The organism is Yersinia nurmii (assembly GCF_001112925.1).
GTDB lineage: Bacteria > Pseudomonadota > Gammaproteobacteria > Enterobacterales > Enterobacteriaceae > Yersinia > Yersinia nurmii.
In genome coordinates, this window is sequence record NZ_CPYD01000015.1 from 1 (window position 1) to 57,671 (window position 57,671).

Sequence of the window (57,671 nt, forward strand, 5' to 3'; positions counted from 1 at the left end):
AGTCGTAACAAGGTAACCGTAGGGGAACCTGCGGTTGGATCACCTCCTTACCTAATGATACGCATTGCGCAGTGTCCACACAGATTGTCTGATAATAGTAATGAGCAAGAGCACCTGTTGATGTCGTGAGTTTCGACTCATGATGACACAAGAAACGATTAAGTTTTTGATTTAGTCGGAATTTCCTGTGTCCCCATCGTCTAGAGGCCTAGGACACCGCCCTTTCACGGCGGTAACAGGGGTTCGAATCCCCTTGGGGACGCCATCCGATAATGAGTGAAAGACATTATCAACTGAATATCTTAAAGATGACTTTAACGAGTCGTGTTTAAGATATTGCTCTTTAACAATCTGGAACAAGCTGAAAATTGAAACACTACAGCTGAAACTTATCTCTCCGTAGATGTATTGAGGTAAGAAGTAACCTGTAGGTAGAGTCTCTCAATAATCGCAGCGCGATGATGTCGAAAGACACCTTCGGGTTGTGAGGTTAAGCGACTAAGCGTACACGGTGGATGCCTAGGCAGTCAGAGGCGATGAAGGGCGTGCTAATCTGCGAAAAGCGTCGGTAAGCTGATATGAAGCGTTACAACCGACGATACCCGAATGGGGAAACCCAGTGCAATACGTTGCACTATCGTTAGATGAATACATAGTCTAACGAGGCGAACCGGGGGAACTGAAACATCTAAGTACCCCGAGGAAAAGAAATCAACCGAGATTCCCCTAGTAGCGGCGAGCGAACGGGGAGGAGCCCAGAGTCTGAATCAGTTTATGTGTTAGTGGAAGCGTCTGGAAAGTCGCACGGTACAGGGTGATAGTCCCGTACACAAAAATGCATATTCTGTGAACTCGATGAGTAGGGCGGGACACGTGACATCCTGTCTGAATATGGGGGGACCATCCTCCAAGGCTAAATACTCCTGACTGACCGATAGTGAACCAGTACCGTGAGGGAAAGGCGAAAAGAACCCCGGCGAGGGGAGTGAAATAGAACCTGAAACCGTGTACGTACAAGCAGTGGGAGCACCTTCGTGGTGTGACTGCGTACCTTTTGTATAATGGGTCAGCGACTTATATTTTGTAGCAAGGTTAACCGAATAGGGGAGCCGTAGGGAAACCGAGTCTTAACTGGGCGTCTAGTTGCAAGGTATAGACCCGAAACCCGGTGATCTAGCCATGGGCAGGTTGAAGGTTGGGTAACACTAACTGGAGGACCGAACCGACTAATGTTGAAAAATTAGCGGATGACTTGTGGCTGGGGGTGAAAGGCCAATCAAACCGGGAGATAGCTGGTTCTCCCCGAAAGCTATTTAGGTAGCGCCTCGTGAACTCATCTTCGGGGGTAGAGCACTGTTTCGGCTAGGGGTCCATCCCGGATTACCAAACCGATGCAAACTCCGAATACCGAAGAATGTTATCACGGGAGACACACGGCGGGTGCTAACGTCCGTCGTGAAGAGGGAAACAACCCAGACCGCCAGCTAAGGTCCCAAAGTCATGGTTAAGTGGGAAACGATGTGGGAAGGCATAGACAGCCAGGATGTTGGCTTAGAAGCAGCCATCATTTAAAGAAAGCGTAATAGCTCACTGGTCGAGTCGGCCTGCGCGGAAGATGTAACGGGGCTAAACCATGCACCGAAGCTGCGGCAGCGACACTTAGGTGTTGTTGGGTAGGGGAGCGTTCTGTAAGCCGTTGAAGGTGGTCTGTGAGGACTGCTGGAGGTATCAGAAGTGCGAATGCTGACATAAGTAACGATAATGCGGGTGAAAAACCCGCACGCCGGAAGACCAAGGGTTCCTGTCCAACGTTAATCGGGGCAGGGTGAGTCGACCCCTAAGGCGAGGCTGAAAAGCGTAGTCGATGGGAAACAGGTTAATATTCCTGTACTTGGTGTTACTGCGAAGGGGGGACGGAGAAGGCTAGGCTAGCCGGGCGACGGTTGTCCCGGTTTAAGCGTGTAGGGGGAGTGACCTGGTAAATCCGGTGACTTATTAACCCTGAGGCGTGATGACGATGCACTACGGTGCAGAAGTAGTTGATGCCAAGCTTCCAGGAAAAGCCTCTAAGCATCAGGTAACATTAAATCGTACCCCAAACCGACACAGGTGGTCAGGTAGAGAATACTCAGGCGCTTGAGAGAACTCGGGTGAAGGAACTAGGCAAAATGGTGCCGTAACTTCGGGAGAAGGCACGCTGGCGCTAGGTGAAGAGACTTGCTCTCGGAGCTGAAGCCAGTCGCAGATACCAGCTGGCTGCAACTGTTTAATAAAAACACAGCACTGTGCAAACACGAAAGTGGACGTATACGGTGTGACGCCTGCCCGGTGCTGGAAGGTTAATTGATGGGGTCAGCCGCAAGGCGAAGCTCTTGATCGAAGCCCCAGTAAACGGCGGCCGTAACTATAACGGTCCTAAGGTAGCGAAATTCCTTGTCGGGTAAGTTCCGACCTGCACGAATGGCGTAATGATGGCCAGGCTGTCTCCACCCGAGACTCAGTGAAATTGAACTCGCTGTGAAGATGCAGTGTACCCGCGGCAAGACGGAAAGACCCCGTGAACCTTTACTATAGCTTGACACTGAACATTGAGCCTTGATGTGTAGGATAGGTGGGAGGCATCGAAGCGTGGACGCCAGTCTGCGTGGAGCCAACCTTGAAATACCACCCTTTAATGTTTGATGTTCTAACTCGGCCCCGTAATCCGGGGTGAGGACAGTGTCTGGTGGGTAGTTTGACTGGGGCGGTCTCCTCCCAAAGAGTAACGGAGGAGCACGAAGGTTAGCTAATCACGGTCGGACATCGTGAGGTTAGTGCAAAGGCATAAGCTAGCTTGACTGCGAGAGTGACGGCTCGAGCAGGTACGAAAGTAGGTCTTAGTGATCCGGTGGTTCTGAATGGAAGGGCCATCGCTCAACGGATAAAAGGTACTCCGGGGATAACAGGCTGATACCGCCCAAGAGTTCATATCGACGGCGGTGTTTGGCACCTCGATGTCGGCTCATCACATCCTGGGGCTGAAGTAGGTCCCAAGGGTATGGCTGTTCGCCATTTAAAGTGGTACGCGAGCTGGGTTTAGAACGTCGTGAGACAGTTCGGTCCCTATCTGCCGTGGGCGTTGGAAGATTGAGAGGGGCTGCTCCTAGTACGAGAGGACCGGAGTGGACGCATCACTGGTGTTCGGGTTGTCATGCCAATGGCATTGCCCGGTAGCTAAATGCGGAAAAGATAAGCGCTGAAAGCATCTAAGCGCGAAACTTGCCTCAAGATGAGTCTTCCCTGGGGCTTTAAGCCCCCTGAAGGAACGTTAAAGACTATGACGTTGATAGGCTGGGTGTGTAAGTGCAGCGATGCATTGAGCTAACCAGTACTAATGATCCGTGAGGCTTAACCTTACAACACCAAAGGTGTTTTAGAGAGACGGTTTTAATTTTCAGCATTGTTTACAGATTGGATTGACTGGCTGAGTGGTGTAAATCACGAGGCGGGTTGATTGAAACAGAATTTGCCTGGCGGCAATAGCGCGGTGGTCCCACCTGATCCCATGCCGAACTCAGAAGTGAAACGCCGTAGCGCCGATGGTAGTGTGGGGTCTCCCCATGCGAGAGTAGGACACTGCCAGGCATTAAATCAAGCCAAGACCCCATGCCAAAAGCGTGGGGTTTTTGCTATGGAAAAAAGACGGCGGCGGGGCGGATAAACGTCCTTGCCAGCGCCCGAACGGAGGCCTCCTGCGATAGCGGGGGGCTTTTTGCGTTTAAGGGGGCGGGGAAACCCAGGGTATGTCGGGCTTTGAAGGTTTGTATGGCGATTTTCATTCCCATCAGTTCCGGCTTATCACGTAAATTGTGCCGTTGTTTACATGATTAAGCAGTGAATTCGCAGAGGTGTTGAGTTTAATTTACTGCCTGATAAACACCGTCTCCGGCCATGGCGCCAGCCACATCCCAGGCGAAGTCTTTCCAGCTCCAGCCTGTACCGCCCTGGCGGCTATCGTAGAGCTCTTTCCCTGCACCTATACCTATAGAGAACAATAAGCCAAAGCTGCGACTGCGGGCATCTGACCAATTCTGGTGTTCGCCATATGCCGTGCCTGCGGCGGCAAAAGCAGCAGAGGCGAAGAAGTGCTGAGCTTTGTCTTTTCCCGTCCAGCTTTGAGCGGCCAGCAGGATAGTCTGCTCAATCAGGGATGTCGAGGATCCATTTTTGGCGGGAGCCAGGCTAGCGTCCGGTGAGTCGGAAAGGGATAAAAAGGTCGCCAGTCGGGAGGCAAACATAGGTTGTCTCTGCAGGATTAATCATAAATACCAATAATTCGGTGACACTCACTTACCACTTATTATTGGTCAGCGTTGGCCACTCACGCACCATCAATCATCTCCAATAACCTTCGCATATCGTGCTGATTACTCTATTATTTAACGTTATAAAGCGGTGATGAAGAGTTATTCTGCGAAGACATTTAGGAAATGTGGCCGAATCCAAAGTAGCCCATTCTTAACAGCGAAAAAGCCGCTGCTCTGAAGGCCATTTAGGCTCTGATCTTTATTGCTGTAAGGTAAAGCTGGTCGAAACTTTGGCGGCGACTGACGAGTCAGGTTTCATGCCAAATAACCTTTTCTATCTTCTAGATTCTTGTGTTGTTAACTTGCAATAAGGGGAGTTTTGCGCCGAGGTATTAGGCAATGTGATGCAACCCTACCCAAAATCAGCTAAGTTATCAGCGTATTAGATGCTATTAATGATGAATAAGTTTCTGTTTGGAACGTGGCTTTAACTGCAAGAGTGGGGCGCTGTCAGGTGCAAGCGGGTCAGTTGCTAAGATTTACAGTCATCATCTTTGAACCAACCTCATGGCGCAACCTGCTTTATACTATGAGCAGCGGAAAATCAGTTAAGACTGACTTTTCAGCCAGGAACAGATGAAATCAGCAATATGATAGGGTTGGTTAATATCTAATTGCGGTAAATCTGTAGGGGCTGGTTCATCGCTTGCTAGCGCAATAACATGCTTATCGATAACTCCGGAAAAAGGTTTTCCTACAGCCGCTCGGTATAGGGCGATCTTATTGATAGGCTCATGTTTGAACCCCTCGACCAATACGAGATCGATATTGTTTGCATCCAGGCGGCTTGCTAAGTATTGCAGATCCAATGACGGATTATCTGGCGTTTCAGTCATTAGCGCCCAACGTTTATCGCTGGCAACTAATGTCTGGTCTGCACCAGCTTTCCGTAGCTCATAGCTATCTTTGCCTGGCGTATCGACATCCATATTATGATGAGTATGCTTAATCAGCCCTACCCGAATGCCACGCTGTCGTAATAGGGGAATAAGTTGCTTCAGTAACGTAGTTTTTCCTGTGCCGCTGTATGCAGCTATTCCTAGGAGTGGGGGAACTGGTTTGCTCATTGTCTTTCGGTATTCCTTTCTTCCCATAACGCACAGTCTTCAGGCGTATTTAAATTACAAAACATCTCTGCAGATTCATTAAATATAACCCGTTGAGCATGAATATTGTGGAGTAAGATCATTAGTTTTCTTTCTCCATTTGCCAGATAGTTCTCTAATGTTGTTATCAGGCTTTTATGCAGTAAAACCAGTGTTGGATGATCTCTTTCACCATCGTTTACATAAGCGGCCAGCATGTTATTTCGGCCTTGCCAAAGTTTCTCAACCATATTTGATGGAATATCTGGGACATCGCAAGGCACAAAAATGCACCATTCAGTCGCGGCTATATTTAATCCTGCCAGCATTCCCGCCAAAGGGCCGGAAAAACTTTCAGTGATATCGCTAAAAACTGGAATCCCAGATTTCTCATAGCAAGATATATTGCGATTAGCATTAATCAGTAAATGGTTAACTTGAGGAGTCAATTTATCTGCGACATGCTGGTACAGCAATTTTCCGTCCAATTGAAACAATCCCTTATCTTTACCCCCCATTCGGGTTGAGCGCCCTCCTGCGAGAATTATTCCGGTAATCATTGGCTGCATTGGGCCGACCTTATTACAATAAGCGATTTAGGAATTGTATAACTAAACTTGTGATGGAGTAAGGATTTACCTTTATTGACAGTTAGGTCTCTTTCACTACTTGGCTAACCCTGCTACTTTGTCTTCATATTTTCAAATAGGATAGTTTTGCTATGAAATGTCATCGCGTAAATGAGCTGATTGAACTTTTACATCCGGCCTGGCAACAAGAACCCGATCTGAATCTAATTCAGTTCCTGCAAAAGCTGGCGATAGAAGCGGGTTTCAAAGGTGATTTTTCAGATCTGACGGACGATATTCTCATCTATCATCTGAAGATGCGAGGTTCTGCTGCTACAGAAACCATTCCAGGTTTGAAAAAAGACTATGAAGAAGATTTCAAAACGGCGTTGTTACGGGCTCGTGGCATCATTAAAGATTAGTCATGGCAATTAATGCCGACGTTTTTTGAATGATGTTATCTTCTGCTATCAATAGATTACCGTGAATAACTGATGCCTAAAAATGCTGTTCTAAATAACTCTGCTTTTAATTTTCAGTCATTGTCTCCAGACCTGATCATGGATGCCCTTGAAGGCGTCGGATTGCGGGTGGATTCAGGTTTAACGGCGTTAAACAGCTATGAAAACCGGGTTTATCAGTTTATGGATGAAGACCGGAAGCGTTATGTCGTGAAATTCTATCGACCTGAGCGCTGGGATGCCGCCCAAATTGAGGAAGAGCACCGTTTTTCTCTCGATCTAGCGGAAGCAGAAATTCCGGCCGTAGCGCCTTTAGCGCTAAATGGTCAGACTTTGCATACCCACTGCGGGTTTTTCTTTGTTGTCTTCCCAAGCGTAGGTGGGCGTCAGTACGAGATCGATAATCTGGATCAATTAGAGTGGGTTGGGCGCTTTCTCGGGCGAATCCATCGGGTTGGCAGTGAGCGGCGGTTTATTACCCGGCCAACTATGAGCGTTGAAGAATATCTGATTGAACCGCGAAGTCTGCTAGCTGGCTGTGAGTTGGTTCCAGCCAAGCAGAAAGATAAGTTTCTAGCTGCAACAGATTTGCTAATTGAGACTATCAAACAGTACTGGCGTACTGACTGGCAGCCTATTCGTCTACATGGAGACTGTCACCCAGGTAATATTCTTTGGCGTGACGGCCCATTGTTTGTTGATTTGGATGACGCGCGGAATGGTCCGGCAGTGCAGGATCTCTGGATGTTATTACATGGAGAACGTAGCGAGCAGCTTATTCAGTTGGATATATTGCTGGAGGCTTATGGCGAATTTGCAGATTTCGATCAGCGGGAATTAACGTTGATCGAACCTTTACGCGCGATGCGTATGGTTTATTACCTAGCTTGGGTCGTCAGACGTTGGCAAGATCCAGCTTTTCCTAAAAGTTTTCCGTGGATGGCGGAGCCTGATTTTTGGTTACAGCAGACTTCGGTATTTGCAGAGCAGGTTAAGTTGTTGCAGGCACCCCCTCTACAGCTGATGCCAATGTATTGACGTTAAGATAATGGAGATTTTTATTGTATGAATAAAGTATGGCTTGCATTAGTGGGTATGGTGATGGCATTTAGTGCCTCAGCAGCACAATTTTCTGATGGTTCCCAATATGTGACTTTAGATAAACCGGCAACAGGCGAGCCCCAGGTTTTGGAGTTCTTCTCATTCTATTGCCCACATTGCTACCAGTTTGAAAAAATATATAAAGTGCCTGAAACAGTGAAGAATTCACTACCAAAAGGCACTAAAATGACTCGTTATCATGTGGAATTTTTAGGGCCTCTAGGTAAAGAGTTAACTCAGGCATGGGCTGTTGCTATGGCATTGGGTGTAGAAGATGACATTACTTCATTGATGTTTGAAGGTGTGCAGAAAACTCAGGTTGTTCAGACTCCAGCTGATATTCGAAATGTGTTTATCAAAGCCGGTGTTACTGAAAAAGATTATGATGCTGCTATCAATAGCTTCGTCGTTAACTCATTGGTTGTACAACAGGAAAAAGCAGCTGAAGAACTCGGGTTACGCGGTGTTCCTGCTATGTTCGTGAATGGTAAATACCAAATCAAAAACGACGGTATTGATACATCTTCCCAAGAAGCTTACGCTAAACAATATTCTGATGTCGTTAACTTTTTGATTAAACAAAAGTAATGATAATTCAGTGATAAAAAACCGGCTTCGGTCGGTTTTTTACCTTAAAAGAAAACACTATGATAAACATGGAAATTAATTTGTATTATCAATATAAAATGACAATATTTAATTAGCTAGGCTGGAATATTATTACCATTTTAATTTATTGAATATTCAACTGATTCAATGGATTTGAGAAAATTCCTAAAAACCAATCTATCGATTATAGAAATATCGTTTAAACGTTTTATAGTAAGGTGTTTTAATTGATACCAGAGTTACATCCATGGGGCCTGAAAAACTATTCACCGTTTTTAAAATTTTGATATTCAATATTCTCCGCTAGGAAAATGTACCAAAATTAATTTCCTATATAAAAAGTCCAATTAACTAATATCCACAATTACGATAAAATTTTCATGACGATAATCATGAATGTAGATTATTTTAACTTAATGATTTATAAGAGCTTTATTAATGATCTCGATGGGTGGTGTTATTAAGATAGCTCCTCTTTACTCTTTTATTCACAAAGTTATCCACAGAGTGGATCGGCTCGATCATGTAGCGATCGCTCACGAAAATCACACAAGAAAGGCCTCTAAGATTCGTCTCTTGCTGCCAGCTATGGCATTCTTAGTACCAGACTCAGCAATTGAAGATGAAGACACCTTATGGCACAAATCGCAGAAAACCCCTTAATCCTGGTTGATGGCTCCTCTTACCTCTATCGCGCCTACCATGCATTTCCTCCACTGACCAACGCCAGCGGGGAACCAACCGGTGCGATGTATGGCGTGCTCAACATGCTGCGCAGCCTGTTGCTACAGTACCATCCAAGCCATGTTGCGGTAGTTTTTGATGCCAAAGGTAAAACCTTCCGTGATGAGTTATTTGCTGAATATAAATCTCCCCGCCCGCCGATGCCTGATGATTTGCGCTCGCAGATTGAGCCGTTACACCAAATGGTGAAAGCGATGGGGCTACCGCTGTTAGCGGTTTCTGGCGTTGAGGCTGATGACGTGATTGGCACGTTGGCGCAGGAAGCCGAGAAAGCCGGCCATTCAGTATTAATCAGCACCGGTGATAAAGATATGGCGCAGTTAGTCACGCCAAATATCACGCTGATAAATACCATGAACAACACTATCCTTGGCCCAGAAGAGGTATGCGAAAAATATGGCATCCCCCCAGAGCTGATCATCGATTTTCTGGCACTGATGGGGGACTCGTCGGATAACATTCCTGGCGTGCCGGGCGTAGGAGAAAAGACCGCCCAAGCGTTATTACAAGGCTTAGGTGGGCTGGATACGCTTTATAGCAATCTAGATAAAATCGCGACCCTGACTTTCCGCGGCGCGAAAACTATGGCTGCCAAGCTGGAACAGAACAAAGACGTTGCCTACCTCTCTTATAAGCTGGCTACGATTAAAACGGATGTTGAGCTGGACGTGACTTGTGGCGAGTTGACGGTATCGGCTCCCGATGTCGATCAGCTGCATACATTATTTGGGCGTTATGAATTCAAACGCTGGCTGGTTGATTTAGAAGGCGGCAAGTGGTTAGAGGGCAATAAACCGCGCCCGACGGGGACGGGTAAGAGTGATAGTCAGGCTGCTGCCGCTGTAGATATTGCTGCTCCGATTGCTGAGGTGACGGCGCAGCTTTCGCAAGAAAACTATCAGACCATTTTGGATGAAGAAACTTTCTTCGATTGGGTTGAGCGGCTGAAAAAGGCTGATGTCTTTGCCTTTGATACAGAAACTGACGGTTTAGACACTTTGACCGCTAATCTCATCGGGCTTTCTTTCGCTGTTGCTCCCGGTGAGGCGGCTTATCTGCCCGTAGCTCATGATTATCTGGACGCGCCAGCGCAGCTGGATCGTGATTGGGTATTGGCGCAGCTTAAACCACTGCTGGAAGACGAAAAATCGCATAAAGTCGGGCAGAACCTGAAGTTCGATAAAAGCCTGCTGGCGCGTTATGGTATCGATCTGCGTGGCATCGAATTTGACACCATGCTGGAATCTTATGTGTTGAACAGCGTTGCTGGCCGCCATGATATGGATAGCTTGTCTGAGCGTTATCTCAATCATAAAACCATTACTTTTGAAGAGATTGCCGGAAAAGGTAAGAACCAGCTGACTTTCAACCAGATTGCACTGGAACAGGCTTCGCCTTATGCGGCAGAAGATGCGGACGTGACTCTGCGGTTGCATTTAATCATGTGGCCAAAGCTACAGGAAAGCGAAGGCTTACTGCGTATTTTCCGAGAGATTGAAATGCCGCTGCTGCCGGTTTTGTCGCATATAGAGCGCACCGGTGTGTTAATCGATCAATCTATTCTGTCTACGCATTCTCAAGAACTAACCATCCGTTTGGCTGAATTGGAGAAACAGGCGCACGAATTGGCAGACGAACCCTTTAATCTGGCGTCGCCGAAGCAGCTGCAGGCGATTTTGTACGAAAAGCAGAAACTGCCCATTTTGAAAAAAACGCCAGGCGGTGCGCCGTCCACCAATGAGGAAGTGTTGGCAGAACTGGCGTTAGATTACCCGCTGCCGAAGGTTATTCTCGAATATCGTGGCTTGGCCAAGCTGAAAAGCACCTATACCGATAAATTACCTTTGATGATTAACCCGGTTTCCGGGCGAGTACATACTTCATATCATCAGGCGGTAACGGCTACCGGCCGTTTATCTTCTCGCGATCCTAACCTGCAAAACATTCCTGTAAGAAATGAGGAAGGTCGACGAATTCGTCAGGCATTTATCGCACCAACCGATTACAGCATTCTGGCTGCTGACTATTCTCAAATTGAACTGAGAATTATGGCGCATCTTTCACAGGATAAAGGCCTGCTGGCAGCTTTTGCTGCGGGTAAAGATATTCACCGGGCAACGGCGGCTGAAGTCTTTGGCGTGGCGCTGGAAAATGTAACCTCAGAGCAGCGCCGTAGCGCGAAGGCTATTAACTTTGGTTTGATTTACGGTATGAGCGCCTTTGGTTTGGCGCGCCAGCTGAATATTCCGCGCGGGGAAGCTCAACGTTACATGGATCTGTACTTTGAGCGTTATCCGGGTGTGCTGGAATATATGGAAAGAACGCGTAAACAAGCAGCCGAACAGGGCTATGTGACCACTCTGGATGGACGTCGTTTGTACCTACCGGATATAAACTCCCGTAATGCCACTCGTCGTAAAGCTGCGGAGCGTGAAGCGATTAACGCCCCTATGCAAGGCACCGCTGCCGATATTATTAAGCGGGCAATGATTGCAGTAGATAACTGGTTACAACAGCAGGAAGAGCCTCTGGTACGTGTGATTATGCAGGTACACGATGAATTGGTGTTTGAAGTGCATGAAAGCGTGCTGGAAAGTGCCACCCAGAAGATTCGCGATCTGATGGAACAGAGCATGGAATTAGACGTGCCGTTGAAGGTTGACGTTGGCGTGGGTAAGAATTGGGATCAGGCTCACTAAGTGGCGATTATTAAAGCGTTTTATGTAATTAAGCTACATTAGGTGTCGATTATGCTCGGTTTCTCACCGCTGAATCGTGACAATTTGTGTAACTATACAACAAAAAATTCTTTTGCCCTGCGAAAAAATGATGTAGAGTTACAGATGTAGGGTACAGAGGTAAGATGTTCTATCTTTCAGACCTTTTACTTCACGTAATCGGATTTGGCTGAATATTTTAGCCGCCCCAGTCATTTATTGACTGGGGCGTTTTTTATGGGCGCTATCCAACCATTTGCCGATTTATTCAGCGTTAGAATGCATTTTGGGGAGGAAACAGAGGCGCGGATTTAAATCTGGGAAGGAATACCGGGCAACAACCAGAGGCTGCCGCCCGTAGAGTGAAGGATTAAGAGGTAAACCGGTTAATCACAGTGGTGTGGAATCTTGCTTACTCGCCGTCGTCTTCCAGTTCTTCCATCACTTCCGGCGGAATTTCGCTGAACCAGGTGTCCAGTTTTTCTCGCAGTTTATCAACGCCAATTTTTTTCAATGAAGAGAACGCTTCGACCTGAATATCCCCCATGAAAGGAATAATGGCTTCGCGAACCATATTTAACTGGGCTTTACGCGCACCGGAAGCCAATTTATCGGCTTTGGTCAGTAACAGCATCACTGGCGTACCGACAGCAACGGCCCAGGTAATCATTTGCTGATCCAGATCTTTCAATGGATGGCGAATATCCATCAACACAACCAGCCCTTTCAGACAGTTACGCTTCTGTAAATATTCCCCCAGCGCGCGCTGCCATTTGATTTTCATTTCTTCAGGTACTTCTGCGTAACCGTAGCCCGGTAAATCCACCAGACGGATACCATCGGTCACTTCAAACAGGTTGATCAACTGAGTACGCCCCGGTGTTTTACTGGTACGTGCCAAACTTTTCTGGTTGGTCAATGTGTTAAGTGCGCTGGACTTACCCGCATTGGAACGGCCCGCAAATGCGACCTCAATGCCTTCATCGCGCGGAAGATGGCGAATATCCGGAGCACTGATGACGAAATGGGTCATATGATAGTTATAGTTTTTAATGGTCAAAATTTTTCGTCTCCGTAAGAGATAGCTAACATGGGGGGATTATAACTACATCGGCGGGAAAGCGGGGGGTTTATCTCGATTAACTCAGTGTGCGAGAAAAATGACTCTGGAACTTGATGTTTTGTAAGCGATTGCCCATTTTTTGCTGCGGCGATGTCTTATTTTTTAAGTATTGCTAAGAAATCTTGCTTTAAAAACAATCTATTATCAATACGGTGATAATTGAACTAGTCCGCATTGGTGTAAGTGTATTGAGTAAAAACAACGGGCTAGTAAAGTTATCGCCGGTACTGGGATGTACCAAAAGGAAATTATCAGCGGCTCGGGATGGGTTGTTGTCTCAGGGAATCGAAGGGAATCAGCAGAGATTAAGGACGATGACCCACGGATGAGTCAGGATGGTGACTTTCAAGTCGGCAAGGAAGAACGAATAAATGCTAGGTTCGGGCGGAGCAAAGGAAGGCTGCAAGGAGCGGTAAATTTTACGGACGGAGCGACATGGAATGTCGTGTAGGCAAGGGATAAACAGGGGAGTTGGATAAGCGCATGGATTGCGCTGTAAGGATATCCTTCCGCAGAAGGTGCGAAAAAAGGCGACAGGGCAACCTGCCGCCTTTTTTCTTTGTCTGCTTTCTGCTAGATTCCGCCGCAATCCTATACTAAATCCAATCCTATATTTATTTACCTAATCTAAGAGCACAGGTTATGAACCAGCCAACGAAAGCACCGCGCGGCAAAACCGCAACACCAAAACGTAATAAAAAGACTCGCGTAGAGCTTGATATTGAAGCTCGCGAACGTAAACGTCAGAAAAGACACAGTGGCAATCGCTCAGGTGCGAGAACCAACGTAGAGGCCAACAACAAGAAAGGCCAGACTCAATCCCAGGAAAAAGATCCGCGTATCGGCAGTAAAGTGCCTGTACCGCTGGTAGTTGAAGGCAAAGTTAAAACTAAGCCTGCTGCGCCTAAGTCAGTAGCCAAGCCGCGACTGACGCCGGAAGAAGAGCTGGCTAAGCTGGAAAATGACGAACGTCTGGATGCATTACTGGATCGTCTGGATAATGACGAAGTATTGAGCAAAGAAGATCAAGCTTATGTCGAGCTGACGTTGGATCGCATCGACGCATTGATGGAACAGCTGGGTATTGAACTTGGCGATGACGAAGATGATGAAAAGCCTGAAGAGAAGCAGGAAGACATCCTACAATTACTGAAACGCGGTAATAAAGACGCATTCTAAGCTATGAATTGGGTGATCCCGACGATAACCCTACTACTTACATGTTATCTATTGTGGTTATTGGGTAAACTATGGCGGCTGTCGCAGCGGAAATCCCGCCTGCGCAGCGCTTCCGCGGCCAGACAACGTAAACAATCGCCTTTTAACCGGCCCGGTAGAAAAAAATATCGGAAGGAATGAACAATGTCTGAAAACGCTGTTGTTTGGGATCTGGCCCTAATTCAAAAATATAACTATTCAGGTCCGCGTTATACCTCATATCCCACCGCCCTTGAGTTTAGCGAATCTTATGATGACGCGGCTTTTGAACGGGCGGTTGGCCGTTACCCTGAGCGACCGCTTTCGCTGTATGTCCATATCCCGTTTTGTCATAAGCTCTGCTACTTTTGCGGCTGTAATAAGCTGGTCACTCGGCAGCAGCATAAGGCTGATGAATATTTGGCGGTGCTGGAAAAAGAAATTCGCCAGCGCGCAGTCTTATTCAAAGGGCGTCAGGTCAGTCAGATGCACTGGGGCGGGGGGACGCCAACCTATCTGAATAAAACGCAAATCACGCATTTAATGAATCTGCTGCGGGATAATTTTAATTTTCTACCTGAAGCGGAACAATCCATTGAAGTCGATCCGCGTGAAATTGAACTAGACGTTATTGATCACTTGCGTGTCGAAGGTTTTAACCGCCTGAGCATGGGGGTGCAGGATTTCAATAAAGAAGTTCAGCGACTGGTCAACCGTGAGCAGGACGAAGACTTTATCTTTGCGCTGATTGCTCGCGCTAAAGCGGTGGGATTCAAATCGACCAATATTGATTTGATCTATGGTTTACCGAAGCAGACGCCAGAAAGTTTTGCCTTTACGCTAAAACGAGTGACAGAGCTTGGTCCAGATCGCTTGAGCGTGTTCAATTACGCTCATTTGCCTTCATTGTTCGCGGCTCAGCGAAAAATCAAAGATGAAGATTTGCCTAGCCCGGAACAACGTCTGGATATTTTACAGCACACGATTAGCTTCCTCACAGATTCAGGATATCAATTTATTGGTATGGATCACTTTGCTCGTCCGGATGATGAACTGGCCGTGGCGCAGCGGGAAGGGACATTACATCGAAATTTCCAGGGTTATACCACGCAAGGCGAAAGTGATCTGCTGGGGCTCGGCGTTTCAGCGATTAGCATGTTGGGCGATAGCTACGCGCAAAATGAAAAAGATCTGAAAACCTATTACGCGAAGGTTGAGGAACGAGGAAAGGCGCTGTGGCGCGGGCTAGCGATGACCGAGGATGACTGCATTCGTCGGGACGTGATTAAAACGCTAATTTGTAATTTTCAGCTGAATTACGCACCGATTGAGCAACAGTATGGTATTCGTTTTGTTGATTACTTTGCCGAAGATTTGGCTTTGCTGGCGCAGTTTGAAGACGATGGGCTGGTGGAGCGAGACGAAACGGGTATTCGGGTGACATCTCGAGGTCGTTTACTGATTCGCAATATCTGTATGTGTTTTGATATTTATTTGCGAAAACAGGCACGTAAACAGCAATTCTCCCGCGTTATTTGATGATTAATCGCCCTCAGCGCAATAGCTGCGGCTAAGGGCGTTATTTCCCGACTATTCCATTCCCAATTCTTTTAGCTTTCTGGTCAGTGTGTTACGCCCCCAACCCAGTAGCCGTGCGGCTTCTTGCTTATGTCCTTGAGTATGGCGCAAAGCGGTGGTGAGCAAAGTACGCTCCATTTCAGGCTGTGCTTCCGATAACAAATCTTGATGACCAGAACGCAAAGCTCTGTCTGCCCATTGAGCCAGTAGCGTGGCCCAGCTATCCTGCTGTTTCTGGTCTTCGGCATTTGGCGAGGCAGTTTCAAACAGCTCTCCCGGCAAATCCTGAATCAGCACTTCCTGTCCGGCTGCCATCACCGTTAGCCAACGACAGGTATTTTCCAACTGACGGACGTTACCCGGCCAGGGTAAACGGGTCAGGGCCGTTTCTGTTTCTGGATGAAGATTTTTGGCTTCCACACCCAATTCTTTGGCCGCAACTTGTAAGAAATAGCGCGCCAGACGAGGAATATCCTCACGACGCTCTCGCAGCGGCGGTAAATGAACCCGAATCACGTTTAAGCGATGGAATAAATCATCGCGGAACTTCCCTTCCTGAACCCGCAGCTCCAGATTTTGGTGAGTCGCTGCAATAATACGCACATCTACTTTCACTGGCGCATATCCGCCAACCCGATAGAACTGGCCGTCAGCTAGCACTCGCAGCAGGCGAGTTTGCACGTCCATCGGCATATCGCCGATTTCATCCAGAAATAAGGTGCCACCGTCGGCCTGTTCAAATCGTCCCTGACGCACCTGATTTGCGCCAGTAAAAGCGCCTTTTTCATGACCAAATAGCTCGGATTCAATCAAATCCTTCGGAATTGCCGCCATATTTAAGGCAATAAACGGCGCTTTTGCCCGTGGGCTATGGCGATGGAGAGCATGAGCGACTAATTCCTTACCGGTTCCAGACTCACCATTAATCAAAACGCTGATGGATGAGCGGGAAAGGCGGCCAATAATGCGGAATACGTCCTGCATTGCCGGCGCTTCACCGATAATATCCGCCGTTGGCCCACTGGCCGGTTGGCTGCGCGGCGGCTGTTGTTGCTCCTGATAATGGCTGATAGCGCGTTCAACCAGCGCGACTGCCTCATCAATATCGAAAGGTTTTGGCAGATAATCGAAAGCACCCTGTTGATAGGCGCTGACCGCCGCATCCAAATCGGAATGCGCTGTCATTATGATGACCGGGAGCATAGGGTGGCGTTGTTTAATCTGCTTGAGCAGCGCTAAACCATCCATTCCGGGCATACGAATATCTGATAACAGCACATCCGGAGTTTGTGTGGCCAAGGCGTCCAACACGGCATGACCGTTGTCGAAACTGACACAGTTTAAACCTGCTCCAGTCAGTGCGCGTTCAAGCACCCAGCGGATGGAGCTATCGTCATCGACGATCCAGACTATCCCTCGTTGCATGGAAACCTCACTGGCGAATAGGCAGGTAAACCGAAAATTCGGTGTGTCCCGGCCAACTGTTAAATTCAATCTTACCCGAATGCTGATCGATAAGGCTGCGTGCTATGGACAGGCCGAGGCCAGTTCCTCCCTCGCGGCCACTGACCATAGGATAGAACAGAGTATCCTGAAGCTGCGCGGGTACGCCGGGGCCGTTATCTTCTATATCAATTCGAGCGGCCAGACGGTAGCGAACGCCGTGAAGCGTAATCTGAAACGCCGTGCGGGTACGTAGAGTGATACTGCCGCCTTTTTCACCCAAGGCCTGTAAGGCATTGCGGGTGATATTCAGTAATACCTGTTCGATTTGTTCCGGATCGTGAGCCAATTCCGGCAGGCTGGGATCGTAATCACGAATCAGGGTGACATTATCCGGCTTTTCCAGTGATACCAACTGGCAAACCCGTTCAGCAACCTGATGAATGCTTTGGTTGATATGCTGACCGGGACGTTGAGGGCCAAGCAGGCGATCTACCAGATTACGCAGACGGTCGGCTTGTTCGATAATCACTTTGGTGTATTCCAGCAGCGATGGGTCAGGTAGGGCCTTCGCCAATAGCTGTGCTGCACCGCGTAAGCCACCGAGCGGGTTTTTAATCTCGTGGGCTAATCCTCTTACCAGATCTCGCGCTGCCACCTGCTGTGCGTGCTGGAGTTGCTCCTGACTGAGGCGGCGCTGATTATCCATTGGAGCCATTTCCAGCAGAATAAAACCTTCGGGTAGCGATTGTGCCGTCAACGATAAAATATGCGCTCGTCCATCGACTACCAGCGTCACTTCATTGTCGGTAAAACCTTGCCCTGAGATCAGACTTTCCCGCATTAGCGGAATATTGAGCGAAAAATAGCCTAATAAATCTGGCAGCGGTGTACCAAAAAGTTTACGGGAGCTTTGCGCCAGCAGTTGTTGGGCAGCGGGATTGGCGTAGTGAATAGCCAAGTCATCATCTAACAGCAGAATGCTGTTAATGAGAGAATTGAGTATCTGCCCAGCATCGGGCAGCGTGCCTGTTGCCATATAGCAGACTCCAGCACTGGTTCAGTGCATTTATCCCGAAAAATCAGCGTAGTTACTGAGTCAGGTTACTATTAAAGAAAGATAAAGTGGAGAAAAAAGCCCATCCGAAGATGGGCTAAAAGTTTCCACGGCAACAAAAAACGGCTACTTAGAATTAGACGCTGTAATACAGTTCGAACTCAACTGGGTGTGGAGTCATGCGAACACGATCCATTTCTTCCTGTTTCAATGCGATATAAGCATCGATGGAATCATCAGTGAATACGCCACCACGGGTCAGGAACTCGCGGTCTGCATCCAGTGCAGCCAGTGCTTCGTCCAGAGAACCGGCAACGGTTGGGATCTCTTTCGCTTCTTCTGGCGGCAGATCGTAAAGGTTTTTATCCATAGCATCGCCAGGATGAATTTTGTTGATAATGCCGTCCAGACCCGCCATCAACTGGGCAGCAAACGCCAGATACGGGTTAGCCGCAGGATCTGGGAAGCGAACTTCAATACGACGACCTTTCGGGCTGGCAATCACTGGAATACGGATTGATGCAGAACGGTTACGGGCAGAGTAAGCCAGCATAACCGGCGCTTCATAGCCCGGAACCAAACGCTTGTAAGAGTTGGTGGTTGGGTTAGCAAAGGCGTTGATTGCTTTAGCGTGTTTGATGATACCGCCGATGTAGAACAGCGCCATTTCAGACAGGCCGCCGTATTTGTCGCCAGCAAACAGGTTAGTACCGTTTTTCGCCAGTGACATATGGCAGTGCATACCAGAACCGTTATCGCCAACCAGTGGTTTAGGCATAAAGGTCGCGGTTTTGCCAAATGCGTGAGCCACGTTGTGCACCACGTATTTGTAAATTTGGATTTCGTCAGCTTTTTTGGTCATGGTATTGAAGCGAGTTGCCACTTCGTTCTGACCAGCGGTTGCCACTTCGTGGTGATGAGCTTCTACTACCAGACCCATTTCTTCCATAGTCAGACACATGGTAGAACGCAGATCCTGAGCAGAATCGACCGGTGGCACCGGGAAGTAGCCGCCTTTCACGCCTGGACGGTGAGCTTTGTTACCGCCTTCGTATTTGGTACCGGAGTTCCACGCCGCTTCGATATCATCGATATGATAGTAAGCGCCAGAGATGTCGTTGCCAAAACGCACGTCATCAAACAGGAAGAACTCTGGCTCTGGCCCGAACAGTACGGTGTCAGCCAGACCGGAAGATTTTAGGAAATCTTCAGCACGTTTAGAGATAGAGCGCGGATCGCGGTCATAACCCTGCATGGTGCCCGGTTCCAGAATGTCACAACGGATAATCAGGGTAGAATCAGCGAAGAACGGGTCCATTACTGCGGTGCTGGCATCCGGCATCAATACCATGTCGGATTCGTTAATGCCTTTCCAGCCGCCAATCGAGGAGCCATCAAACATTTTGCCTTCTTCAAAGAAGTCAGCGTTGACTTGATGAGCCGGGATGGTGACATGTTGCTCTTTCCCTTTGGTATCGGTGAAACGTAAATCAATAAATTTCACTTCGTGCTCATGGATCATCGTCAAAACATGTTCAGCGGACATACTTATATCTCCCGGATTTGTCATAGTCGTCGTCGTGGAACGATTACCGTTATGTACTGAGGTTGTGGCTAGCTGCCATTTTTGTCTGGAAAAAGACTTTTTTAGCTTAAAAAGAGTATTGCGAAAACTGTGCCAACTTTTCAAACCACCCATTTATGCCATATCATGGGGGTCTGCTGATATTCAGTATGCACCAGGATAGTTATATTGCACTATTTTGGTGCTTCCTATGCGCCATTGGGCACCATATTGGTGCAATAATGCGCCGAAAGGCGATTTTTGCACCGTGAATAGGATCACAATCTAACCGATGTCAGGTTGTTTATAAGAGATGGTTGTGATCTTGTTTAGTCCCTCGCTTATTACGTGTACAATAGCGCGCTATTTCTAAATGCCTGAGGCAAAAAAGCTGTGATCGAGAATCTGCGTAACATCGCCATTATTGCGCACGTTGACCATGGGAAAACTACCCTGGTCGATAAGTTGCTGCAACAATCCGGTACTTTCGGCGAACGTACTGAAGCAACCGAACGTGTAATGGACTCCAATGACTTGGAGAAAGAGCGTGGTATAACCATCCTCGCAAAAAATACCGCCATTAATTGGAAAGACTACCGCATCAACATCGTGGATACCCCAGGACACGCCGATTTCGGTGGTGAGGTTGAGCGTGTGATGTCAATGGTTGACTCCGTGCTGCTGGTCGTCGACGCAATGGATGGCCCGATGCCGCAGACCCGTTTCGTGACCAAGAAAGCCTTTGCTCATGGTCTGAAACCAATCGTGGTTATCAACAAAGTTGACCGTCCGGGCGCGCGTCCTGACTGGGTTGTGGATCAGGTATTCGACCTGTTCGTAAACCTGGATGCGACTGACGAGCAGCTGGACTTCCCAATCATCTATGCCTCTGCATTGATGGGTATTGCTGGTGAAGACCACAACGATATGGCGGAAGACATGACCCCGCTGTACCAAGCTATCGTTGATCATGTACCTGCGCCAAAAGTTGACCGTGACGGTCCACTGCAGATGCAAATCTCCCAGCTGGACTACAACAACTACGTTGGTGTTATCGGCATCGGCCGTATCAAACGCGGCGTTGTTAAGCCTAACCAGCAAGTGACTATTATCGATAGCGAAGGTAAGACCCGCAACGGTAAAGTCGGTAAAGTATTGGGCCACATGGGTCTGGAGCGTATCGAGACCAATCTGGCAGAAGCCGGTGACATCATCGCGATTACCGGCCTGGGCGAGTTGAACATCTCTGACACGATTTGTGATGTGAATGCTGTTGAAGCATTGCCAGCACTGTCTGTTGATGAACCAACCGTAACCATGTACTTCTGCGTTAACACCTCTCCATTCTGTGGTAAAGAAGGTAAGTATGTGACTTCACGTCAGATTCTTGACCGTCTGAACAAAGAATTGATCCACAACGTGGCGCTGCGTGTTGAAGAAACTGAAGATGCTGATGCATTCCGTGTTTCAGGCCGTGGTGAACTTCACCTGTCGGTTCTGATCGAGAACATGCGTCGTGAAGGTTTCGAGCTGGCTGTATCTCGTCCTAAAGTTATCAACCGTATGATTGACGGTCGTAACCAAGAACCATTCGAAAACGTAACGCTGGATATCGAAGAGCAACACCAGGGCGCAGTAATGCAAGCCATGGGTGAGCGTAAAGGCGACGTGAAAGACATGGTTCCAGATGGCAAGGGTCGTATCCGTTTGGATTACTCCATCCCTAGCCGTGGCCTGATCGGTTTCCGTACTGAATTCATGACTATGACTTCGGGTACTGGTCTGCTGTACTCCACATTCAGTCACTACGATGATGTGCGTCCAGGCGAAATCGGTCAACGTCAGAACGGCGTACTGATCTCTAACGGTCAAGGTAAAGCTGTTGCGTTCGCACTGTACAAATTGCAGGACCGCGGCAAGCTGTTCATCGGTCACGGCACCGAAGTGTATGAAGGCCAGATCATCGGTATTCACTCACGCTCTAATGACCTGACTGTAAACTGCCTGACTGGTAAGCAATTGACCAACATGCGTGCATCCGGTACTGATGAAGCAACCACTCTGGTTCCTTTCCTCAAGAAAACCCTGGAGCAAGCGCTGGAGTTCATCGATGACGACGAACTGGTTGAAGTAACCCCGCAATCTATCCGCATCCGTAAGCGTCACCTGACGGAAAACGATCGTAAGCGTGCTGGCCGTGGTAGCAAAGAAGGTTAATCCTTTTTAAGCTATAACAGACACTTAGGGCGCAATTGGCGCCCTGAGTTCTTTTTATATCCCACCGTATTTTTAATTCTGTTCTTCCCTTTTTCTTCCTCTGTCTGTTCAGCCCTCTTTTTTACCGTTACAGTGAGCTCACCTTCAAATTTGGGAGAGCGCTATGCTGTATATCTTTGATCTGGGGAATGTGATTGTTGATATCGACTTCAAACGCGTTTTAGGCGTCTGGAGCAAACTTAGCAGTGTGCCCCTGGCAACTTTGACCGAACGTTTCACCATGGGTGATATTTTTCAGCAGCATGAGCGAGGTGAAATCAGCGACGAAGATTTTGCGCGCCGATTTAGTGATGAAATGGGGCTTTCCCTGAGTTTTGAACAGTTTGCCACCGGTTGGCAGGCGATCTTTGTTGGTTTGCGCCCTGAAGTTATCGAGATAATGAAGAAGCTGCGCGAGGAAGGTCACAGAGTCGTGGTGCTCTCTAATACCAACCGTTTGCACTGCGATTATTGGCCGCAACATTATCCTGAAGTCGCTGCCGCGGCAGACCATATGTATTTGTCGCAGGATTTAGGGATGCGTAAACCGGATGCCGATATTTATCACCATGTTTTAAATAATGAAAATCACCCTCCTGAGCAGGCGGTGTTCTTTGACGACGTGGCTGCAAATATCGAAGCGGCGAAGGCCTTGGGTATTAATGCGGTTCATGTAACTGACAAAACCGTTATTCCAGCCTATTTTTCCTAATGAGATCACGGGTTAACGCATTAGGGTTAACCCTTTTCTGACTCACTTTTTGCTCCTAATCCCATTTTTGACTTCGAGGTGAATATGGCAGGATTTCCGCGCTTTCGTTTACCGTCGCCGTTAAAACCCTGCGTCAGCTTTGGGCGAATGCTCTTTAGACGCATAGATCACGATGGTTTAACCATGCTGGCTGGACATCTGGCCTATGTCTCATTACTGTCTTTAGTCCCGTTAATTACGGTGATTTTTGCGCTGTTTGCCGCATTTCCGATGTTTTCGGATATCAGTATTCAATTGAAGAATTTCGTTTTTGCTAACTTTATGCCGTCTACTGGCAATGTTATCCAAGACTATATTGAGCGGTTTGTCGCTAACTCTAACCGTATGACGGCCGTGGGTACCTGCGGCCTGATTGTCACCGCGCTGCTGCTGATTTATTCGGTAGATAGCGTGCTGAATACCATTTGGCGTAGCAAGAATAAGCGTTCTGTCGTCTTTTCCTTTGCAGTGTATTGGATGGTGTTGACGCTGGGGCCGATTTTGGTCGGGGCCAGTATGGCGATCAGTTCGTATTTACTTTCATTGAACTGGCTCGCAACCACCGGAGTGAATGGCTTCATCGATCAGGTATTACGAGTCTTCCCGCTAATATTGTCCTGGATTTCATTCTGGTTACTGTACAGCGTGGTGCCAACGGTACCGGTACGGGTCAAAGATGCGCTGGTTGGCGCGCTGGTAGCGGCAGTTTTGTTCGAATTAGGCAAGAAGGGATTTGCGCTGTATATCACGCTATTTCCTTCCTATCAGTTAATTTATGGCGTTCTGGCGGTTATACCCATTTTATTTTTATGGGTTTACTGGAGTTGGTGCATCGTATTGTTGGGAGCAGAAATCACCGTAACATTAGGTGAGTATCGATCATTACGAAAGCAGGAACCGGGTGACGAAACGTAAAATCAGGAGATGTAGGTTGTTATGATTGCTTTGATTCAACGGGCGCAAAGCGCCAGCGTGGATGTGGATGGCGTTACCGTTGGCACGATTGGCTCGGGATTATTGGTGTTACTCGGCGTTGAGCAAGGAGATACCGAACAAAAAGCGCAGCGTTTGTGTGAACGAGTGCTGGGCTACCGTATCTTTGGTGACGAAAACGACAAGATGAATCTTAACGTTCAGCAAGCCGGCGGTAGCCTGCTGGTGGTTTCCCAATTCACGCTGGTTGCGGATACCCAAAAAGGCATGAGGCCGAGTTTTTCACGCGGTGCGGTTCCAGAGGAAGCCGACAGGCTTTATCAGTATTTTGTTGCTCAGTGTCGCGAGCGTGGTGTAAAAACTGAAACAGGACAATTTGCTGCGGACATGAAAGTCAGTCTGGTCAATGACGGTCCAGTGACTTTCTGGCTACAGGTTTAGGGTGGGGATATTCTGGCTCTGTGATTACTGAGGGTGGCGGAATACATTTTGTTGATGGATTTCTAAGAGAGATAGCTTCTATGTATCACCTACGCGTACCCATAACAGAACAAGAACTTAAAGATTATTATCAATTCCGTTGGGAAATGTTACGCAAACCACTGCATCAACCCGTTGGCTCCGAAAAGGATGCCTATGATGCAATGGCGCATCACCAAATGGTGGTGGACGAGCAGGGAAAACCCGTTGCCGTTGGTCGCTTATATATCAATGCTGATAATGAGGCCGCTATTCGGTTTTTAGCAGTGGATCCGGCTGTGCAAGGCAAAGGATTAGGTACGCTGGTGGCGATGACGCTGGAATCCGTAGCGCGTCAGGAAGGGGTTAAACGGGTAGTGTGTAGCGCCCGTGAGGATGCGGTGGAATTCTTCGGCAAGCTGGGTTTTGTCAGTCAGGGAGAAATTACCGCGCCGCAAACCACGCCAGTCCGTCACTTTCTGATGATTAAGCCGGTGGCGACCATGGATGATATTCTGCATCGCCCAGACTGGTGCGGTCAGCTACAGCAGGCCTGGTACGACCATATTCCGCTCAGTGAGAAAATGGGTGTGCGTATCAGCCAATACACCGGGCAGCGTTTTGTGACGACCATGCCGGAAGCAGGCAATCAAAATCCGCATCATACGCTGTTCGCCGGTAGTTTATTTTCACTGGCAACGCTGACTGGATGGGGTTTGATCTGGCTATTACTACGGGAACGCCAGCTCGGCGGTACTATTATTCTGGCCGATGCACATATTCGCTACAGCGCACCAGTGACCGGACGGCCAAGAGCCATTGCCGATTTAGGCTCGATCAGTGGCGATCTGGATCGTTTGGCGCGTGGACGTAGGGCGCGGGTGCAATTGGAAGTGAATCTATTTGGTGATGAAAACGCTGGAGCCGTATTTTCAGGCACTTATATGGTGTTGCCGGTAACGCCAGGGGACGCCGAAGCGGGTTAATCGTCAGTATTCCCCTATTCCGCGAGGTTGCAGCAGAAAACGGCTACAACCTCGTGCGACGCCGGTTCGTTGCTAGAATAGCCGTTAGAATCCGAATTATATTGCCTCAGGGCGTTGTCACGGCGTTCACTTCGCCAGCCTGCATCATCTGGTTAACCTGTTGCCCGCTGTTCTCTGTTGCCTTTAACGAGCCGCTTAGCGAGCTTTTAAAGGGTATGCTCTGAGCCAGACTGCCTTTTAGCTGCAAATTCAGATTACCTTTGCCTTCGAATGGCAGTTTTGGCCATCCCCAATTGTGCAATAAATTCACATCCACCGAGCGCCCCGTCAGCGTCAGGGAGAATGGGCGCTCTGTGGTTTGCCCGATTTCAGCTTTGGCTTCCAGCAAGCCTTCCGATGTGAATGCGCTGAGATCGCTGAAGGTTATTCGCTGATCGTTAGCAGTGAGAGCCAATGATGGGCGGCGCAAATCATTACGGTTGAAGGTAGCATTACCGGCATTCAGCGTTAGTGAGCCAGACCAAACTCCCCACTGGCTATGTTTGGCCAGCACCAGATTGCTGCCAAAACCGTCTAGCGCGGTGAGCTGGAATGGGAAATCAGGGTTGATATCAATCAGCAGGTTACGGCTGGCGGATAGTTTATTGACCTGTACTTCTGCTAACCAGCTCGGTAGGGACTTTTGCCAGAGCTGTCGCCAGTTTGCTGGCAACGTATATTCTAAAGAAACAACCGCCAGCTCATTAAGCTGTAACTGATGATTGGCTCGGTTCCAGATACCGGCACTTCGGATCAGCCCGTTTTGCCAGCGGGTAGAAAATTGTTTAATCGCCGCGCCGCTATCGGAAAGTTCCAGCGTCAGCATAGGGTCGATCAGATGGATATCACCCTTGATAATATCCCCCGCATTAAGCGTTAGCTCGCCGTCGGCGCTACGCCAATCACCTTTTTCAAACGCCACATTTTTTAGCGTGAGATCCAAATCGTTAAACGCCCAGTTATTGCCTTCGACTCGTGCATCGATCAAATCGAAGCGTTTAACCGTGAGCGGCGGCAGTTGCATATAGCTATGCCACAGATCGTCCAGCGTCTTCGCGGTTTGCAGGCGCACGTTACTGAGACGCAAATGCTCTACCTGCCAGCGGCCATCCTGCTCGCGATTCGCTTCACCGGTCAGTTCCCCTTTGGCGATATTGGCACCGAAGTTAGTGAGCTTCAGCGCCTGTTTGTTTTTTGTACCTTGTACAAAGACGTTTTCGAAAGCATTCCCGCCGAAGGTTAGCTCATCGGCGCTAAACTGGAATTGGTTGTTCTCACCCAAGCGATCGCCCGCTTTGGGTTGCCACGGAATAATACCGCCAGTGATATTTTTACCTTGAATGCTTGATCCGAGCGAAGCGATATTTAGCGCCATGTTTGACAGGCGTAGCGTATCGGCCTGAATATTTAACGTTGGGGACGGAGCGTCCAGATTTAGGCTGCCCTGTTGTAACAGCAGGCTGCGGAAGTGTCGTGGCTCAGTGATTTGACGCCAACTCAGCCCAAAAACAACTTGCTCGGCGTTAAGAAGGACGGGTTTGTTGGATTGCGAAATAATGACTTCGCTGAAGGTAATCAGCCCCGGCTGAGACCAATCGTGATCGATTTTACCCAGAGATAGCTGATATTGGCTGTTATCGCTCACCCAGCGACTGAGGTTTTTGGCTCCCCAGCTGGTTTGCAACAGTAAATAAGCGATGACTACCAGCAGCACCAGGAGGAGTAACAGAGTCAGGAGTACTTTTCCGATAGTTTTCATCTGGTAAATCTCAGTCTGTTGGCGTGAAGTTATCTCCGTTTATGCCGCAATTCGACCCTGACCTCAATAGACAATTCTTTAATCAGGAATAAAAAATGGTCAATGCTGCACTAGCATCGACCATTCAGATTTATTTATGGAGTCACTTCCAGGGGCGCTACTTTTCCTGCGGGAAGACCAGATTCAGCACGATAGCGGTGATGCCACCGGCGGCAATGCCCGAAGACAGCAAGGTTTTAATCCAATCAGGAGCAAACTGCAGAATCAGCGGTTGCTGAGCCACGCCCATACCTACGGCCAATGAAAGCGCCATAATCATAATCGCCCGACGATTCAGGGTTTCACGAGAGACAATGCGTACGCCGGATGCGGCAATAGTGCCGAACATGACGATGGTTGCGCCACCTAATACTGGCTCAGGGATATGCTGTACAAAACCGGCTACCGCAGGGAACAGACCCAACAGAATCAGCATCAGAGCAACGACAAACCCCACGTAACGGCTGGCTACGCCGGTGAGCTGAATAACGCCGTTATTCTGACCGAAGCATGAGTTCGGGAAGGTATTGAAGATGGCTGAAACCATTGAATTCAAACCGTTCGCCAATACGCCGCCTTTCAAACGCTTCATATATAGCGGGCCGCTGACCGGTTGTTCGGAAACGTCAGAAGTAGCCGTGATATCACCGATAGTTTCCAGGGAAGTCACCATGAAGATCAGCATCAGCGGAATCAATAGGTTCCAATCAAAGGATAAACCGTAATAAAACGGCGTTGGGATAGTTATTAGAGCCGTTTCTGCAGCAGGTTGGCTGGCTGGCAGCATATCCATAGCCCAAGCTAATAGATAGCCAACAGCCATTGCTATTACCAATGAAGCAACGCGCAGGTACGGGTTGCGCTGACGGTTTAGCAGGATAATAACGACCAACACCGCACCGGCGAGTAATAAGTTTTTCGGTGAGCCAAAGGTATGATCGCTCATCGCGCCATACCCACCACCAATGGATGTCAGGCCAACCTGAATCAGCGATAGGCCGATAATCATCACGACAATGCCGGAAACCAACGGCGTAATAATGCGACGTGCCAAATGCAAAACGCGAGATAACAGGATCTCGGTGCAGGACGCCACCATTAGCGTACCAAACAACGCGGCCATCATGGTCGGGATATCGGCACCGCCATTTTTCAACGCCAGCCCGCCCATAATCAGCGGAGAAACAAAGTTGAAACTGGTGCCCTGAATAGATAACAAACCAGATCCTACGGGCCCCCAAGTTTTTATTTGTAAAATAGAGGCGAGTCCGGACGCAAATAGGGACATACTAATAATTCGCTGGGTATCCTGCGCCGGTAAACCTAAAGCCTGACAGATAAGCAGCGCGGGAGTGATCACCGCTACAAACATGGCTAATAAATGCTGACAAGCGGCAAATAGGGTTTGTGGCAACGGCGGACGATCTTCCAATCGGTAAATCAGTTCACTGGGTGCATGAGTATGAGAGGCCGGCTGTGGGGTCTTTAGCTCGGCGGATTGCGTGGTCATGGGTTGGCATTCCAGAATCGGCAAAGGGGGCATTTTAATGATCCGCTTCACAAAAGCAATCGGTTGCGCTTCAATTTGTTCAAAATACGCATTTGTTGCCTGCTCGCATTTTTATCTCACCAAACTTGTAATTCTCAGCGTTTTTTTTTCTAATCCACCCTAACCTGCTTTGGCGTTTTTTAAGGATTCGGCTAACGTCATATTTTTATTAGATATTTTAATTACATGGAGTACCAGGATGTTTCATCTCGATACCTATGGCACGCTCGTAGCGGCCACATTGGTTCTGTTACTAGGGCGTAAACTCGTACAATCGGTTCCCTTCCTAACTAAATATACAATTCCTGAACCTGTTGCCGGTGGTTTGCTGGTAGCTCTGCTGTTATTGCTAGTGCAAAAAACTCTTGGCTGGGAAATCAGCTTTGACATGTCCCTGAAAGATCCGCTGATGCTGACTTTCTTTGCCACCATTGGCCTGAACGCCAATCTGGCCAGCCTGCGTGCCGGGGGAAAAGCGTTAAGCGTATTCGTTTTTGTGGTCGTCGGCCTGCTATTAATGCAAAACGCCATCGGTATCGCGTTAGCGAAGCTGATGGGGCTAGATCCTTTGATGGGCCTATTGGCGGGTTCTATCACGCTTTCCGGTGGTCATGGTACCGGTGCGGCGTGGAGTAAACTGTTCGTCGAGCGTTATGGTTTTGAAAATGCTACCGAAGTAGCAATGGCTTGTGCCACATTCGGCCTGGTTTTAGGTGGATTGATCGGCGGCCCTGTGGCGCGTTATCTGGTTAAGCACTCCTCTACGCCGGATGGAAAACCGGAAGACAGCGAGCTGCCATCTGCATTTGAAAAACCGTCTACTGGCCGTCTGATTACGCCGTTGGTGATGGTAGAAACCATCGCGATGATTGCCATTTGTTTGATGGCTGGGCATCACATTGCAGCCTTGCTACAGGGCACAATGTTTGAATTACCGACCTTTGTTTGCGTGCTGTTTGTTGGGGTGATCCTCAGCAACGGTCTGGCTATGGTTGGCTTCTACAAGGTGTTTGACCGTGCGGTTTCCGTACTGGGTAATGTCAGTTTGTCTCTGTTTTTGGCCATGGCGCTGATGAGCCTCAAACTTTGGGAGCTGGCTTCTCTGGCTTTACCAATGCTGGTTATTCTAGTGGTTCAGTCGTTGGCGATGGCGCTATACGCAATCTTTGTGACTTACCGAGTGATGGGTAAAAACTATGATGCAGCGGTGTTGGCTGCGGGCCACTGTGGCTTCGGCTTAGGCGCGACGCCGACGGCAATCGCGAATATGCAGGCGATTACCGATCGTTTTGGCCCTTCTCATTTGGCATTCTTGGTTGTGCCAATGGTTGGTGCTTTCTTCATCGATATCGTCAATGCGATTGTGATAAAACTTTATCTGTTGCTGCCAATATTCCCGGCAGTTACGGGCTAAAACTGGTGCTTAAAGGGAAAGCCGCGATGGCTTTCCCTTATAATATTTAAGCGTTGGTGTAGCGAGCTCTCTCTGGCAGCCAACGTTCAATCAGCGCTTTTGCACTTTCCGGATATTGCTGTTGAAGGTGACGTGCAATACGCTGAACCTCAGGTAACATAGCCTGATCTCTCATTAAATCAGCAACTTTGAACTCTGCACTACCGGTTTGCCGCGTACCTAATAATTCTCCGGGACCGCGTATTTCCAAGTCTTTTTGCGCAATAACAAACCCATCGTTACTGTCTCGTAAAACCTGCAAACGCATTTGAGCTGTTTTGCTGAGCGGAGTTTTATACAGCAGCACGCAGTGAGAGGCAACGGCACCGCGCCCGACCCGACCACGCAACTGGTGCAACTGGGCTAAACCAAGGCGTTCCGGGTTATCAATGATCATCAAGCTGGCGTTAGGGACATCGACACCCACCTCAATCACCGTGGTTGCAACCAGCAGCTGTAATTCCCCTTGTTTGAATGACTGCATAACCGCCTGTTTTTCGGCTGCTTTCATTCGGCCATGCACTAAACCGATTGTTATCTCCGGCAGGGCTGCTTTCAATTCCTCGCAGGTCACTTCTGCCGCTTGTGCTTCCAGTAATTCTGATTCTTCAATCAACGTGCAGACCCAATAAGCCTGACGGCCTTCTTCCAGACAGGCGTTTTTTACTCTGGCAATGATATCGCTGCGCCGGGTATCCGGAATGGCAACGGTAGTGACCGGCGTTCTTCCCGGAGGCAATTCATCAATAACCGAAGTATCTAAATCAGCATAAGCGGTCATCGCCAATGTGCGAGGAATTGGGGTGGCGGTCATAATCAACTGATGCGGATGGAAGCCTTGCTCCTCGCCTTTTTCCCATAAGGCCAAACGCTGATGAACACCAAACCGATGTTGTTCATCAATAATAACCAGCGCCAGCCCTGAAAATTGCACCTGCTCCTGAAAGATAGCGTGAGTACCCACCACCATGGAAACCCGTCCACTTGCAATGGCTTCCTGCTGTGCGAGGCGCGCTTTGCCTTTCTGCTTACCAGCCAGCCAGCCGACTTCCAGCCCCAGTGGTTCGAACCACTGGCGAAAGGTATTTGCGTGCTGTTCTGCCAATAACTCGGTCGGTGCCATCAGCGCGACTTGCTTGCCATGGGCGATAGCCCGCAGCGCCGCCAGAGCGGCGACCAGCGTTTTACCCGAGCCCACGTCACCCTGAATCAATCGCATCATGGGGAAAGGGTTCGTCAGATCTTTTTCGATTTCACCGACAACCCTTTGTTGAGCAGAGGTTGGTTTAAAGGGGAGATTAGCCAGAAAACGTTGCTTTAGCTGTTCTTCAGCGAGCAATGACAAAGCCTTGTAGCTTTGTGCTCCCGCACGCACAGCCAGCATACTGAGATTATGAGCCAGCAGTTCTTCCAATATTAATCGGCGCTGTGCCGGATGCTTCCCTTGCTCCAGATCGGTTAACTGAATATCTGCTGGTGGGCGATGCAGAGTGTGAATAGCATCGGGCAAACTGATAAGCGTGCGGCTGAGTTCCTGCGGCAGTAATTCTGCGATAGCGCTGATATCAAGTAGGGCTAGTGCCTGATCGATGAGCTTACGCAGCGTTGCCTGACGAATACCTTCAGTTGTGGGATAAACTGGAGTCAAAGAGTCCTGTAATTCTACACCCGTATTTTCGCCATGTACTCGATATTCCGGATGAATGATTTCCGGCCCGTGGCTGCCACGTTTAGCTTCTCCATAGGCGATAACATGCTTGCCGGGGGACAGGCTGTTTTTCATCGCAGCGTTAAAATTGAAGAAGCGTAGAGTGAGAATACCGCTGCCGTCGCTTATCTGGCAGGTCAGCATACGACGGCGGCCAAAGCTAATATCAGAGCGCAGCACTTCGCCTTCCACGGTTGCAAAAATGCCGGGTAGTAGGTCACCGATACGATAAAGGCGGGTGCGGTCTTCATAACGCAGGGGGAGATGGAGCAGCAGATCCTGAATGGTTTCCAGCCCCATTTTCGCCAACTTGCCAGCCTGACTTGCGCCAACGCCGGAGAGTGTACTCAGGGGAACGGCATCGAGCAGGTGGCCTTTCATTTACGACTCCGTTGCTTGCATAGCAGACCACCATTGCGGCTCGGCAATAACTTGGCCATGCTCATCGATATGAGGAGGAGGCAGACCCTTGCGTTTGGCAACTTGTGCTAAAACCGGATAACCTCCTTCGAACAGCAGCCGTTGCTGCTCATCTTTATCCAACGCGCTAGCTGCGCGCTGATACATTCCGGCATTTTGCCGCTGTCGCTGAGCTTCGTACAGAATCAACGCAGAGGCGACGGAAACGTTGAGAGATTGCACCATCCCGATCATCGGAATAATGATATCGCGATCGGCTAGCGCTAAGGCCTCTTTTGAAATACCAGTTTTTTCCTGTCCCATCAGAATACAGGTTGGGCGAGTGTAATCAATTTCTCTGAAATCAACGGCGTTATCAGAAAGATGTGTCGCCAGAATCTGCATACCTTGGGCTTTGAAATGTTGGACGGCATCGCTAATTTCGGGATGAGTTTTAACCTGAACCCAACTATTGCTGCCAGCGGCAGCAGATAGCAGGGTATTCATTTCTGCGGTGGGCCAAATGGCATGGATTTGATGAATGCCAACGGCATCGGCGGTACGAATGATTGCGGAAACATTGTGGGGTTTATGTACTTGCTCCAGACAGACGGTTAAATCCGGCTGTCTGGTGGCAAGCATTTCACAAATCCGCGCATAGCGTTGGGGATTCATAGGCCTTAATTGCGGTTACGGCTGACTTTGACTACGTCCGGCATGATACGAATTTTACGCATAATATTCGCCAGATGGATACGATCTCGCGTTGTCAGACGAATATAGGCGCTGTAGATTCGGCCATCTTTCTCTTCTGTATTCATGCTCTGAATGTTTGATTCAGCTGCATTAATAGCCGCGGTGAGGTTAGCCAGAGCACCTTGCTGATTGAACATGTCGACTTTAATTTCGGCAATAAATTCTTGCTCGGTGACTTTATCCCATTCAACCGCCATAAATTTCTCTGGCTCTTTCTGATAGCCACGGATATTCCGACAGGATTCATGGTGAATCACCAGGCCTTTGCCTGGGCTAATATGCGCAATAATCGGGTCGCCCGGAATAGGTCTGCAACACTTGGCGAAGGTAATCAACACGCCATCAGCACCTTTAATTGGCAGTTTTCTAGTACCCGATGCGGCGATATTAGCAGGGTCACCCAGTAGATTCTTCGCAACCACTACGCTCATGGCATTACCTAAACCGATTTCAGCCAGCAGATCGTCTACCGATGCCAGTTTCATGCGATCCAGTTCGTGCTGGATATTTTCCGGAGAAATATCTGCCAGCTTACGGCCATTGCCCAAAGCGTGATTCAGTAAACGCCGACCAAGACTAACGGACTCATCCCGTTTCAGGTTTTTCAGCAACTGACGAATTTTGGCCCTGGCTTTTGAGCTCACAACAAAATTCAGCCATGCAGCGTTAGGGCGGGCTCCCGGAGCGGTAATAATCTCAACGGTTTGGCCGCTGCTAAGCGCCTGTGAAAGAGGGTAAGGCTGGCGGTCCACACGGGCGCCGACGCAGGCATGGCCAATATCGGTGTGTACTGCATAGGCGAAATCTACCGGCGTTGCACCAGCTGGTAGTTCGACGATGCGACCTTCTGGGGTGAAAACGTAAATCTCATCAGGGAACAGATCGGATTTTACGCTTTCGATAAATTCAAATGAACTGCCTGCGCTTTGCTGTAATTCCAGTAGGCTCTGCATCCAGCGCTGAGCGCGGATTTGAGCCGTGGTGCCGGATTCACCCTGTTCTTTATAAGCCCAATGTGCGGCAACACCCATTTCGGCCATTTGGTCCATATCCTCAGTACGAATTTGTACTTCGACAGGAACGCCGTGTGGGCCAATTAATGATGTATGCAACGATTGATAACCGTTAGCTTTGGGAATGGCAATGTAGTCTTTTACTCTGCCGGGGCGCGGCTTGTAGAGGCTATGAGCCTGGCCTAAAACCCGGTAACAGGTATCCACTTCCTTCACAATGACGCGAAAGGCATAGATATCCATTATGGAGTGAAAACGTTGCTCTTTAAGATTCATCTTGCAATAGATCGAATAGAGGTGTTTTTCACGTCCACTGACCCGGCAAGGTATACCCGCTTCGGTTAACCGACCCTCAATCTCCGACAGGATTTTCTGAATCATTTCCTTACGGTTACCGCGAGCGGCTTTTACCACTTCTTTGATGACGCGGTAGCGATTGGGATATAGCGCTTCAAAACCCAGCTCTTCAAGCTCGGTTTTCAAATGATGAATACCTAAACGATGGGCTAAAGGGCTATAAATTTCGAGGGTTTCACGAGCAATACGGCGACGTTTATCTGGGCGTAAAGAACCCAGAGTGCGCATATTGTGCGTGCGGTCTGCCAGTTTGATCAAAATGACGCGGATATCCTGCACCATCGCCATGATCATTTTGCGGAAGTTCTCTGCTTGGGCCTCTTTCTTGTCGCGGAAGGTTAATTTATCGAGTTTGGATACGCCCTCGACCAACTCAGCTACGCTTTTCCCGAACAGTTGCTCCATATCTTGATATGTTGCAGGCGTGTCTTCGATGACGTCATGCAATAACGCCGCCATCAGGGTTTCGTAGTCGAGTCGCATTTCCGCCAGGATACAGGCCACGGCAACCGGGTGAGTTATATAAGGCTCACCGCTGGAGCGTGTCTGACCCTCGTGAGCATCACGCGCAACAAGATATGCCTGTTTGAGGCGCTTAATCTGCTCCTCTGGCAGGTAACGTTGAATCAGCAGATTCAGGCTTTCAAACAGGTACAAGGCAGACTCACAGTCTAATTACTAATTAACGACGACCTTCGGCAATAGCAGTAACCGCTTGAATTTCTGCGGCTTCTTGCTCTTGCTGCTCTTGGCGTTCACGAACATCAAGGATCTGATTAGTGATCAGGCCTTCTTCGATTTCACGCAGTGCGATAACGGTAACTTTATCGTTTTCTTCTGGAACCAGTGCATCTTTGCCGCCAGACTGGATTTGACGCGCCCGACGAGCAGCGACCAACACCAGGTCAAAACGGTTACCAATTTTCTCTACAGCGTCTTGAACAGTTACGCGTGCCATAATTCTGCTACTCCACAGGTGAAGAAATGACTGGGCATGATACTGAAACTCGGTTCAGTCTGCCAATAATTTGCTGATTAAAGCGTCATGCCGCTGTTTTTGGCGGTCTAAACGCAGTCGTTCGGCGCGAATAATGGTTTTCAAATCGGACAATGCCAAATCGAAATCATCATTTACGATTAAATAATCGTATTCCGCGTAGTGATCCATTTCTGCGACGGCCTGTGCCATTCGTTTGGCAATAACCTCTTCGCTATCCTGCCCACGGCCTCGTAAACGACGATCCAGCTCGTCTTTTGACGGAGGCAGAATAAATATACTGCGCGCCGCCGGCATCTTTTTACGAATTTGCTGTGCACCTTGCCAGTCAATATCTAAAAAGACATCAACGCCGGTAGACAGAGTTTGCTCGATGGCCAAACGTGAGGTGCCGTAGTAGTTTTCAAAAACTTTGGCATGCTCAAGGAAGGCATCATCCTCAATCATCTGGCAAAACTCTTGTTCGGAAACAAAGTAGTAATGCTCACCATGATTTTCACCGGGACGTTTTGCACGCGTAGTATGCGAAATGGATACCTGCGTGTCGTACAACGGCTGTGTTTTCAGTAAAGCCTGAATCAGGCTTGATTTCCCAGCTCCACTCGGAGCGGAAACAATGTATAGCGTGCCTTGAACCATGATGACGTTTCAGTTGATTAGGGTTGATGTATAAAAAGCAGAAGTGTGAATCTTCGCACAGTATACACGGGCTAACCGCGTCATGCAGCGTTACAACACATTTCACTACAAGGTTTCGTATTTAAAAAGCTCAAATTGCATACTTTGCGTAGGGGATTCAGCAATTTCAAGTTGTTGCAGTAACTAAAAAAGTATTTTTCGAGATGCACCGCATTTTCACTTTTGGGCTATTTAATTATTCGTTGCTAGCGGATTAACTCATGTTCACCAAGGGCGGTGAGGGAAAGGACATGGATAAGTTAATCATATTGGGGATGCTCTTAGTTTCTATTTTCTATGGCAGAGCGTCAGCTTCGGTAGATTGCCCGTCATGGACGCTCCGTGAATTCAAAACGGAGGTATCCAGACTAGAAAAGCAATTAGAAGAATGGGATGACGCTTATTTCCAACAGGGTAATAGCCTGATTGAAGATGATATTTACGATCAGCTTAGGGATAGGCTCAATCACTGGGTGCGATGCGTAGCAATACCAGAGCAAAGAGTAAATAACGCTCTTTCTCCTACTATCAGTTTGAAGGATAGATTATCTCATCCTGTTGCTCATACGGGATTAAAAAAGCTTCATGGAGAAGGGGCTTTATCTGAATGGTTTGCCGAACGGAAAAACCTTTGGGTTCAGCCTAAAGTTGATGGTGTCGCGGTTACGTTAACCTATGTTCAAGGAAACCTGACGCAAGCAATCAGCCGAGGAGACGGTGCAGTAGGCCAGAACTGGACGGAGAAAGTGAAATATATACCTGCAATTCCCCGCTTTATTTCTCAGGCTCCACCGTTACTGGTTCTGCACGGCGAACTTTTCCTAAAGGTAACTAACCACAAACAGAAAGAAGCTGGTGGTATTAATGCTCGAGCTTTGGTGGCGGGAGCAATGATGAAAAAGCCACCTTCGGCATTGTTGTCCGATATAGGTATTTTCATTTGGGCATGGCCTGATGGACCCGTGGTCATGACCGAGAAGCTGCGTGAGTTACGGCGGATGGGATTCTTACTGACTAAAGAGTTCAGTATGCCGGTCACTTCAGCGAGTGATGTTGTTGCATGGCGACAGCGCTGGTTCGAATCACCGTTGCCATTTGTGACCGACGGAATTGTCATCCGGCAAGAGCAAGAACCGGCGGGGCATCAGTGGCAATCACGGGGCGGTTATTGGTCTATTGCCTGGAAATACCCTCCCTTTCAGCAAGTCGCGCAGGTGAAATCAGTTAATTTCACCATAGGCAGAACAGGGAAGGTCAGCACTATTTTATCTCTAGAGCCTATTCGGCTGGATGACAAATGGGTGAAAAAGGTCAATGTCGGATCAGTTGAGCGCTGGCGGTCCTGGGATGTCATTCCCGGCGATCAAATAACAGTTTCGCTAGCGGGGCAAGGTATCCCGCGTTTGGATAACGTGGTTTGGCGAGTGGAGAATCGGCATGTCGTTATACCTCCGAATCCCGCCTTATTTCATTCATTAAGCTGTTTTCGCCGTCAACCCGCTTCTTGTAATGAGCAATTTATTGCCCGTTTGAGTTGGTTAAGTAGCCGTTCAGGGCTGAATATGGCAGGTATTAGTACGGGGGTTTGGAAGGCCTTTATCGACCATGGCTTAATGAATAATCTCGTTGAATGGCTTGAATTTACACCGGATGATATTGCCGCTGTACCAGGTATAGGAACGGCGAAAGCAAAGACGATTTATCAACAGTTTCAGGTAGCAAAAGAGCGACCGTTTGGCGAGTGGTTAGCGGCGTTGGGTCTCCCCAAGCTAGCTAAAAAAGAAGACTATCCAGAAAGCTGGACAGATTTATTACGGCGCTCGAACCAAGAATGGCTGTCTATGGCGAATCTAGGTAAGAAGCGTGTAAAACAGATAATGGCGTTTACCGCTGATTCGGAGGTGCGACAACTTGCAGATACGTTGTCGCACCATCAAATAAAGGGGTTCGAATTTGTAGAGCGCTAGCAGCACAGATAATCAATGGTCCTGATGCTCATATTTGAAGACAGGTAATCCTAAACGGTAACGCAAAGCAAGCAGCCGGGCAGTCAGGCCAGTAACCAACGTAATGATGACAACCCAATTATGAGAAAGAGGAGTGTACTGTAGAGCGATATAAATCCATGCTGCGGCAAAGGATACTCCAGCATAGATTTCTTTCTGAAAAACTAAGGGAATACAGTTACAAAGCATATCGCGAAGTACGCCGCCAAAGACACCGGTAATGACAGCAGCGATAGCGGCAATGATAGAGCTATGCCCCATATCTAACGCAATTTGTGCTCCGATAATTGAGAAAACGATGAGGCCGATAGCATCAAGTACTAGGAAAAGGTGACGTAAATGGCGCATCAGAGGTGCCACCCAGGTGGTGACTATTGCGGCGATAGCAACGATAACGATGTATTCCGGGTTTTTGACCCAACCCAGCGGATAATGGCCTAACAGCATATCTCTGACTGAACCACCGCCAATTGCCGTGGCGGAGGCGATAATAATGACGCCAAACATGTCCATTTGGCGACGGCCAGCGGCTAGTGCACCGGTCATAGCTTCTGCGGTAATGCCAATAATATAGAGAACGCTAAGTAACATAGTCTTTCACACAAAGGGAGCGGCAAAAGATCAAGGGTAATGGCCACACAGTTCAAGCGCGACTGAGATTTTCTAACTCAGCATGTTTTGCATTAGATTTATTAATCCGATTTGGTGTTTTATGTTATGTAGTGACGAGGCTGATTATTATTTATATTGATTGATGAATTAGATTATTTAAACTCTGTAACTCTGTAACTCTGTAACTCTGTAACTCTGTAACTCTGTAACTCTGTAACTCTGTAACTCTGTAGCTCTGTAGCTCTGTAGCTCTGTAACTCTGTAACTCTGTAACTCTGTAATGGCGTAATGGTTTCGCCATTGCAGCGGTTAGCCGCTAAATGCTAGTTTCATGCAGCTTCATTTTCTATTCTAAAGAGAATCCTATCTATATGGATAACAGCAGAACTTACTTACGTCGGCGTGCCGGCTTTATTCTAGGAATAATTGCTTCGGGGGTTATTTTAAACGGGTGTGTTGTACGTCCAGAATCAGCGGCGAACTCGGCTACGATAAAGGTCATTCCCTCTGCTTGTCAGCAGGGGGTTCCTATGGTGCAAACAACGCTTTATTTTGGTATGAATCGCCCGCAAGGCCCAGTGATTTCTCGTGCTGAGTGGCAATCATTTGTCGACTCAGAGGTTACTCCGAAATTTAAAGAGGGATTGACCGTGTTTGAAGCCAAAGGGCAATGGCTGGGGCATGACGGGGTAGTAGCAAAAGAAAATAGCAAAGCTCTGATGCTTATTCATGCCGAAAGCAAAGAAAGTGATCTCGCGGTTAACTCGCTGAGAGATAAGTACAAGACGCAGTTTTCACAAGAATCAGTAATGCGTATTGATGCGCCTGTCTGTGTCGATTTTTAATCTTCAATGATGGCTGGCCTTCAGGCATTGCACTCAAAGGCCAACCGTTTCATCAAAGTACTACACCAGCGATTGTTGCTGATAATAAACTAACCAATGTAGAGCCATAAACTAGCTTTAGCCCGAAACGGGAAACCACATTGCCCTGTTTTTCATTTAACCCTTTAATTGCGCCTGCGATAATGCCGATTGAGGCAAAGTTAGCAAAAGAGACCAGAAACACCGATAGAATGCCCAGAGCACGTGGGGACATATCAATCGCTATTTTTTTAAGCTCTATCATGGCAACGAATTCGTTAGACACTAATTTAGTCGCCATAATGCTGCCAGCCTTTAGGGCATCCGGCGCAGGAATTCCGATAAGCCAGGCAAGGGGATAGAATACATAGCCGAGAATCTCCTGAAAGCTAACGCTAAATATGCTGGTGAACAAAGCATTAATAGCGGCGATTAGCGCAATAAAACCAATTAGCATGGCGGCGATGATAATGGCGATTTTAAATCCAGCCAGAATGTATTCCCCTAACATCTCAAAGAAACTTTGATCATCATGCAGCTTATTTAATTTTATTTCAGCTTCATCGCCTATAGAGTAAGGGTTGATAATGGAAAGAATAATGAATGTGCTGAACATGTTGAGTATTAGGGCTGCTACGACAAACTTCGGCTCTAACATAGTCATATATGCGCTGACGATTGACATCGAAACCGTCGACATGGCCGTGGCGGCAAGCGTATACATACGGCGCTGAGAAATATCGGCAATCACGCCTTTATAGACGATAAAGTTTTCTGACTGGCCGAGAACCAAGGTGCTTACGGCATTGAAAGATTCAAGCTTTCCCATACCATTTACTTTTGAAAGCACCGTACCTATACCGCGAATTACCCAAGGCAAGATACGGAAATGTTGCAATATACCGATTAAAGCTGAAACAAAAACTATCGGGCATAAAACATTGAGGAATATAAACGCGAGACCTTGTTCGTTCATATTACCAAATACGAAGCTGGTACCAATTGCAGCAAATTTCATCAACGTTTCGAAGAAACCAGCGAAGTGGTGAATAGCGCCAAGCCCAATGTCGGAATGCAGTAAAAAGTAGGCAAAGGCAATCTCAATAGCTAAAAGCTGAAAAATATACCGTAGGCGAATCTTCTTACGGTCGTTGCTCACGGCTAAGGCCAGTAGCGTGATGATTATCAAAGCCAAAAGAAAATGTAGTATTTGCAGCATACACAGCCCATTTTACGTTAAGTGAAGATATTTCAGTATTTTATCCATAATGTCTTATAACTTTCACATAAAAATAACCTCAAGGTTGGGCTTTATTAGATTGAATAGATTAATTTACAACCCAAGGACGTATAAAACTCATTCGGTTAAAGCTTGTTGCAATGTAGAAAATGCCAACAAAAATTCCGAAGGAAGATTTTAAAACTGTGTTTTTATATTTTAATGTCGTAACTGAACTGACCATTATTCTTTTATATATCGATATATCCTCCCTTTTTTCATCCAGTGACTCACTATTTATTTGCTTGCCTTATTTGAGGGGAATCGACCTCAAGCAAGCTGAATTAGCCGAGAGGCTTACCTGTATTGAAATCACTTATTGGATGGAATATATGAAAATGATTAATCTCCCAAGCTGCCGCCCATTCACCGAGGTTGGGCATCTATCGCAAATCTCTGCTTATTATGAAGAAGAGCGAAATACAATGTGGATGCTGCTACGAGCGAATCCACGTCCGTGTTTTAACCTTGAGTTAATTGAAAATATTATGACACTGGCGCAGGCAGCAAGAGAGTCAAAACTGCCTATCGACTTCTGGGTTACAGGTTCGGTTGTTCCACATATGTTTAATGTCGGAGGTGATTTAAGTTTCTTTGCTCAGATGATAAAAAGCCGGAAGCGTGAAACATTAATGGCTTACGCTAGAGCCTGCGTGGATTGCGTTCATGCCGCCTCCCGTGGGTTTGATACCGGGGCAATTTCAATCGCCATGATTGAAGGTAGCGCTTTAGGAGGTGGTTTTGAAGCTGCGCTGGCACATCACTTTGTTTTAGCGCAGACCACTGCCCGAATGGGGTTTCCGGAAATCGCCTTTAACCTGTTTCCTGGCATGGGAGGATACTCGCTGGTGGCCAGAAAGTCCGGTATGCGTGTTGCCGAGGAGCTTATTTGGAGCGGAGAATCCCATGCGGCAGAATGGTATGAAAGTCGCGGATTGGTGGATATATTATTTCAGCCGGGGGATGCTTATCTGGCTACGCGCACCTTCATTGATACTATTCGACCAAAATTAAACGGTATGCGTGCAATGATACGAACACGCCAACGCGTTTTGCAGCTGACGCGTTCAGAATTGATGGATATAACTGAAGATTGGGTGGACGCTGTTTTCTCCATCGAAGCTAAAGATCTGGCTTATATTGAACGCCTGGTCATGCTACAGGATCGGCATACATCCACCATGCCAAAGGCTATTTAGGTTAGGTTTTTTCCGTTAAATCACTTGGAAAGTGCGAGGTGTGTTTGCTCAGCCAATGCTCCAGTTCTTCTGCGGGCATTGGCTTGGCATAAAGAAACCCCTGCTTTTCATCTACCCCCAACAAATCCAAGAAATTCTCTTCCTCTATTGTTTCAACGCCTTCTGCAATAACTCGCATTTGGAGCGTTTCGGCGACAACGGAGATTGCCTTAACTAAAGACTGCGCGACCTGATTTTTATCTATTCCGCGCACAAAGCTCTGATCTAATTTAATCGCATCAATAGGAATGCGAGCTAATTGGGAAAGTGAAGAATAGCCGGTACCAAAATCATCCAGATGGACTTCAGCACCCAATTCTTTGAGCTTTTTGATAATGTTAATCGCAGCATTTTCATCATCAATCAGACAACTTTCAGTTAATTCGACATCAACTAAACTAGAGGTCAATTCACAGGTTTCCAGCGATTTAATAAAGTTGGTAATAATCGCCTCATCCACCAACTGGCGGGCTGAAACATTGACTGCAATTCTTAAATCTATGCCTTTCTTCTGCCAGTCAACGGCTTGCTGCATAGCCGTTTGTAATACCCACTGACCTAAAGGAGCAATCAAACCGGACTCTTCCGCATATGAGATAAACTCTTGCGGTGGAACCAAACCCCGCTCGGTTGATCGCCAGCGAACTAATGCTTCTACGCTGAGTACTTTACCGGTTCGAGTTGATATTTTAGGCTGATAAAATACGACAAGTTGATGTTGTTCCAGGCCTTTACGCAGATTGGTATCCAGCCACATGTATTCCGATACTTTCTTATTCATTTCCGGAGAAAAGACAGAATAAGTCCGTTTGCCAAGTTCTTTTGCCGTGTACATCGCGGTATCCGCGCTGCGGATGATATTTTCCAGCGTTTCACCATGCTGTGGGCATAAGGCAATTCCAATGGAACATCCGGTATAAACTTCAATTAATCCGATACGGAAGGGCGCTCGCATTTGGTCGAGAATACGTTGGGCGGCATTTTCGAGGGCTGAAAGCGTCGTATCTTCGATAAGAACGATAAATTCATCTCCCCCCAAACGGGCGAGCATTTCATCTTCTTTCAAGCAGCTCAATATTGAAAGTGAAACATCTTTTAGCAGCCGATCGCCAAACATATGCCCATAGTGGTCGTTAACTCTTTTGAAGTTATCCAGATCAAGATAAATAATCCCCACGGCGTCGTCTCCGCGAGTTTGAATCGCGCTGTTGATTCGCTCATGGATAGCGTGGCGGTTAGGCAAGCCGGTAATCATATCGGTATTTGCCAGCACACGCAGGCGTTCCTGTGCCCGTCTCTCTTTAGTAATATCTGTACCTGAGCAGATTAAATAAAGTTCGTTTTTACCGCTGCCACTGTGCACGAATTTATTACGAAAAAGAAACAGGCGTTTTCCTTTTACCGTGTTAACCCAGCGTTCCACTTCATAAGAAGCACCTCTTTTAAAAAAACCTTCAATGTTTTTACGCGAGGATGCGCCTTCTTTCTGTGTCATAAATAATTCGAAAACATTCTTACCGATGACGTCTTGTTCTTTTTTGCCAGTGTATTCTTCACTCAAACGATTAAAGCGTTGTACGGAGCCATTTTTATCCAGAATGACAATAACCGAGTTAGCTTCGGAAACGACTTGTTCGGCAAAGGACAATCCCATCACCAGATCGCGCGCGACAGCTTCAGTATCTGAATATGCTGAAGCTGTTCCTCCCCATTCCTTATCATTAATTTTTCGGCCTACCAGATGCAAATGAACTGGATTGCCATAGATAGAAATGCTGATTTCCAGACTGGATGTAATGGCTGTCAGTGCACGAATTTTTGCTGCTTGAAGTGAATCAAGAGGAACGGCAATATTGGTCGTCCCTTTTACGGCAGAGAGTTCCAAGGCTTGGCTATCAAAAGCCAAGCGCCAATAGGGGCTATGGGTGCCAAAGTAAGTGTCCAGGATCGATGTGTCTTGATCTACGAACATGAGAGATACCCCGAAAAGTTCATATGCATCTTGGATACAGCAACCTGTATGAAAAGATACATTTCGCCAAGACATGCCCTGTCATAGTGATCATCTGCCGTACTGATTAATAGTAGTGCAGGATGATTGGGCTTAAGCCAATAAAATGTTTATTTAACTTCTTACTCTGCCTGACCATAAATAGTAGCCGTAAATGAACGAATTGCCTTTAGGCCTACGGATTTCTAGCCTGACATAGATTGATCGGATGGGATGCTTCGATAAAAGCATTATTTTTTATTTGGTTACCTAAAATCCTAATGTAAGAAGGGGCAATAAATCAGTGTTTGAAATACGCTTTTTTGACAAGCTTTTCCATTGGTTACCTGCAGAGTATTCTACGATATTTTTAGATCAAAGATAAATTTAATATCGAATAACGTTATTGATTGAGTCATAGATACTGTCGGCTCATTTTTTTGTTGTTGATTTAATAATTACGCAGCTTTAATAAACAAGCTAACTGACCAGAATATTTCAAAGAATTCGGATATTACTGGCTTATCGGAAATGGGATATCCCTTAATCCGACCTATGGCCTAGAGAATAGAGGTAATATTTTTCAGCTATTTGATATCCAGTTTATGGACATAATTAATAATCAATTTTCTATCTGATTATTCCGTACAGATTCAAGTCGTTTACCTGCATGAGTCAGAAAGTTGATCCACTGTTGAGCACCATTAGATAGATATTTTTGTCGATGGTGACAGAGGCTTATTGAGCGCAGAAAACGAGTTTCTGTTTTGATTACTGAGAAATGGTCGTGAAAAAAGGGATTTTGGATGATAAGCCGGGAAGCGTAGGTGATTCCCAGATTTTGTTGAACAGAAAATAAAATTGAATCGAAAGTATCCAAAGATAAAATTACCCTTGGCTGTGATAACAATGGTGCCAGATGATTATCAAAATAACTACGGCTACCTGAACCTTGCTCACGCAGTATCCATGACTGCTGACTCAATACTGAGAACGGGACTGGTTTTTCTGATGCCAGCGGGTGATTTTTTGTTGCGATAACGACCATTTCATCCGTTAACCATGGGGTAGACAAGATATCTTTATTATTGATATTTCCCTCAAGAATCGCCAAATCTACTTCGAAGTTGAGTAATTTATTCAGAATATCGTTAGTGTTTTCAATAGCTACTTTAGGCAACCAGTCATAGCAATTTCTAAATTCACCTAAAAGTGCAGGCAAAATATAGCTGCCAATGGTTTTACTACAACCTAACAATAAATTGGGAATGCGGGCGCTGTCGGAAAATAATGTACTGATGTCTTTCATTCTTGAAAGCAGCTCATCAGCGACTGGAATTAATTTTTCCCCCTCCGAATTAATAAATATACGAGCGTGGTGACGATCGAATAAGGTTTGGCCCAGACGTTTTTCTAACTCAGCCAAGGTTTGAGAGACGGCTCCCTTCGTCATAAACAATTGAGATGCTGCGGTCGTTAAATTGCCGCTTTGCGCTACTGCGAGGAAAACTTTCAATTGCTTCAACGTGATATCCACTTGTTTAATTCTCCTAAACGCTAAGTCAATAAAAAAAGGATATCCTAAACAAAGGTAAGTATCTATATTTGCCCTATTCATTCATGTCGATTATGGTTAGGGCGGTAACATGCTAAGAATCATACATAGGAAAATCAGAGGATTACCGACACCGATCGCCGGTCTGGCACTGGGTATTTCAAGTATAGGTTGGTGCCTGGAAAATGCATTACCCTTGAATGGGTTAGGTCAAAATATCGGGGCGATAATCGCATCGGTACTTCTATTTGCCGTAGCCAGTAAATTTATTTTCCATTTCGAAGTTTTATTATCAGATTTAAAACATCCTGTGGTGGGTAGCGTGGTGCCTACCTTTACCATGGGGTGTATGGTGGTTTCTAAGGCCTTAGGCAATTTGAGTATGTTAGCGGGTGAGATCTTGTGGTCACTGGCGGTAATAGTGCACCTGATTTTTCTTGCGGTATTTATTTATCATCGGATCCAAGAAATAGAAATGCATCATATGGTGCCGAGTTGGTTTGTTCCGCCGGTTGGGATTATTGTGGCTGACGTTGCGGTGCCTAATCAGGCCTTTATGGGCGTTGCGTATTTATTGTTAATCATCGGTATGTTGAGTTACGCATGTATGCTGCCGCTGATGATCTATCGTTTTATGTTCTGCCACGAAGTTCCTGACGCAGCAAAGCCAACTATCGCGATTATGGCTGCTCCTGCGAGCCTTAGTTTGGCGGGTTATTTAACCGTAGTGCCAAATCCTTCTTTACTGGTATGTGCATTGCTGTTTGGTATTGCGATATTAATGACCTGCGTAATTTACATGTCATTCTTTCGCTTACTAAAATTGCCGTTTAGCCCAGGTTATGCTGCGTTTACCTTTCCAATGGCAATTGGTGCGACAGCGTTATATAAATTAGCGGATTTGGTGAGTAAGTATGAATTAGTACAAAATTACAGCTACCAACTTTATTATCTGGCTACCTTTGAGGCTGCTGTCGCTACCTTAATTATTACGTATGTCGCCATACGCTACATATTTAACTACAGCGTATTTAATTGGAATTTACGTATTATCGGTGAATAAAGCCAATCTGGATATTAATGAGCCCGTCTCTCTGGACTGCCCAACTTTATCGGGTCAGTCCAGATTACGGGCTTTAGAAGTTTTCTATTATTTTGCAATGCTGTGAAACATTACTCGATGTTCTGAATCTGTTCGCGCATTTGCTCGATAAGTACTTTCAGTTCAATCGCAGAGTTGGTGACTTCCGCATTAATAGATTTTGACGCTAGCGTGTTCGATTCACGGTTGAATTCTTGCATCATAAAATCAAGACGGCGGCCAACGGCCTCTTTCTTCTTCAGAATATTATGCGTTTCTTTCACGTGAGCTTCTAGACGATCCAGCTCTTCAGCCACATCGACACGTTGTGCCATTAGCACCAACTCTTGTTCCAGACGGGTGTTTTCCAGTTGAACCTGCGCTTCTTCCAGCTTGCTTAGCAGACGTTCACGCTGCCACTGCAAGATGTTTGGCATATGAGCGCGGACTTTAATCACTTCCGCACTTACGCCATCCAGGCGCTGCTCAATCAAGGCTTTCAGCGCTGCACCTTCAGATTCGCGGGCAACAATAAAGTCATCGAGAGCAATATCCAGTGCTTGCATCAGTTCGGTGCTGATAGCATCCAAATCCTGTTCTTCTGCGGACATCACGCCCGGCCAGCGCAGCACATCCAGCGGGTTTACTTCGCCTTCGTCGCTTTGCATTTTGACCCAGTTCGCCGCTTCAACCAGCTGTTTAGCCAGTTTTTCGTTCAGGATCAGTGAGCTTTGTGCTGTAGGATCCATCTCGAAGCGCAAATGGCATTCAATTTTGCCTCGGGTCAGACGGGAGCGAATACGCTCGCGAATGACCGGTTCCAGACTGCGAAACTGTTCTGGCAGGCGAATGTAGGTTTCTAGATAACGTTGGTTAACGGAACGCAGCTCCCAGGCTGCGCTGCCCCATTCACCCTTAATATCACGCCGGGCGTAGGCGGTCATGCTGCGGATCATCGTTGCGTACCCGTTTCAAAGAAAAGATGCAGGGATTATAGCCTCGCAGCCTCGGGCAGGATAGGCATTACATCACTAAGGCCGTATAATGCGCGACCAATATCGATTTAACGCCGGAGAATTCCCATGCGCCCAGCAGGCCGAGCACTAGAACAAGTACGTCCATTAACCCTGACCCGTAATTACACGAAACACGCAGAGGGTTCCGTGTTGGTTGAGTTTGGCGATACCAAAGTATTGTGCACCGCGACCGTTGAAGAAGGCGTACCGCGTTTTCTGAAAGGGCAGGGACAAGGGTGGATTACTGCTGAATACGGTATGTTGCCGCGTGCAACCCATAGCCGTAACCCGCGTGAAGCCGCTAAAGGCAAGCAGGGTGGCCGTACATTGGAAATCCAGCGTCTGATCGCCCGCTCACTGCGTGCGGCGGTTGATCTGAAAAAACTGGGTGAATTCACCATCACCTTAGACTGCGACGTGATTCAGGCTGACGGTGGCACCCGTACTGCTTCTATCTCCGGTGCCTGCGTGGCACTGGCAGATGCGCTTAATGCATTGGTTGCTAAAGGTAAACTGAAAGCTAACCCGATGAAAGGGCTGGTCGCCGCTGTTTCTGTTGGTATCGTAAAAGGTGAAGCCCTGTGCGATTTGGAATATGTGGAAGATTCTGCAGCAGAAACCGATATGAACGTGGTGATGATGGAAGATGGTCGAATGATTGAGGTGCAAGGCACCGCAGAAGGCGAGCCGTTCAGCCATGAGGAGTTGCTGGCATTGCTGGCTTTGGCTCGGGGAGGAATAGAAACCATCTTCCAGGCGCAGAAAGCGGCGTTGGAACAATAATTTTTATATAGGCGACCTAATAGTCGCCTTTTTTATATCCGGTTGCCTGAGAGCCTTATATCGAGGATAGATGCGGTAACTGACCACAGCAGTCACTAATCTGGAAAGGAGATACACCAATGAAAGCCTATCAGCGCGATTTTATTGAGTTTGCGCTTAACAAACAGGTTTTGAAGTTCGGCGAATTCACCCTGAAGTCAGGGCGGATCAGTCCTTACTTCTTTAATGCAGGACTGTTTAACACCGGGCTGGATCTGGCGTTATTGGGGCGTTTTTATGCGGCAGCCCTGATGGATTGTGGCGTAGAGTTTGATCTGTTGTTTGGCCCTGCGTATAAGGGGATTCCTATTGCTACCACAACGGCGGTAGCACTGGCAGAACACCATCAGCGCGATGTTCCTTACTGCTTTAATCGTAAGGAAGCGAAAGATCACGGTGAAGGCGGCAGCCTAGTGGGAAGCCCGCTACAAGGGCGTGTGATGCTGGTTGACGATGTGATTACCGCGGGTACCGCTATTCGTGAGTCTATGGAGATTATCGGCGCGCACGGAGCTTCTCTGGCGGGCGTAATGATTTCGTTAGACCGTCAGGAGCGTGGGCGCGGCGAAATTTCAGCTATTCAGGAAGTGGAGCGGGATTATCACTGCAAAGTCATTTCTATCGTGACTTTGAATGATTTGATTACCTATCTGGAAGAAAAACCGGAAATGGCCGATCATCTGGCCGCGGTTCGTGTTTATCGCGAAAATTACGGCGTTTAAGCCATTTTGCTGAAAACAGAGTACCAAGACGAAAGGGCCAATTGGCCCTTTTTACTTTTGCTGTGACTGACTATGGGCAGTCACCTATTGTAATTGCGCCATCACTAGCGGCCAGCGGGCATCGAACTCTTGCGTTGGCAAATAGCGGAATTCGGAGCGAACAAAGCGAGACAGCATCCCCTCACAAAAAGCCAGTAATTGGGTCGCCAGCAGGGTTTCATCATGTGCAAAGCCCTGACCTTCCCGTAGCTTTCTTTCTCGCAATACCTGACGTAGCTGAGCTTCAATACGTTCAAATAGCTGATTAATACGACCTTGTAAACGATCCTGCTCAAACATCAAAGCATGTCCGGTCATAATTCGGGTTAGCCCTGGATTCCGTTCGGCAAACCCAAGAACCAGCAATAGAATAAGCCTGAGACGATTAAAAGTTTCTTTTTCGTCTTGCAGGATTAAATTTATGCGGGACATCAGACTATCTTCAATAAACTCGATCAGGCTATCGAACATCTTGGTTTTGCTGGGGAAATGCCGATATAGCGCAGCCTCAGAAACACCAACGTTGGCGGCAAGCTTCGCGGTGGTGATCCGCTGGCTGCCATCGCTGGATTCCAGCATTTGCGCCAAAGCTTGCAATATTTCCTCGCGCCGATTCCTTTTCGTATTTTCTTTCTCTGCCATGTCCGATTAGACCCTTGCTAAAAATGACTTAATTAACAAAAACCTGAACACCGGCCGCGCTGGATACAAAGCCCAAGCGGCTTATGTGATAGCTTTTTTACGGTATCAAGGTTTAGGGTAGGTTATTGGCGTCCAGAATGGCCAAAACCACCGGTGCCGCGTTCGCTGAGGTCAAAATCTTCGACCAGATTGAACTCGGCTTGTACTACAGGCACAAACACCATCTGGGCAATACGTTCGCCCGGTTCGATAGTGAAAGACTGCTGGCCACGGTTCCAGACAGAAACCATCAGTTGCCCCTGATAATCGGAGTCGATCAAGCCGACCAGATTACCTAGCACCACGCCGTGCTTATGGCCTAAGCCTGAGCGCGGCAGAATTACCGCCGCCAGACCGGCGTCGCCAATGTGGATAGCCAGACCGGTTGGCAGCAGAGTCGTTTGCCCCGGAGCTAGGTCTACTGCGCTATCTAGGCAGGCGCGTAGATCCAAGCCCGCTGAGCCTGGTGTGGCATAGGTTGGCAATGGAAATTCGGTGCCAATACGTGGATCCAGAATTTTAACGTCGATTTTTTTCATCATAACGGCTGACAATCTCGTCTATTAAACGCTGACCAAGCAGGGATTTATCGCTGTGGGGCAAGCGTTTCTCTCCGTTCGGCCAAAAAAGGTGCAATGCATTGGTATCACTATTAAAACCATGCTCTGCGAGCGAAACATCATTGGCGCAAATCAGGTCCAGATTCTTCCGCACCAGTTTTTGTCGCGCGTATTCTTCCACATTCTGGGTTTCGGCAGCAAACCCGACGACAAATGGACGTTTTTTCGTCATTGCGGCGACGCCAGCAACAATATCTGGATTCTTCACCATTTTCAGCGTGATTTCATCACCCTGTTTTTTTATTTTTTCATCAGCAACCTGTTCCGCCCGGTAATCCGCTACGGCCGCACAGGAGATAAAAATGTTCTGATAAGGAGCGGCTTGCTGAACGGCGCTTTGCATTTCAAGGGCGCTAATCACATCAATGCGCGTGACTCCGGCAGGCGTTGGCAGATTGACCGGCCCTGCGACTAAAGTGACGTGAGCGCCGCGCTGTGCTGCCGCCTGAGCGATGGCGAACCCCATTTTCCCTGAGCTGTGGTTACTGATAAAACGTACCGGATCCAGCGCTTCACGAGTGGGACCGGCGGTCACCATGACATGAAGATGTTGCAGGTCTTGTTTTACAGAAAAATGATTTTCTGCCAGTGCGACGATTTCCAATGGGTCAAGCATGCGGCCAGGGCCGATATCGCCACAGGCCTGACTACCGCTGCCCGGTCCCCAAAGCAAAACGCCACGACTTGCCAGCGTTTGCAGGTTGGCCTGTGTAGCGCTGGCACGGTACATCTGCTGATTCATTGCGGGAACGGCGGCAACTGGGGCCGCGGTTGCCAGACAAAGCGTTGTCAGCAGGTCGTTGGCCATGCCCGCTGCTACTCTAGCCAGTAAATCGGCGGTGGCCGGAGCGATGATGACCAGATCGGCCCATTTCCCCAGCTCGATATGGCCCATAGCGGCTTCTGCTGCAGGATCGAGCAAATCATCAGAGACGGGATATCCCGAAACGGCCTGCAAGGTTAGCGGAGTAATAAAGGCTTTGGCAGCCGTTGTCATCACTACCCGCACGTCTGCGCCTTTATCACGTAAGCGGCGTACTAGCTCGGGACATTTATAGGCGGCTATGCCACCACTGATACCGAGCACAATATGTTTGCCGGAAAGTCCCGTCATCATGATTGTCCGAATTAAAGCCGAAAGAGGCGATATTTTAGCATAACCCATCGGCAGTTTTGCTATAGGGGGTAACGCAGGTTAGCGATCAATCTGAAATTTGCGTGGCGTCACGCAGGATTAATTGATGTTTATCGTGAGGATAATCCAGCCATGGCATGATGCACCGGCACTGAGAATAGGGGAGTTCTAGGATGGAACTATGGCTGAAAGGGGACGGACCCAGAGAGAAATTACTGAAATATGGGGCCGAGGCGTTAAGTGATGCCGAATTGCTGGCCATATTTTTACGAACGGGCATTCCGGGTCTGCACGTGATGGCGATGGCGGAGCATCTAATTGCCGAATTTGGCTCTCTCTATCGTTTGATGTCAGCGGATTATCCAACGCTTTGTGCACAAAAAGGTATGGGGAAATCTAAATACAGTCAGATTCATGCCATTTCCGAATTGGCCACCAGATGTTTTTCTGACCATATGATTAAAGAGAATGCGATGTTAAATCCGCGAATGACGCAAAAATATCTGCAAAATTTGCTGTCAGAACGTGAGCGGGAAATATTTTTAGTGATGTTTTTGGATAACCAGCATCGTGTTATTCGCCATGAGGAGATGTTTACTGGTACCATCACCAGCGTAGAGGTCCATCCGCGGGAAATTGTGCGTGAAGCGCTAAAGGTTAATGCCGTCGCGTTGATTCTGGCGCATAATCACCCGTCGGGGAAGGCTGAACCGAGCCAAGCCGACCGTTTAATCACTGCGCAGGTGGTAAAAGCCTGCTCATTATTGGATATTAGGGTGCTCGACCATTTGGTGGTTGGCCGTGGCGAATGTGTCTCTTTTGCTGAGCGAGGCTGGATTTAGAGATATTTTCTCGATCCTTTCGGGATCTTTAGCTGTTCGGGACTTGAGCACTTACGCTTCAGAGCGTATACTACGCCACCTTTGAGAATCTTGGGTTTGGCGTGAAGAGCCTATCTCAGCAGGTTTATGCCTGGTGACAGGGGTTTCTGACCTGATGACATTGAGTCTTCTCAGTGAATTTGCTGAGATGGGCTCTAAAGCCTGACGAGGCGGCCATACCCTATACGAAGCTCGAGCTGATTTGATTTTTGGAGAATAGACATGTCCCGAGTCTGCCAAGTTACTGGCAAGCGCCCGGTGAGCGGTAACAACCGTTCCCACGCAATGAACGCGACCAAACGCCGTTTTCTGCCGAACCTGCACTCTCACCGTTTTTGGGTTGAGGGCGAGAAGCGCTTTGTAACTCTGCGTGTATCTGCTAAAGGTATGCGTGTTATTGATAAGAAGGGTATCGAAACGGTCTTGGCCGAACTTCGTGCCCGCGGTGAGAAGTATTAAGGAACTGAATCATGGCTAAAGGTGTTCGCGAGAAGATCAAGCTGGTTTCTTCTGCTGGTACTGGTCACTTCTATACCACCACGAAGAACAAGCGTACTAAGCCGGAAAAATTGGAACTGAAGAAATTCGATCCAGTTGTCCGTCAACACGTGATCTATAAAGAAGCTAAAATTAAATAATTTTAGTGGATTAATAAAAAACCCGGCTTCGGCCGGGTTTTTTGTTATATAAAGGTCGGCAAACACGTTGAATCGGAGGTTAAATGCCTGAATTACCAGAAGTTGAAACCAGTCGACGTGGGATTGAACCCTACCTAGTCGGCCACAGCATTCAATATGCCATTGTCAGAAATTCCCGTCTGCGCTGGCCGGTTTCAGATGAAATACTGGCTCTGAGCGATCAACCGGTACTGAGTGTGCAACGCCGTGCCAAATATCTATTACTGGAATTACCAAAAGGCTGGATTATCATTCATTTGGGTATGTCAGGCAGTTTGCGGATTTTGCCGGAGGAAACCGAGGCAGAAAAACATGACCATGTGGATTTGGTGATCAGTAACGGCAAAATATTACGCTATACCGACCCACGTCGCTTTGGCGCATGGTTATGGACTTCGGATTTGACAACCAGCAACGTGCTGGCTCATCTCGGCCCTGAGCCGTTGAGCGATGAATTTAGCGCTTCCTACCTGTTTAATCTGTCTCGTAATAAACGAACCTTGGTTAAGCAGTGGATTATGGATAATAAAGTCGTGGTGGGTGTGGGGAATATCTATGCCAGTGAATCGCTGTTCGTCGCGGGTATTTCTCCCGATCGTCCTGCGGGTTCGCTCACTGAAGCAGAAGTCGGATTATTCGTTGCAACCATCAAAATGGTATTGCTGCGTTCTATCGAACAGGGCGGCACAACGCTACGTGATTTTTTGCAGTCGGATGGTAAACCGGGTTACTTTGCGCAGGAATTGCAGGTTTATGGTCGAGCAGGTGAGCCGTGCAGGCGCTGTGGTCATCTGATTGAAAGTGCGAAACATGGGCAGCGCAGCACGTTTTTCTGCCGTCACTGCCAGCATTAAGTCAGAGGTAAACTCAGAGTTTACCCAGTAAAGCCTTGGTAATTGGCGCGGGAAGGAATGGTGTGATGTCGCCGCCGTGACGCGCCACTTCTTTTACTAACGAAGAGGAAATGAATGACCATTTCTCTGATGGCAGTAAAAATACGCTTTCCAGCGTAGGCATCAAATGACGATTCATATTCGCTAACTGCCATTCATATTCGAAATCCGATACTGAGCGCAAACCCCGTACCAGAATATTAGCTTTATGCTGCTGGGCAAACGTTGCCATCAATTCGCTAAAACCGATCACTTCCACGTTAGTCAAATGTGCTGTCACTTCGCTGGCTAATGCAACGCGCTCATCCAGCGTGAACATGGGTTTTTTATGTGAACTATCGGCAATAGCCAAAATGACATGGCCAAACATGGAAGACGCACGAGTGACTAAATCCAGATGACCGTTGGTCATAGGATCAAAGGTGCCCGGATAAATGGCTCTGGTGATCATGGCGTCTCGCTTTTGCGTTATTTTTGGTTGAGTGCCCACAGGGCGGCGTATTTATTGAAAGTATATTGCGCATTAACTATGGCCAGCAATAACCCTTGTTTACCATCCAAAAATCCGGCGCGGAACAGCCAGGTCTTGCAAAAAGCGCCGAGAGTATGGCTAAGAATTGAGAGATAACTACAGCTTTTACCTTGTTGGTGGCGTTGTGTAGCCCAAGCCTCGGCGTAGCTGAGTTGTTTGCGCTGAAAAGCAAAAAAATCACGACAGGTTAAGTGCAGTAAATCCCCTTTCAGCGGAATAACTTTCGCGTTTCCGGTATCAACAGATTCATGCACCAGATTATCGTTATATTGATAGCGGTGATGAGCATACAGACGCGTTACCCGATCCGGATACCAGCCGCTATGGCGCATAAAACGCCCCAAAAACAGATTTCGACGGCCGCAGCTATACACTGCGTTATCATCCGGAGCCGCTAATACGGCGTCGATAGAGGCTTTTAATTCAGGTGTGACGCGCTCATCGGCATCGATCATCAAAATATAGTCACCGGTAGCGTATTGCTGCGCTAGCTGTCGCTGTTTGCCAAAACCTTGCCATTGAACGTTACTGTAAACCTGCGCGCCGTATTGACGAGCTAAATTCAAAGTGTCGTCTTCACTGCCAGAATCTAAAACGACAATCTCATCAGCCCAGGAAATGGAGTCTAGGCATTCTGGTAGTAGATCCGCTTCATTCTTAGTGATCATCACCACAGACAGACGTTTTTTGGCGCTCATTAGTGGCTCCGCGGCGGCAAATAAGGTTCCAATAGGTGCAATAACCGCTGCAATGCCCCTTGGTTCTCATGCAGAACTTCAACCGCATGGCGGCCATAGTAGAGGCGGCAATCTTCGTCGGTGAGTAGCATGCTAATTTCCTTCACCAGTGAGGCTGCATCGGTGACGGTGATAAGCCCTTCGGCCTGCTCAAGCTTGGCACAGATATCTTTGAAATTGAACGTATGTGGCCCCATCATTACTGGAATAGCGTGGGCAGCGGCTTCGAGTGGGTTATGCCCACCGCGTTCTATCAGGCTACCACCGACAAATGCCATATCGGCAATCCCATATAAAAGCATAAGTTCACCCATGGTATCGCCGATCACCACCTGAGTGCTGCTGGATGGCACTTCGCCACCGCTGCGTAAGGTGTAGCTGAATCCGGCTTTTTGGGTCAGTTCAATCGCTTTCGGGAAACGTTCTGGATGACGCGGCACCAGAATCAATAATAGGGTTGGATACTGTAATAACAATTGACGATGAGCTTCCAGCAAAATGGCTTCTTCGCCGTCGTGGGTGCTGGTCGCAATCCACACCGGGCGATGGGCAGCCCACTGGCGGCGAAGGGTTATCGCTCGCGCGGCCAGTTCTGGTGTGACCGAAATATCAAACTTAAGGCTGCCGGTAATGGTCAACTGAGATCGTTTCAGACCCAATTCAATAAAACGCTCACCATCTTCCTGATTCTGTGCGGCAATCAGCGTAATACGTCGCAATATATTGCGAATAAAACCGCCAATCTTTTTGTAGCCTGCCGCAGAACGTGCAGAAAGACGCGCATTGGCGATAACTAATGGAATTTTACGGTGGTGCAGCGCATTAATCAGGTTTGGCCATAGCTCGGTTTCCATGATGATAACCAGCTTAGGATTAACCTGATCGAGAAAACGATTTACGGAACCGGGAAGATCATAAGGGAGATAAACGTGATGAACGTCTTTGCCAAAGGCAGATTGCACTCGCTCAGAACCGGTGGGCGTCATGGTGGTTACCGTAATCGGTAATGACGGATAGCGATGGCGTAAAGCTCTAACCAACGGAATAGCCGCGAGAGTTTCACCGACAGAAACGGAATGCAGCATAATGCCGCCAGCGACCACTTTACCGGCACAGAAACCATAACGTTCACCCCAGCGCTTACGGTAAGCAGGAGCTTTACGGCTACGTAGCAACAATCGCAGCCAAATCAAAGGTTGGATTAGGTAGAGGAGTACCTGATATAAACGCAGTAACATTCTATCAAATTCATTTATATGAGTTATTCAGAATAATACCATAACTGCCGAAGAAAGGCTCTCTTCCGGTTATGTAATGTCCAATGGTGGCTAACGCCGATCTATTTTACCGGCTCAAATATCAATCAGTATAAAAACCGAACCCGTTCCCAAGTTTGAACGGGTATTTTTATCGTATCGATATCTTATCGAGAATAAGACTGATTACAGTAAAAAAGGCGTAAAACAGTATATAAGAGTGAGAAGTTTATTGGTGAGTGTTTTTTATCTGTTAATCTGAAAATATCTGTATTACAGAGAGATAAAATATCTGATGGCTTCAAGATATTGGCTAACTCATTGGTCGTTATGAAGATGTTCGCCTTTATTAGCGATTTCCTTTAATTATTTTCGTTAAGCGCCGTAATATCGCTGTGGATAAATGACTTATTCTTGCTTAAATATCATTTTCTCATACATGTAATAGTTAATTATCACGGTAAGAACTAACAGCATATTATTAATATTTATATCAACGAAGCGAACGGAAAAGTATTCGTCTGACAAAGGGTAATCAGTGAGATTTAAGAGAGATCTGCGCAGCGAGAGAGGCTGCGCAGATGAGGAAATTCGGTCACTTAGGCGATGATTTTATCCAATTCTGCCATGACAATTGTGGCCTGAATGGTATCCATGCTTTTCTCTTTAGAGATTACCGATACCTGATTTTCACCGTAACCGCCAATCAATCCGGGATCGGTTGGGCCAAACAGCGTGATGTTAGGTCGCGCTAACGCTGCCGTTAGATGGCTTAGTCCGGTATCAACGGAAACCACAGCTTTGGCACCGGCTAATACCTCTGCAACTTGCTGTAAACTCATTTTCGGTAGCACTTCTACGTGCGGGAAATTATCGGCCAGACGTACTGCGCGTTGATATTCATGCTCTGCGCCCCACGGCAGCTTAATTTTCAGCCCGGTAGGTTGAGCCAGCTGAATTAACTGACGCCAATGGCTTTCCGGCCAATGCTTACTGTCACGGGTCGTCGCATGTAGGAAAACCAGATATTGCCCGGCGTCTGGCGGTAACTGGCTGATAAAACGCTGAGCGATAGCGTAATCACCCACAGTTTCCGGCTTGGTATAGCCTAGACTTTTAGCAAAGAGCTGGCGAGTACGCTCAACGGCATGTAACTGCTTGTCTATTTCATGACGGCAGTTATAAAACCAACTGGCGAAGGGTTCACGGGCGCTTTTGCAATCGGGGCCGTGTCGGGTGCCCTTGGCAATACGGGTGATGAGCGCAGCGCTTTTTATCAGGCCCTGAGCATCGATCACCAAATCATAGCT

The 57,671-nt window shown here is 47.7% G+C and carries 49 protein-coding genes, 1 tRNA gene and 3 rRNA genes (1 of these 53 running past the window's edge); 27 read left to right on the plus strand and 26 right to left on the minus strand.

Features of this window, described 5'->3' with window-relative positions; genetic code table 11:
- The 4 genes from AD970_RS20675 to rrf form a co-directional block, all read left to right on the plus strand.
- Positions 1-50, plus strand: a 16S ribosomal RNA gene (locus AD970_RS20675); the annotation flags it as partial.
- A 139-nt stretch (positions 51-189) separates the two neighbouring features.
- Positions 190-265: transfer RNA gene (locus AD970_RS16210), tRNA-Glu, on the plus strand.
- A 223-nt stretch (positions 266-488) separates the two neighbouring features.
- Positions 489-3,395 (plus strand): 23S ribosomal RNA (locus tag AD970_RS16215).
- Between the two features lie 113 nt (positions 3,396-3,508).
- Positions 3,509-3,624: ribosomal RNA gene (rrf, locus tag AD970_RS16220) — 5S ribosomal RNA — on the plus strand.
- Between the two features lie 272 nt (positions 3,625-3,896).
- Here the strand turns inward: rrf and AD970_RS16225 are convergent.
- From AD970_RS16225 to mobA, 3 genes are all read right to left on the minus strand, one after another.
- Complete coding sequence (locus tag AD970_RS16225) at positions 3,897-4,277, minus strand: YfiM family lipoprotein (protein ID WP_235786953.1); 381 nt, start codon at positions 4,275-4,277, stop codon at positions 3,897-3,899.
- 617 nt (positions 4,278-4,894) lie between these two features.
- Positions 4,895-5,413, minus strand: coding sequence for a molybdopterin-guanine dinucleotide biosynthesis protein MobB (gene mobB / locus AD970_RS16230; RefSeq protein ID WP_049601371.1), 519 nt, complete (start codon positions 5,411-5,413; stop codon positions 4,895-4,897).
- Positions 5,410-6,000, minus strand: coding sequence for a molybdenum cofactor guanylyltransferase MobA (gene mobA, locus AD970_RS16235; protein ID WP_049601374.1), 591 nt, complete (start codon positions 5,998-6,000; stop codon positions 5,410-5,412). Before mobA ends, mobB begins: the two co-directional genes overlap by 4 nt.
- Positions 6,001-6,152: 152 nt before the next feature.
- On the opposite strand from mobA, the gene AD970_RS16240 reads away from it, so the two are divergent.
- The 5 genes from AD970_RS16240 (at position 6,153) to AD970_RS20680 (ending at position 11,826) form a co-directional block, all read left to right on the plus strand.
- Entirely contained in the window at positions 6,153-6,422 is a 270-nt protein-coding gene (locus tag AD970_RS16240; RefSeq protein ID WP_049601376.1) for a YihD family protein, read from the plus strand.
- A 72-nt stretch (positions 6,423-6,494) separates the two neighbouring features.
- Positions 6,495-7,499 carry a serine/threonine protein kinase gene (locus AD970_RS16245; protein ID WP_072080675.1) on the plus strand — a complete coding sequence of 335 codons (1,005 nt, stop codon included), beginning with the start codon at positions 6,495-6,497 and terminating at the stop codon, positions 7,497-7,499.
- A 27-nt stretch (positions 7,500-7,526) separates the two neighbouring features.
- Entirely contained in the window at positions 7,527-8,150 is a 624-nt protein-coding gene (dsbA, locus tag AD970_RS16250; protein WP_049601379.1) for a thiol:disulfide interchange protein DsbA, read from the plus strand.
- A gap of 656 nt (positions 8,151-8,806) precedes the next feature.
- On the plus strand, positions 8,807-11,614 hold the full coding sequence (polA, locus tag AD970_RS16260; protein ID WP_049601384.1) for a DNA polymerase I: 2,808 nt from the start codon (positions 8,807-8,809) through the stop codon (positions 11,612-11,614).
- A gap of 164 nt (positions 11,615-11,778) precedes the next feature.
- Entirely contained in the window at positions 11,779-11,826 is a 48-nt protein-coding gene (locus AD970_RS20680) for a spot 42 RNA, inhibition of DNA synthesis (protein WP_071892919.1), read from the plus strand.
- 218 nt (positions 11,827-12,044) lie between these two features.
- On the opposite strand, the gene yihA is transcribed toward AD970_RS20680, so the two are convergent.
- Positions 12,045-12,692 (minus strand): ribosome biogenesis GTP-binding protein YihA/YsxC, encoded by a 648-nt coding sequence (yihA, locus tag AD970_RS16265; protein WP_049601387.1) that lies wholly within the window; start codon positions 12,690-12,692, stop codon positions 12,045-12,047.
- 705 nt (positions 12,693-13,397) lie between these two features.
- Between yihA and yihI the strand changes: the two genes are divergently transcribed.
- Positions 13,398-13,934, plus strand: a complete 537-nt coding sequence (gene yihI / locus AD970_RS16275; protein WP_049601391.1) for a Der GTPase-activating protein YihI — start codon at positions 13,398-13,400, stop codon at positions 13,932-13,934.
- Positions 13,935-14,117: 183 nt separating this feature from the next.
- Positions 14,118-15,491, plus strand: coding sequence for an oxygen-independent coproporphyrinogen III oxidase (gene hemN, locus AD970_RS16280; protein WP_049601393.1), 1,374 nt, complete (start codon positions 14,118-14,120; stop codon positions 15,489-15,491).
- A gap of 51 nt (positions 15,492-15,542) precedes the next feature.
- Here the strand turns inward: hemN and glnG are convergent, their stop codons facing one another.
- From glnG to glnA, 3 genes are all read right to left on the minus strand, one after another.
- Entirely contained in the window at positions 15,543-16,955 is a 1,413-nt protein-coding gene (glnG, locus tag AD970_RS16285; protein ID WP_049601395.1) for a nitrogen regulation protein NR(I), read from the minus strand.
- Between the two features lie 7 nt (positions 16,956-16,962).
- The gene (glnL, locus tag AD970_RS16290) at positions 16,963-18,012 is read right to left on the minus strand and encodes a nitrogen regulation protein NR(II) (RefSeq protein ID WP_049601398.1); all 1,050 of its coding nucleotides are present in this window, start codon (positions 18,010-18,012) and stop codon (positions 16,963-16,965) included.
- A gap of 154 nt (positions 18,013-18,166) precedes the next feature.
- A complete protein-coding gene (gene glnA / locus AD970_RS16295; RefSeq protein WP_049601400.1) occupies positions 18,167-19,576 on the minus strand; it encodes a glutamate--ammonia ligase in 1,410 nt (469 codons plus the stop codon).
- 411 nt (positions 19,577-19,987) lie between these two features.
- Between glnA and typA the strand changes: the two genes are divergently transcribed.
- The 5 genes from typA (at position 19,988) to fabY (ending at position 24,979) form a co-directional block, all read left to right on the plus strand.
- Positions 19,988-21,811, plus strand: a complete 1,824-nt coding sequence (gene typA / locus AD970_RS16300; RefSeq protein ID WP_049601403.1) for a ribosome-dependent GTPase TypA — start codon at positions 19,988-19,990, stop codon at positions 21,809-21,811.
- Between the two features lie 163 nt (positions 21,812-21,974).
- On the plus strand, positions 21,975-22,562 hold the full coding sequence (gene yihX / locus AD970_RS16305; protein WP_049601406.1) for a glucose-1-phosphatase: 588 nt from the start codon (positions 21,975-21,977) through the stop codon (positions 22,560-22,562).
- Positions 22,563-22,646: 84 nt separating this feature from the next.
- Positions 22,647-23,516 (plus strand): virulence factor BrkB family protein, encoded by an 870-nt coding sequence (locus AD970_RS16310; RefSeq protein ID WP_049601409.1) that lies wholly within the window; start codon positions 22,647-22,649, stop codon positions 23,514-23,516.
- A gap of 21 nt (positions 23,517-23,537) precedes the next feature.
- Positions 23,538-23,975: a D-aminoacyl-tRNA deacylase gene (gene dtd, locus AD970_RS16315; protein WP_049601411.1), complete on the plus strand. Its 438-nt coding sequence runs from the start codon at positions 23,538-23,540 to the stop codon at positions 23,973-23,975.
- Between the two features lie 80 nt (positions 23,976-24,055).
- Complete coding sequence (gene fabY, locus AD970_RS16320) at positions 24,056-24,979, plus strand: fatty acid biosynthesis protein FabY (protein ID WP_049601414.1); 924 nt, start codon at positions 24,056-24,058, stop codon at positions 24,977-24,979.
- A 106-nt stretch (positions 24,980-25,085) separates the two neighbouring features.
- Here the strand turns inward: fabY and AD970_RS16325 are convergent, their stop codons facing one another.
- Both AD970_RS16325 and AD970_RS16330 read right to left on the minus strand, forming a co-directional pair.
- Positions 25,086-26,777, minus strand: coding sequence for an AsmA family protein (locus AD970_RS16325; protein ID WP_049601417.1), 1,692 nt, complete (start codon positions 26,775-26,777; stop codon positions 25,086-25,088).
- A gap of 157 nt (positions 26,778-26,934) precedes the next feature.
- Positions 26,935-28,326 (minus strand): uracil-xanthine permease family protein, encoded by a 1,392-nt coding sequence (locus tag AD970_RS16330; protein ID WP_049601419.1) that lies wholly within the window; start codon positions 28,324-28,326, stop codon positions 26,935-26,937.
- A 238-nt stretch (positions 28,327-28,564) separates the two neighbouring features.
- Between AD970_RS16330 and gltS the strand changes: the two genes are divergently transcribed.
- Positions 28,565-29,779: a sodium/glutamate symporter gene (gltS, locus tag AD970_RS16335; protein ID WP_049601420.1), complete on the plus strand. Its 1,215-nt coding sequence runs from the start codon at positions 28,565-28,567 to the stop codon at positions 29,777-29,779.
- 46 nt (positions 29,780-29,825) lie between these two features.
- Here gltS and recG read toward each other — a convergent pair whose 3' ends face one another.
- From recG to gmk, 5 genes are read right to left on the minus strand one after another with little or no spacing between them, the layout of a single operon-like run.
- Positions 29,826-31,907, minus strand: coding sequence for an ATP-dependent DNA helicase RecG (gene recG, locus AD970_RS16340; RefSeq protein WP_049601423.1), 2,082 nt, complete (start codon positions 31,905-31,907; stop codon positions 29,826-29,828).
- The gene (trmH, locus tag AD970_RS16345; RefSeq protein WP_072080677.1) at positions 31,908-32,600 is read right to left on the minus strand and encodes a tRNA (guanosine(18)-2'-O)-methyltransferase TrmH; all 693 of its coding nucleotides are present in this window, start codon (positions 32,598-32,600) and stop codon (positions 31,908-31,910) included.
- A 5-nt stretch (positions 32,601-32,605) separates the two neighbouring features.
- Positions 32,606-34,708 (minus strand): bifunctional GTP diphosphokinase/guanosine-3',5'-bis pyrophosphate 3'-pyrophosphohydrolase, encoded by a 2,103-nt coding sequence (spoT, locus tag AD970_RS16350; RefSeq protein WP_049601428.1) that lies wholly within the window; start codon positions 34,706-34,708, stop codon positions 32,606-32,608.
- 25 nt (positions 34,709-34,733) lie between these two features.
- Entirely contained in the window at positions 34,734-35,009 is a 276-nt protein-coding gene (gene rpoZ, locus AD970_RS16355) for a DNA-directed RNA polymerase subunit omega (RefSeq protein ID WP_004392061.1), read from the minus strand.
- Positions 35,010-35,063: 54 nt separating this feature from the next.
- The gene (gmk, locus tag AD970_RS16360) at positions 35,064-35,687 is read right to left on the minus strand and encodes a guanylate kinase (protein ID WP_049601430.1); all 624 of its coding nucleotides are present in this window, start codon (positions 35,685-35,687) and stop codon (positions 35,064-35,066) included.
- Positions 35,688-35,977: 290 nt separating this feature from the next.
- Between gmk and ligB the strand changes: the two genes are divergently transcribed.
- The gene (gene ligB / locus AD970_RS16365; protein WP_084728171.1) at positions 35,978-37,693 is read left to right on the plus strand and encodes an NAD-dependent DNA ligase LigB; all 1,716 of its coding nucleotides are present in this window, start codon (positions 35,978-35,980) and stop codon (positions 37,691-37,693) included.
- A 12-nt stretch (positions 37,694-37,705) separates the two neighbouring features.
- Here ligB and AD970_RS16370 read toward each other — a convergent pair whose 3' ends face one another.
- A complete protein-coding gene (locus AD970_RS16370) occupies positions 37,706-38,323 on the minus strand; it encodes a trimeric intracellular cation channel family protein (RefSeq protein ID WP_049601436.1) in 618 nt (205 codons plus the stop codon).
- A 392-nt stretch (positions 38,324-38,715) separates the two neighbouring features.
- Here AD970_RS16370 and AD970_RS16375 point away from each other — a divergent pair, with 392 nt between their 5' ends.
- On the plus strand, positions 38,716-39,189 hold the full coding sequence (locus AD970_RS16375; RefSeq protein WP_049601438.1) for a DUF3574 domain-containing protein: 474 nt from the start codon (positions 38,716-38,718) through the stop codon (positions 39,187-39,189).
- A gap of 52 nt (positions 39,190-39,241) precedes the next feature.
- On the opposite strand, the gene AD970_RS16380 is transcribed toward AD970_RS16375, so the two are convergent.
- Positions 39,242-40,426 carry a NupC/NupG family nucleoside CNT transporter gene (locus tag AD970_RS16380; protein WP_049601439.1) on the minus strand — a complete coding sequence of 395 codons (1,185 nt, stop codon included), beginning with the start codon at positions 40,424-40,426 and terminating at the stop codon, positions 39,242-39,244.
- Positions 40,427-40,818: 392 nt separating this feature from the next.
- Here AD970_RS16380 and AD970_RS16385 point away from each other — a divergent pair, with 392 nt between their 5' ends.
- Positions 40,819-41,685 carry a crotonase/enoyl-CoA hydratase family protein gene (locus AD970_RS16385; RefSeq protein WP_049601440.1) on the plus strand — a complete coding sequence of 289 codons (867 nt, stop codon included), beginning with the start codon at positions 40,819-40,821 and terminating at the stop codon, positions 41,683-41,685.
- Position 41,686: 1 nt separating this feature from the next.
- On the opposite strand, the gene pdeR is transcribed toward AD970_RS16385, so the two are convergent.
- Positions 41,687-43,696: a cyclic di-GMP phosphodiesterase gene (gene pdeR / locus AD970_RS16390; RefSeq protein ID WP_049601442.1), complete on the minus strand. Its 2,010-nt coding sequence runs from the start codon at positions 43,694-43,696 to the stop codon at positions 41,687-41,689.
- A gap of 640 nt (positions 43,697-44,336) precedes the next feature.
- On the minus strand, positions 44,337-45,251 hold the full coding sequence (locus tag AD970_RS16395; protein WP_049601443.1) for a LysR substrate-binding domain-containing protein: 915 nt from the start codon (positions 45,249-45,251) through the stop codon (positions 44,337-44,339).
- A gap of 109 nt (positions 45,252-45,360) precedes the next feature.
- On the opposite strand from AD970_RS16395, the gene AD970_RS16400 reads away from it, so the two are divergent.
- Positions 45,361-46,332: a TDT family transporter gene (locus tag AD970_RS16400; RefSeq protein ID WP_049601445.1), complete on the plus strand. Its 972-nt coding sequence runs from the start codon at positions 45,361-45,363 to the stop codon at positions 46,330-46,332.
- Between the two features lie 110 nt (positions 46,333-46,442).
- On the opposite strand, the gene AD970_RS16405 is transcribed toward AD970_RS16400, so the two are convergent.
- The gene (locus AD970_RS16405; protein WP_049601448.1) at positions 46,443-47,306 is read right to left on the minus strand and encodes a YicC/YloC family endoribonuclease; all 864 of its coding nucleotides are present in this window, start codon (positions 47,304-47,306) and stop codon (positions 46,443-46,445) included.
- 126 nt (positions 47,307-47,432) lie between these two features.
- On the opposite strand from AD970_RS16405, the gene rph reads away from it, so the two are divergent.
- Positions 47,433-48,149, plus strand: coding sequence for a ribonuclease PH (rph, locus tag AD970_RS16410; protein ID WP_049601453.1), 717 nt, complete (start codon positions 47,433-47,435; stop codon positions 48,147-48,149).
- A gap of 119 nt (positions 48,150-48,268) precedes the next feature.
- On the plus strand, positions 48,269-48,910 hold the full coding sequence (gene pyrE, locus AD970_RS16415) for an orotate phosphoribosyltransferase (protein WP_049601455.1): 642 nt from the start codon (positions 48,269-48,271) through the stop codon (positions 48,908-48,910).
- A gap of 84 nt (positions 48,911-48,994) precedes the next feature.
- Here pyrE and slmA read toward each other — a convergent pair whose 3' ends face one another.
- The 3 genes from slmA to coaBC all read right to left on the minus strand — a co-directional run bounded on the left by slmA (position 48,995) and on the right by coaBC (position 51,367).
- Complete coding sequence (gene slmA / locus AD970_RS16420; RefSeq protein ID WP_049601457.1) at positions 48,995-49,591, minus strand: nucleoid occlusion factor SlmA; 597 nt, start codon at positions 49,589-49,591, stop codon at positions 48,995-48,997.
- 122 nt (positions 49,592-49,713) lie between these two features.
- Positions 49,714-50,172 carry a dUTP diphosphatase gene (dut, locus tag AD970_RS16425; RefSeq protein ID WP_049601460.1) on the minus strand — a complete coding sequence of 153 codons (459 nt, stop codon included), beginning with the start codon at positions 50,170-50,172 and terminating at the stop codon, positions 49,714-49,716.
- Complete coding sequence (gene coaBC / locus AD970_RS16430; protein WP_049601463.1) at positions 50,150-51,367, minus strand: bifunctional phosphopantothenoylcysteine decarboxylase/phosphopantothenate--cysteine ligase CoaBC; 1,218 nt, start codon at positions 51,365-51,367, stop codon at positions 50,150-50,152. The genes dut and coaBC overlap by 23 nt, the downstream gene beginning before the upstream one ends.
- Before the next feature lie 191 nt (positions 51,368-51,558).
- Between coaBC and radC the strand changes: the two genes are divergently transcribed.
- The 4 genes from radC to mutM all read left to right on the plus strand — a co-directional run bounded on the left by radC (position 51,559) and on the right by mutM (position 53,797).
- Entirely contained in the window at positions 51,559-52,227 is a 669-nt protein-coding gene (gene radC / locus AD970_RS16435) for a RadC family protein (protein ID WP_049601467.1), read from the plus strand.
- Between the two features lie 261 nt (positions 52,228-52,488).
- Positions 52,489-52,725 (plus strand): 50S ribosomal protein L28, encoded by a 237-nt coding sequence (gene rpmB, locus AD970_RS16440; protein WP_032816691.1) that lies wholly within the window; start codon positions 52,489-52,491, stop codon positions 52,723-52,725.
- 11 nt (positions 52,726-52,736) lie between these two features.
- A complete protein-coding gene (gene rpmG, locus AD970_RS16445) occupies positions 52,737-52,904 on the plus strand; it encodes a 50S ribosomal protein L33 (protein ID WP_004392084.1) in 168 nt (55 codons plus the stop codon).
- 83 nt (positions 52,905-52,987) lie between these two features.
- The gene (gene mutM, locus AD970_RS16450; protein WP_049601479.1) at positions 52,988-53,797 is read left to right on the plus strand and encodes a bifunctional DNA-formamidopyrimidine glycosylase/DNA-(apurinic or apyrimidinic site) lyase; all 810 of its coding nucleotides are present in this window, start codon (positions 52,988-52,990) and stop codon (positions 53,795-53,797) included.
- A 13-nt stretch (positions 53,798-53,810) separates the two neighbouring features.
- Here the strand turns inward: mutM and coaD are convergent, their stop codons facing one another.
- The 4 genes from coaD to rfaC form a co-directional block, all read right to left on the minus strand.
- Entirely contained in the window at positions 53,811-54,287 is a 477-nt protein-coding gene (coaD, locus tag AD970_RS16455; RefSeq protein WP_049601482.1) for a pantetheine-phosphate adenylyltransferase, read from the minus strand.
- 17 nt (positions 54,288-54,304) lie between these two features.
- Entirely contained in the window at positions 54,305-55,066 is a 762-nt protein-coding gene (locus AD970_RS16460; RefSeq protein WP_049601484.1) for a glycosyltransferase family 2 protein, read from the minus strand.
- Positions 55,066-56,343, minus strand: coding sequence for a lipid IV(A) 3-deoxy-D-manno-octulosonic acid transferase (gene waaA, locus AD970_RS16465; protein WP_049601486.1), 1,278 nt, complete (start codon positions 56,341-56,343; stop codon positions 55,066-55,068). Before waaA ends, AD970_RS16460 begins: the two co-directional genes overlap by 1 nt.
- 617 nt (positions 56,344-56,960) lie before the next feature.
- Positions 56,961-57,671, minus strand: partial view of a lipopolysaccharide heptosyltransferase RfaC gene (gene rfaC / locus AD970_RS16470; RefSeq protein ID WP_049601489.1) — the 3' portion only. It continues 255 nt past the right edge of the window; the window shows 711 of its 966 coding nt (coding positions 256-966); its start codon lies off the right edge, out of view; it ends in the stop codon at positions 56,961-56,963.

Coding starts and splice junctions, on each gene's coding strand:
- gmk (WP_049601430.1), bottom strand. CDS start 35,687: ATGGTTCAAGGCACGCTATACATTGTTTCCGCTCCGAGTGGAGCTGGG.
- AD970_RS16375 (WP_049601438.1), top strand. CDS start 38,716: ATGGATAACAGCAGAACTTACTTACGTCGGCGTGCCGGCTTTATTCTA.
- mobB (WP_049601371.1), bottom strand. CDS start 5,413: ATGAGCAAACCAGTTCCCCCACTCCTAGGAATAGCTGCATACAGCGGC.
- AD970_RS16400 (WP_049601445.1), top strand. CDS start 45,361: ATGCTAAGAATCATACATAGGAAAATCAGAGGATTACCGACACCGATC.
- ligB (WP_084728171.1), top strand. CDS start 35,978: ATGGATAAGTTAATCATATTGGGGATGCTCTTAGTTTCTATTTTCTAT.
- glnL (WP_049601398.1), bottom strand. CDS start 18,012: ATGGCAACAGGCACGCTGCCCGATGCTGGGCAGATACTCAATTCTCTC.
- AD970_RS16325 (WP_049601417.1), bottom strand. CDS start 26,777: ATGAAAACTATCGGAAAAGTACTCCTGACTCTGTTACTCCTCCTGGTG.
- rph (WP_049601453.1), top strand. CDS start 47,433: ATGCGCCCAGCAGGCCGAGCACTAGAACAAGTACGTCCATTAACCCTG.
- AD970_RS16225 (WP_235786953.1), bottom strand. CDS start 4,277: ATGTTTGCCTCCCGACTGGCGACCTTTTTATCCCTTTCCGACTCACCG.
- AD970_RS16370 (WP_049601436.1), bottom strand. CDS start 38,323: ATGTTACTTAGCGTTCTCTATATTATTGGCATTACCGCAGAAGCTATG.
- trmH (WP_072080677.1), bottom strand. CDS start 32,600: ATGAATCCCCAACGCTATGCGCGGATTTGTGAAATGCTTGCCACCAGA.
- AD970_RS16380 (WP_049601439.1), bottom strand. CDS start 40,426: ATGCTGCAAATACTACATTTTCTTTTGGCTTTGATAATCATCACGCTA.
- radC (WP_049601467.1), top strand. CDS start 51,559: ATGGAACTATGGCTGAAAGGGGACGGACCCAGAGAGAAATTACTGAAA.
- polA (WP_049601384.1), top strand. CDS start 8,807: ATGGCACAAATCGCAGAAAACCCCTTAATCCTGGTTGATGGCTCCTCT.
- dsbA (WP_049601379.1), top strand. CDS start 7,527: ATGAATAAAGTATGGCTTGCATTAGTGGGTATGGTGATGGCATTTAGT.
- AD970_RS16240 (WP_049601376.1), top strand. CDS start 6,153: ATGAAATGTCATCGCGTAAATGAGCTGATTGAACTTTTACATCCGGCC.
- dut (WP_049601460.1), bottom strand. CDS start 50,172: ATGATGAAAAAAATCGACGTTAAAATTCTGGATCCACGTATTGGCACC.
- rpmG (WP_004392084.1), top strand. CDS start 52,737: ATGGCTAAAGGTGTTCGCGAGAAGATCAAGCTGGTTTCTTCTGCTGGT.
- AD970_RS16405 (WP_049601448.1), bottom strand. CDS start 47,306: ATGATCCGCAGCATGACCGCCTACGCCCGGCGTGATATTAAGGGTGAA.
- glnA (WP_049601400.1), bottom strand. CDS start 19,576: ATGTCCGCTGAACATGTTTTGACGATGATCCATGAGCACGAAGTGAAA.
- glnG (WP_049601395.1), bottom strand. CDS start 16,955: ATGCAACGAGGGATAGTCTGGATCGTCGATGACGATAGCTCCATCCGC.
- rpoZ (WP_004392061.1), bottom strand. CDS start 35,009: ATGGCACGCGTAACTGTTCAAGACGCTGTAGAGAAAATTGGTAACCGT.
- recG (WP_049601423.1), bottom strand. CDS start 31,907: ATGAAAGGCCACCTGCTCGATGCCGTTCCCCTGAGTACACTCTCCGGC.
- pyrE (WP_049601455.1), top strand. CDS start 48,269: ATGAAAGCCTATCAGCGCGATTTTATTGAGTTTGCGCTTAACAAACAG.
- coaBC (WP_049601463.1), bottom strand. CDS start 51,367: ATGATGACGGGACTTTCCGGCAAACATATTGTGCTCGGTATCAGTGGT.
- dtd (WP_049601411.1), top strand. CDS start 23,538: ATGATTGCTTTGATTCAACGGGCGCAAAGCGCCAGCGTGGATGTGGAT.
- yihX (WP_049601406.1), top strand. CDS start 21,975: ATGCTGTATATCTTTGATCTGGGGAATGTGATTGTTGATATCGACTTC.
- yihI (WP_049601391.1), top strand. CDS start 13,398: ATGAACCAGCCAACGAAAGCACCGCGCGGCAAAACCGCAACACCAAAA.
- AD970_RS16310 (WP_049601409.1), top strand. CDS start 22,647: ATGGCAGGATTTCCGCGCTTTCGTTTACCGTCGCCGTTAAAACCCTGC.
- AD970_RS16245 (WP_072080675.1), top strand. CDS start 6,495: ATGCCTAAAAATGCTGTTCTAAATAACTCTGCTTTTAATTTTCAGTCA.
- slmA (WP_049601457.1), bottom strand. CDS start 49,591: ATGGCAGAGAAAGAAAATACGAAAAGGAATCGGCGCGAGGAAATATTG.
- rpmB (WP_032816691.1), top strand. CDS start 52,489: ATGTCCCGAGTCTGCCAAGTTACTGGCAAGCGCCCGGTGAGCGGTAAC.
- fabY (WP_049601414.1), top strand. CDS start 24,056: ATGTATCACCTACGCGTACCCATAACAGAACAAGAACTTAAAGATTAT.
- pdeR (WP_049601442.1), bottom strand. CDS start 43,696: ATGTTCGTAGATCAAGACACATCGATCCTGGACACTTACTTTGGCACC.
- AD970_RS16385 (WP_049601440.1), top strand. CDS start 40,819: ATGAAAATGATTAATCTCCCAAGCTGCCGCCCATTCACCGAGGTTGGG.
- gltS (WP_049601420.1), top strand. CDS start 28,565: ATGTTTCATCTCGATACCTATGGCACGCTCGTAGCGGCCACATTGGTT.
- coaD (WP_049601482.1), bottom strand. CDS start 54,287: ATGATCACCAGAGCCATTTATCCGGGCACCTTTGATCCTATGACCAAC.
- mobA (WP_049601374.1), bottom strand. CDS start 6,000: ATGCAGCCAATGATTACCGGAATAATTCTCGCAGGAGGGCGCTCAACC.
- waaA (WP_049601486.1), bottom strand. CDS start 56,343: ATGTTACTGCGTTTATATCAGGTACTCCTCTACCTAATCCAACCTTTG.
- hemN (WP_049601393.1), top strand. CDS start 14,118: ATGTCTGAAAACGCTGTTGTTTGGGATCTGGCCCTAATTCAAAAATAT.
- mutM (WP_049601479.1), top strand. CDS start 52,988: ATGCCTGAATTACCAGAAGTTGAAACCAGTCGACGTGGGATTGAACCC.
- AD970_RS16330 (WP_049601419.1), bottom strand. CDS start 28,326: ATGACCACGCAATCCGCCGAGCTAAAGACCCCACAGCCGGCCTCTCAT.
- AD970_RS16460 (WP_049601484.1), bottom strand. CDS start 55,066: ATGAGCGCCAAAAAACGTCTGTCTGTGGTGATGATCACTAAGAATGAA.